Raw genomic sequence first — 45,258 nt, 5'->3', positions numbered from 1 at the left:
GAAACCTCGGCCAGGCTCTGCACCGCGGAGACACCAGCGGCATGCACCACACCCGTCAGACCATCGATCCCCGCCACCAGCTCCGACACCGCATCCCGATCGGCGACGTCACACGCCACCACCTCAACCTCGGCACCCAACCCGGTCAGCTCCGCAACCAGCTCCGCCACACCAGCAGCCTGCCCGCCACGCCGCGACACCAGCACCACCCGCGAAGCACCACGCTGCACCACCCACCGCGCTGCCCGAGCACCCAACGCACCCGTACCACCAGTGATCAACACCGTCCCCGACCACGACACCGGAGTGACCGCTCCCAGCGCAGGAGCCGGACGCAGACGACGAGCAAAAACACCCGACGAACGCACCGCCACCTGATCCTCAGCACCCGAAGCGAGAACAGCGACAAACCGGCGACCCTCACGCTCACCCAGCACAGCCGGAAGATCCACCAGACCGCCCCACACCAGAGGCAACTCCAGCCCAGCAACCCGGCCCACACCCCACGCCATCGACGCGGCAACGTCGGTGACCGACTCCGAACGACCCACCGCCACCGCACCACGAGTGACAGCCCACACCCGGCCACCGATACCGGCGTCGGCAACCGCCTGCATCAGCACCGTCAACGACCAGGCCGACGCGGTGCCGGGAGCCCACACGACACCGGCGACCTCGCCGGTCACCGCGGAGAGCCGCTCACGAAGCACATCACGATCAGCCGAACCCTCGACCGGCACCACCTCGGCACCCGCCGACACCAGCGCCGACGCAACATCGTCAGCAGCGGGGCCGTCGGTCACCAGCAACCACGCGCCGGAAAGCTCGGGCTTGCCGGGGTCCGCGACCGGCGCCCAGCCGATCCGGTACCGCCAGCCCTCCACCACGGTCTGCGATCGGCGACGACGACGCCACGCGGACAACGCGGGCAGCATGCTCTCCAGCGCCTGCACATCCACGCCCTGCAGCTCACCCGCGAGTCCTTCGTGGTCACCACGCTCGACCGCCGACCAGAAGCCGCTGTCCCCGGCATCCGACACCGGTGCCGCGTCGGTGGGGGTAAGCCAGTAGCGGTCGCGCTGGAACGCGTACGTCGGCAGGGCCACCCGGCGACGGGAACGCCAACCGCAGACCCCGGGCCAGTCGATCTCAGCGCCGGCGGTGAACAGCTCGGCCATCGCCTGCAGCAGCGCGTGTTCCTCCGGAACGTTGCTGCGGAGCACGGCCACGACACGACCGTCCACGACCGCGTCCCGGACCAGCCCGGTGAGGACCGCCGCCGGGCCGACCTCGACGAACCGGGTCGTGCCGTGCCCGGCCAGCCAGGACACCCCGTCGGCGAACCGGACCGCCTCGCGCACATGCCGCAGCCAGTAGTCGGCGGTGAACTCCTCGACCGGCTCACCGGTCAGGTTCGACACCACCGGGATACGCGGCGCCTCGAAGGAGAGCCCCGCCAGCACGTCTGCGAAGTCGGCAAGCATCGGCTTCATCAGCGACGAATGGAACGCGTGCGACACCGTCAGCTGGGTCGTCTTGGCGAATCGGGATGCCAGTTCCTCGATCGCGGCAGCGTCACCCGAGACGACCACCGAACTCGGCCCGTTGACAGCCGCGATATCGAGACCCCGACCGGCGAGCCCGTCCCGGCCCTCCGAGGTCGGCCCGTCGACGGCCGCGATGTCCAGGTGCAGACCGGTGATCGCCTCACGAACCTCGGCCTCCGTGGCCTGCACCGCGAGCATCGCCCCACCCGCCGGCAGTGCCTGCATCAGACGGCCACGAGCCGCAACCAACGTCACCGCGTCATTCAGATCCAGAACCCCGGCAACGTGAGCTGCGGCGATCTCACCGATCGAATGCCCCAGCAGATAGTCCGGAGTGACACCCCACGACTCCAGCAGCCGGAACATCGCGACCTCGACCGCGAACAACCCGGCCTGCGTATACACGGTCTGGTGAATCGCCTCGGAGCTGATGGCTTCGCGCAGCGGCAGGTCCAGCAGCTGGTCGAAGCGGGCACAGATCGCGTCGAACGCCTCCGCGAACACCGGGAACCCGGCGGCCAGGCCCGTACCCATGCCGATGCGCTGCGCGCCTTGGCCGGTGAACAGGAACGCCGTCCGGCCGGCGTCCCCGGCTTCGGGCGTGAGCATGCTCAGGCCCTCGACGATCTCGGTGAGATTCTCGCCGAGCACGACGGCGCGGTGTTTCTGGGCTTTCCGGCCGGTCGCGAGTGCGTAGCCGGCGTCCACGGGGTCGAGCCCGGGGATCTCGGTGGCGAAAGCGATCAGGCGGGCGGCCTGCGCGCGTACGGCGTCGGCGGTGTGCCCGGTGACCACCCAGGGAACCAGGGACGACGCGGAGCGCGGCTGGTCGGTGGGCTGCGGTTCGGCCGGCGGCTGTTCGAGGACCACGTGGGCGTTCGTGCCGCTGATGCCGAACGACGACACCGCGGAGCGGCGCGGGCGGCTGGTCTCGGGCCAGGTCGTGGTCGCGTCGAGCAGGCGCAGCGCCCCGCTGGTCCAGTCGACGTGGTGCGACGGATTGGCGGCGTGCAGCGTACGGGGAAGCACCCCGTGCCGCATCGCCAGCACCATCTTGATCACACCGGCGACTCCGGCCGCGGCCTGGGTGTGGCCGATGTTCGACTTGACCGATCCGAGCAGCAGCGGGCGGTCCGGAGCCCGGTCCCGGCCGTAGGTGGCGAGCAGTGCCTGGGCCTCGATCGGGTCGCCGAGCGCCGTGCCGGTTCCGTGCGCCTCCACGGCGTCCACGTCGGCGCCCCGCAGTCCCGCCCCGGCCAGCGCGCGGTCGATCACCCGCTGCTGGGAGGGGCCGTTCGGGGCGGTCAGCCCGTTGGAGGCGCCGTCCTGGTTGATCGCCGATCCGCGGACCACCGCCAGGATCTGGTGGCCGTGCCGCTGAGCGTCGGACAGTCGCTCGACCAGCAGGACACCGGCGCCCTCGCCCCAGCCGGTGCCGTCGGCCTCGGCCGAGAAAGCCTTGCAGCGGCCGTCCGCCGCCAGTCCACGCTGGCGGTTGAACTCCACGAAGATGTCCGGGTTCGCCATCACTGTGACACCGCCGGCGAGAGCCATGTCGCATTCGCCCTGCCGCAGCGCCTGGACGGCGAGGTGCAGTGCGACAAGCGACGACGAGCAGGCGGTGTCGACGGTGACAGCCGGTCCCTCGAGGCCGAACGAGTAGGCGACCCGGCCGGAGATCACGCTCGTCGCGATACCGGTGAGGACGTGTCCCTCGGTCTCGGCCGGCAGGTCGGCGCCCTGGCCGTACCGGGAGGCGGCAGCGCCGACGAAGACGCCGGTCTGGCTGCCGTGGAGGGTGGCCGGGTCGATGCCGGCCGATTCGAACGCCTCCCAGGACGTCTCCAGCAGCACACGCTGTTGCGGGTCCATGGCGAGGGCCTCGCGCGGGGAGATGCCGAACAGCCGGGCGTCGAAGTCCGCCGCATGGCCGATGAAGCCGCCGGCTCGGGTGTATCCGTCGTACTCGCCGGTCCAGCCGCGGTCGAGGGGGAACGGGCCGATCGCGTCGGTGCCGTCGGTCAGCAGCCGCCACAGGTCGGCCGGGTTCTCGACGCCACCCGGGAATCGGCAGCCCATGCCCACGATGGCGATCGGCTCGTCGGCGTCGACGGTCGTGACGGTGGCCACCGGCCCGGACTCGGTGGCCGTTCCGGCGAGTTGCCGGCCGAGGTGGTTCGCGAGCAGTGTCGGGTTCGGGTAGTCGAAGACGACCGTGGCGGACAGCCGGATCCCGGCGGCCGCGTTCAGCCGGTTACGCAGTTCCACCGAGGTGAGTGAGTCGAAGCCGAGGTCCTTGAACGCGCGCCCGGCGTCGACGGCATCGGCACCGCCGTGGCCGAGGACGGCCGCGACCTGGTCACGTACCAGGTCGACGAGGGTGCGCTCGCGGTCGGCCTCGGTCATCGCCTGCAGGCGGCGGGCCAGTCCGGAGCCACCTCCGGTGTGCCGGGCCGCGCGTCGGCCCGTACCGCGGATGAGGTTTTTGAGAAGTGCCGGGACGGTGCCGGCGCGGCGGAAGCCCGCCAGGTCGAATTGTGCCAGGATCAGATGCGGGTCGGGCAACTTCCGGGCGGCGTCGAACAGGTCGAGCCCGAGCTCGTCGGAAAGGGCGTCGCCGGCCCGCGTCACCCGGTCGGCATCGGTGCCCGCCAGGCGTCCGCCCATGCCGGCGGCGTTCGCCCACAGACCCCAGCCCAGAGACTGACCGGGCAGACCAAGACCACGGCGGTACGACATGAAACCGTCCAGGAACGCGTTCGCCGCCGCATAAGCCGCCTGCCCCGCCGAACCGAACACCGCCGAGACCGACGAGAACACCACGAACAACCGCAGATCCCGATCCCGCGTCAACTCATGCAGATGCACCACCGCATCGACCTTCGGCGCCAGCACCGCGGCAACGCGCTCCCGAGTCAGACCGGTGAACACCCCGTCGTCAAGAACACCGGCACAGTGCACGACACCAGCCAGATGCTCCACACCGGCGACCACAGCCGCCAGCGCATCACGATCAGCCACATCGGCAGCCACCACCCGCACCGACGCACCCGCCGACTCCAACCGGGCGACCAACTCCTCCACACCCGGCGCGGCCGAACCCGACCGGCTCACCAGAACCAGATCCCGCACACCCGCCGACTCAGCCAGATGCGCCGCCACCAGAGCACCCAGACCACCCGTACCACCGGTGATCAGAACCGGACCGTCAACCGGACACGGCAGCAACACCACATTTTTGCCGACATGCGCGCCACGACTCATCGTGCCCAGCACCGCCGGCAACTCCCGCACATCAGCGACCGCCGGCGGCAACAACCGCAACGCCCCCGACTCGAAGAGCACCACCAGCTCGGCCAGCATCTCACCGGTCCGGGACTCCCCCGCCTCGGACAGGTCGAACGCCTTGTACCAGGCGCCGTGCCGCTCGCGCACCACAGCCGGGTCGCGGACGTCGGCCTTGCCCATCTCCACGAACCGGCCGCCGGGATTCAGCATGCCCAGGGTCGCGTCGACGAACTCGCCGGCCAGCGAGTCCAGCACCAGATCCACACTGCCGAACGCCTCAGCGAAACCGAGATCCCGCGACGACGCGAGGTGCGCATCGTCGACACCGAGGTCTCGGACCGCCGCCCACTTCGGCGGTGAAGCGGTCGCGAAGACCTCCGCACCCCACAGCGTGGCCAACTGCACCGCGGCCATACCCACACCACCGGCGGCCGCGTGCACCAGCACCCGCTCACCCGCACGCAGGCCACCCAGATCCCGCAACCCGTACCAGGCGGTCAAGAACGCCATCGGCACCGACGCCGCCTGCACGAACGACCAGCCCACCGGCATCCGGGCCACCACCCGATGATCAGCCACCACCACCGGCGAAAACCCACCATGGAACAGACCGAACACCCGATCGCCGACAGCAAGCCCCGTCACCTCAGGGCCCACCTCAACGACGACTCCAGCACCCTCCGAGCCCATCACCGCATCCGGCTCCGGATACACCCCTAGCCCGAGCAGCACATCCCGGAAATTCACACCGGTGGCCCGTACCGAGATCCGCACCTCGCCCGCGGCCAGAGCGGCGCTCACCTCGGGCACCTCGGCGAACCCGAGGCTCGACAGGGCACCGTCGGTGCCGGGGACGACCCGCCAGGGCTCGGCACTCCCGGGCAGCGTCAGCGAGGTCGCCGGGTACGCCCGGGTCAGCCGCGGAGCGAACACCTCGGCACCGCGGACGGCGAGTTCCGGCTCGTCCCGGCCGGCCAGGTCGGCCAGCAGCTCCGGCGACGGCTCGGCCAGGTCGATATCGAGGTCGGCGAGCACGATCCGGCCCGGGTTCTCGGTCTGCGCCGAGCGCAGCAGGCCCCGCACCGCTGCGGCGGGCAGGTCGGTGACCGGCCCGCCGACCGGGACGGCGCCCCTGGTCAGCACGACGAGGAGGTGGTCGGCGAAGCGCTCGTCGGCGAGCCATTCCCGTACGGAGGTGAGGGTGGCAGCGGTGACCGCGTGCACCTGCCCGGTGAGGTCGCCGCCGGTTCCGGAGACCGGGAGGACGGTGATCGTGGCCGCGGCCGCGGCCGTGGTGCCGGTGAGGGCCGGGAGTGCGGTCCAGGTGACGGTGTACATCGCGTCGCGCAGTTCGCTGCCGGCACCGGCGTCGAGCTGATCGCGGGACGCCGCACGCAGGACGAGCCGGCCGACGGTGGCGACCGGGCCACCGGTCACGTCGGCGATGTGCAGGGTGACGGCTTCCGGGCCGTCCGGGCTGAGACGGACCCGCAGCATGGGAGCGCCCGAGGCGTGCAGGCGCACTCCGGACCACGCGAACGGCAGGCGGGCGGCGCCGTCGTCCGGGAGCAGACCGCCGAGGGCGGCGGCGTGCAGGGCTCCGTCGAACAGTGCCGGGTGCAGACCGAACCGGCCGGCTTCGGTGTGTGCCTCGGTGGGGAGTGCGATCTCCGCGTAGACGTCGCCGTCGCGGAGCCAGGCCTCGTGCAACCCCTGGAACACCGGGCCGTATCGCAGGCCGGTGCGCTCGGCGGCGTCGCCGTAGAAGTCTCCCAGCTCGATCGGCTCGGCGCCGGCCGGAGGCCAGGCGGTCAGGTCGAACGACCCGGTGGCGACCGTGGCGGCGAGGGTGCCGGATGCGTGCCGCGTCCACTCGGACTCGCTGCCGGACTCCGATTCGGGGCGGGCGAACACCTGGACCGGCCGCTCGCCGGAGTCGTCGACGGCCGCGACGCGTACCTGGAGCTGAATCGCGCCGGAGGCGGGGAGGACGAGCGGCTGCTCGATGGTCAGGTCGGCGATGTCCAGACCGCCGGCTTGCTGGGCAGCGCGCAGCACCAGCTCCACGAAGGCGGTGCCGGGAAGGACGACGCGGTCGTGCACGACGTGGTCCGCGAGCCACGGATGCGTGTGGGTGGAGAGGCGCCCGGTGAGCAGGATGCCGTCGTTGTCGGCAAGTGTGACCACGGCGGTGAGCAGGGGATGATCGGCGGCGGACAGACCGGCGGCCGCGATGTTGCCGCTTCCGGCGCGCATCGGCGGCCAGTAGGACCGGTGCTGGAACGGATACGTCGGCAGATCGACGTGCCCGGCCGCCGGCAGGATCGCCGTCCAGTCGACGGCCACACCGACCGTCCACAGCTGCCCGGTCGCCCGCAGAACACTTTCGGTCTCGTCGCGGTCCTTGCGCAGCGCCGCGGCGTAGGTCAGCTCCGGCGCGGTCAGCGCCGCCATCCCCGACAGCACACCCGACGGACCGACCTCGACACACCGCGTCACACCGTTCGACGCCAGCCAGGACACCCCGTCAGCGAACCGGACCGCCTCCCGCACATGCCGCAGCCAGTACTCGGCGGTGAACACCTCGACCGGCTCACCGGTCAGATTCGACACGACCGGAATCCGCGGGGCCTCGAAGGAGAGACCCGCCAGCACCGCGGCGAAGTCGGCGAGCATCGGCTCCATCAGTGCCGAGTGGAACGCGTGGGAGACCGTCAACCGGGTCGCTTTGACGAACCGCGGTGCGACCGCGTCGATCGCCTCCACCGAACCGGACAGCACGATCGCGTCCGGCCCGTTGACCGCCGCGATGTCGACACCTTCCGGAACATCGGCCTCGGACGCCTGCACGGCCAGCATCGCCCCACCCGCAGGCAGGGCCTGCATCAACCGGCCACGAGCAGCCACCAGCGTGACCGCGTCATCCAGGTTCAGGGCTCCGGCGACATGGGCGGCAGCGATCTCACCGATCGAATGCCCGAGCAGATAGTCCGGGGTGACACCCCACGACTCGAGCAGCCGGAACACCGCAACCTCGACCGCGAACAACCCGGCCTGGGTGTAGACGGTCTGGTTGATCGCGTCGGAGTCGATCGCCTCGCGCAGCGGCAGGTCCAGCAGCTGGTCGAAGCGGGCACAGATCGCGTCGAACGCCTCCGCGAACACCGGGAACCGGCGGTAAAGACCCTCACCCATGCCGATGCGCTGCGCGCCCTGACCGGTGAACAGGAACGCCAGACCACCCGGAGCGGCGGTGCCGGACACCGCCGCGAGATCGGCCAGGCCGGCGGCCAACTCGTCCAGATCGGAGGCGACGATCACGGCTCGGCTGTCGAGTGCCGCCCGGGTGGTCGCCAGCGCGGCGCCGAGGGCAGCCGGTTCGGCCGTGGCGCCCCCGGACAGCAGCGCGCCGAGGCGGTCCGCCTGGTCTCGCAGTCCGGCGCCGGTGCGGGCCGAGAACACGAAGGGCACCGGTCCGGCGTACGCGGCCGGCGGCGCATCGTCCGTCTGTGAGGGCGCCGCCTCCAGAACCACATGCGAGTTGGTGCCGCTGATACCGAACGACGAGACGGCGGCCCGTCGCGGGCGGCCGGTCTCCGGCCACTCCCGGGACTCCCGGAGCAGCTCGACCGCGCCCGCCGCCCAGTCGACGTGCGGCGTCGGCTCGTCCACGTGCAGCGTGGGCGGGAGTACGCCGGCGCGCATGGCCATGACCATCTTGATGATCCCGGCGGCACCGGCGGCGGCCTGCGTGTGGCCGATGTTCGACTTGACCGAGCCCAGCCACAGCGGCCGGTCCCCGGTACGGTCCTGACCGTACGTGGCGAGCAGCGCCTGCGCCTCGATCGGGTCGCCCAGCTTCGTGCCGGTGCCGTGCGCCTCGACCGCGTCCACCTCGGCCGGGGAGAGCCCGGCGTTCGCCAGCGCGTCACGGATCACCCGCTGCTGGGAAGGGCCGTTGGGGGCGGTGAGCCCGTTCGAGGCGCCGTCCTGGTTGACCGCCGTCCCGCGGACCACCGCCAGTACCCGGTGGCCGTTGCGCTGAGCGTCGGAGAGCCGTTCGAGCAGCAGGACACCGGCGCCCTCGCCCCAGCCGGTGCCGTCGGCGGCGGCCGCGAACGGCTTGCACCGCCCGTCCCCGGCGAGCCCGCGCTGACGGCTGAACTCCACGAACGCGGTCGGCGTGGTCATCACGGTGACGCCACCGGCCAGCGCCATGGTGCACTCGCCACGCCGCAGCGACTCGGCGGCGAGATGCAGGGCGACCAGGGCCGACGAGCAGGCCGTGTCGATGGTGACGGCCGGGCCCTCGAGCCCGAACGCGTACGCGAGCCGGCCGGAGAGGACACTGGCGGCCGTGCCGGTGGCCAGATATCCCTCGGTGGTCTCGTCGTCGCCGGCGATCAGGGACGCATAGTCCTGGCCGTTGGTACCGGCGAACACGCCGATCCGCCGGCGCCGCAGCGAGCGCGGGTCCAGCCCGGCCCGCTCGAACAGCTCCCACGAGGTCTCCAGCAGGATCCGCTGCTGCGGGTCCATCGCCACGGCCTCACGGGGAGCGATGCCGAAAAGGTCCGCGTCGAAGCCGTCGACCGCGGACAGGAAGCCACCTTCACGGACGTACGACGTGCCGGGCCGGTCACCGGCCGGGTCGAACAGCGCGTCGACGTCCCAGCCCCGCCCGCCGGGGAACGGAGCCACGGCGTCGTGGCCACCGGCCACCAGTCGCCACAGGTCCTCCGGGCTCTGCACTCCGCCCGGGAAGCGGCAGCTCATGGCGATGATGGCGATCGGCTCGCGGGCGCCCTCCTCGGCCTCACGGAGACGCCGGTTGGCCTGGCGCAACTCACCGGTCATCCACTTCAGATGGTCAAGGAGCTTCTGTTCATCTGCCATGGCTGTCCCCTAGCACGCGGTTCTGGATCAGGTCGGTGATCATGTGGGGCTGCCGAACTCGCGCTGGATCAACTCGAGCATCTCGTCGGCGGTTGCCAGGTCCAGCCCGGCGTCAAGGCTTTCGCCGGGGTCGGACCCGGCGTTGGTACGGCTCCATTTGTCGTTCAGTGCACGCAGGCGTGCGGTGATGCCGTCCCGCTCGTTCTCGTCCGGCGCGACACCGAACAGCAGCGCCTCCAGCCGGTCGATCTCGCTCATCACGGTGGGCCGATCCGGCTCGTGGACGAGCTGCGGCCCGAGGTGCGCGGCGAGCACGGCCGGGGTGGGGTGATCGAACACCAGGGTCGCCGGGAGGTTGAGCCCGGTGGCCGCACCGAGACGGTTGCGGAGTTCGACGGCGAGCAAGGAGTCGAATCCAAGGTCCCGGAAGGACGCCGCGGGATCGACACCGCCCCGGCCGCTGTGCCGCAGCACGGCCGCCGTCTGGGCCGTGACCACCTCGAGGACGATCTTGTCGCGTTCGACGGCCGGGGCCTGGACGAGCCTGCTCTGCAGCTGTTCCGCCGAGGAGTCCCGGCCCGTGGGGGCGTCGCCGCCCGGCAGGTCGGTCAGTTCGGCAAGCAGCCGGTTGGGCCGGGCCGGGCTGGTCCCGGCCACGAACGCCGCCCAGTCGACGTCACCGATCACGAGGGCGGGCCGGTCGCCGGCGACGGCAGCGCCGAAGGCGTCCATCGCCGGTTCGACGGCCAGCGGGGAGAGGCCGAGATGCCGGTGCCGGCCGGCGAGCGCGGCGTCGGCGGCGAGTCCTCCGTCCGCCCACGGCCCCCAGGCCAGCGATGTCGCGGGGAGCCCGCGGGCATGCCGGTCGCCGGCGAGTGCGTCGAGATAGCTGTTGGCGGCGGCATAGTTGGACTGCCCCGGATTGCCGACCGCGCCGGCCATCGAGGAGTACAGGACGAACATTCGCAGTGGCAGGCCGGCCGTGAGGGTGTCCAGGTGCGCCGCCGGCAGTGTCTTGGCGTGCAGTACGGTGGCCAGTTGCTCGAGGGTGAGCGTCTCCAGCGGGCTGTCGTCGGTCACTCCGGCGGTGTGTACGACGCCGGTGAGCGGATGTTCGGCGGGGATGCCGTCGATGGCCGCCGCCAGTTCGGTCCGCGAGGCCACGTCGCAGGCCAGCACGGTGACCGTGGTCCCGGCACCGGTCAGTTCGTGGACCAGTTCGATCGCGCCGGGCGCTTCCAGGCCCCTCCGGGAGAGCAGAAGAAGGTGGGGTACGCCCCGGCCGGCGAGCCAGCGGGCGGCGTGGGCCCCGAGCGCCCCGGTGCCGCCGGTGATCAGCACCGTGCCGGTGAGTTCCGGCTGACCGGAGGTGGGCGGGACCACTGCCGAGCGACGCAGGCGGCGGGCGAGGACGCCGGCCGGGCGGATCGCCAACTGGTCCTCGTCCGAAGCGCCGAGCATCGCGGCCAGACGGCGCCGCCCGGTCTCGCCGAGCCGAGCCGGAACGTCGACGAGCCCGCCCCATCGGTGCGGCAGCTCCATCGCCGCGACCCGGCCGAGTCCCCACAGGTGGGCCTGGACGGCGTCGAGCGGTTCGGTGGAACCGGGCGTCGCGACGGCGTTGCGGGTCAGGCACCAGAGTTTCGCGGGCCTCGGCAGATCGGTGATCGCCTGCACGAGTGCGACCGTCGACGCGAGACCGGCGGGAACGTCCGGCTGTCCCGGATGCGGTGTGGTGTCCAGTCCCAGCAGTGACAGCACGTGCAGCGGGCCGGTGCCGTCGGTGGCGTTCAGGAGTGCGGCGAACTCGGCCCGGCCGGCGGTGTCCCCGACGATCACGGTCCGGGCCGTGGGGAGGGCCTCGACGATGTCGTCGCAGTCGACGCCGTCCGGCAGGATCAGCAGCCACGTGCCGGACCGGAGGTCGGTGGGCTCCGGCACCGGGATCCACGCCTCGGCGTAGCGGCGGCGGCCGGCATCCGACTCGTTGCGCCGTTGGCGCCGCCAGGCCGCGAGCGCCGGGAGGACGGCGGCCACGCCGGTGTCCTCGCCGAGTCCGAGGGCGCCGGTCACCCAGCCGGTGTCGTCCGACTCGACGGCGTTCCAGAACCGGGCCTCCGCCGGGTCGCCCTCGATGCCGGGCCGCACGGCTCGCGGCTCGGGCCAGTAGCGCGCACGGTCGAAGGCATAGGTGGGAAGGTCCACGAGCCGGTCGGCGCGGCCGAGAACGGCGGTCCAGTCGACGGCCACACCTTCCACGAACAACCGGGCAGCCGCGTGGAGCACCGTCTCGGTCTCGTCGCGGTCCTTGCGCAGCGCCGCCGCGTAGGTCAGATCCGGCGCGGTCAGCGCCGCCATCCCGGACAGCACACCCGAGGGGCCGACCTCGACACACCGCGTCACACCGTTCGACGCCAGCCAGGACACCCCGTCAGCGAACCGGACCGCCTCCCGCACATGCCGCAGCCAGTACTCGGCGGTCAACTCCTCGACCGGCTCACCGGTCAGATTCGACACGATCGGAATCCGCGGCGCCCCGAACGACAAACCGTTCAGCACGGCCGCGAAGTCGGCCAGCATCGGCTCCATCAACACCGAATGGAACCCGTGGGAGACCGTCAGACGGGTCGCCTTGACGAACCCCGGCGCCACCGCGTCGATCGCCTCGACCGAACCGGACAGCACGATCGCGTCCGGCCCGTTGACCGCCGCAATATCCACACCTTCCGGGACGTCGGCCTCGGACGCCTGCACGGCGAGCATCGCCCCACCCGCGGGCAGGGCCTGCATCAACCGGCCACGGGCAGCGACCAACGTGACCGCGTCATCCAAGCTGAGGACTCCAGCGACGTGCGCAGCCGCGATCTCACCGATCGAATGCCCCAGCAGATAGTCGGGGGTCACGCCCCACGAGTCGAGCAGCCGGTAGACGGCGACCTCGACCGCGAACAAGCCGGCCTGCGTGTAAACGGTCTGGTGAATCGCGTCGGAGCCGATCGCCTCGCGCAGCGGCACATCCAGCAGCTGGTCGAAGCGGGCACAGATCGCGTCGAACGCCTCCGCGAACACCGGGAACCGGGCAGCCAGGCCCGTACCCATGCCGATGCGCTGCGCACCCTGACCGGTGAACAGGAACGCCAGACCACCCGGGGCGGCCGTGCCGGACACCACCGCGAACTCGGTCAGGTCGGCGGCGAACCGCTCACCCGTGTCCGCGATCGCGACAGCACGATGTTCCAGGGTCGCCCGGCCCCCGGCGAGCGCCCGGGCGGTCTCCGCGGGATCGGCCCGAACGGCGTGGCGCGCGAGGCGCTGCGCCTGAGCATGCAGACTGGCCGCCGTCTTCGCGGTGAACACCCAGGCCACCGGATGGTCGCCGGTTCGCGCGGGCGGAGCCTCGGAATCGGGCGCCTGTTCGAGGATCACGTGGGCGTTGGTGCCGCTCAGCCCGAACGACGACACCCCGGCACGGCGCGGCCGGCCGGCCTCGTCCCAGTCGCGGTTCTCGGTCAGCACCCGTACCGCACCGGACTCCCAATCGATGTGACCGGACGGCGCGTCGACGTGCAGGGTGGCCGGCAGCACACCGTGCCGCATCGCCATCACCATCTTGATCACACCCGCCACACCGGCCGCAGCCTGCGTGTGCCCGATGTTCGACTTCACCGACCCCAGCCACAACGGCTCGTCCCGGTCCTGGCCATAGGTCGCCAGCAACGCCTGCGCCTCGATCGGGTCACCCAGCCGCGTACCCGTACCGTGCGCCTCCACCACATCCACATCGGACGGACGGAGACCCGCGTTCGCCAGCGCCTGCCGGATCACCCGCTGCTGCGACGGACCGTTCGGCGCGGTCAGACCGTTGGACGCACCGTCCTGATTCACCGCGCTGCCCTTCAGCACGGCCAGGACACGATGGCCGTTGCGCTGCGCGTCGGAGAGCCGCTCCAGCACCAGCAGCCCGGCGCCCTCACCCCAGCCGGTGCCGTCGGCCGCGTCCGCGAACGCCTTGCAGCGTCCGTCCGGCGCCAGACCGCCCTGCCGGGAGAACTCGGTGAAGATGCCCGGCGTCGACATCACGGTCACCCCGCCGGCCAGGGCGAGATCACATTCGCCGGTACGCAGCGCCTGCGTGGCCAGGTGCAACGCGACAAGTGACGACGAGCAGGCCGTGTCCACCGTCATCGCCGGGCCTTCCAGACCCAGCGTGTAGGCGATCCGGCCGGACGCCACACTGATCGTGGTGCCGGTCAGCACCTGGCCCTCCACCGCACCGGACGCCTCGTGCAGGCGCGGGCCGTACTCCTGGGCCATCGCGCCGACGAACACGCCGGTCGGAGTGCCGCGCAGGGACCGCGGATCCAGTCCGCCGTCCTCGAGCGCCTCCCATGCGGTCTCCAGAAGCACCCGCTGCTGCGGGTCCATGGCGAGCGCCTCACGCGGGGAGATGCCGAAGAAGGCAGCGTCGAAGTCGGCGGCCTCCGCCAGGAACGCACCCGCCGCACCGGACGGCAGGTCGACCGCCCAGCCACGGTCGCCGGGCAGGCCGGTCACGGCGTCGACGCCGCCCGACACCAGCTCCCAGAAGTCGGCCGGGTTGTGGACGTCCCCGGCGTAGCGGCAGCCGATGCCGACGATGGCGATCGGGTCGTGGCCGGCGACGACGGTGGCGGTCACCGGGGCGGTGCCGTCCGCCACCCCGTCGGCGCGGTCGCGCAGGTGCTCGGCCAGGCGGCGGGGCGTCGGATAGTCGAACAGGGCGGTGGTGGCGAGGGTGATCCCGGTGGCGGTGACGAGCTGGTTACGCAGCTCGACCGAGGTCAGCGAGTCGAACCCGAGACTCTTGAAGGTCCGGTCACCGTCGACGGCGTCCGCGTCGGCGTGCCCGAGGATCGCCGCGGCGTGGGCGCGGACCAGCGCGTACGGATCCGCGGACAGTACCGTCGCACCGGCCGGGCGAGCCGTCGGCACGGGGACGGCGGCGGGTTCCTCGGTGATCCAGAACCGGCGGCGCTGGAACGCGTACGTCGGCAGCGCCACCCGTGGTCCGGCCGGCGTGCCCAGGACCGTGGCCCAGTCCGGTTCGGCGCCCGCCGCCGCGAGAGTGGCGAGGGAGGTGAGAAAGCGGTCGATGTCGCCGTCGTCACGGCGCAGCGTCCCGACGGCGACCAGATCGAGGCCGGCGTCGGCCGCGGTGTCCCGGACGCTGTGCACCAGCACCGGGTGCGGGCTGACCTCGACGAAGAACCGGAACCCGGCGGCGGCGAGGCCGCGTACCCCGGACTCGAGTTCGACCGTACGACGGACGTTGTCGAGCCAGTACCGGGCGTCGAGTTCGGCGGTGTCGAGCCAGCGGTCGAAGACCGTCGACCAGAACGGCACCCGGCTGGTCCGTGGCTGCAACCCGGCCAGTGCCTCGAGCAGTTCACCGGCGTACTCGTCGACCTGTGCGGTGTGCGAGGCCCATGCGGCACGGACCCGGGTGGCCTGGACGTCGTGCCCGGCACAGTGCCCGATCAGTTCCTCGAGAGCCTCGGTGTCACCGGCCACGACGACGGCGCGGGATCCGTTCACGGCGGCGATCTCGATGCGGCCGTCCCAGGCGGCGATCAGTTCACGGACCTCGTCGCGGGTCAGCGCGAGCGCCACCATTCCGCCACGGCCGACGAGCCTGGCGTAGATCCGGCTGCGCAGGGCGATGACCCGGCAGGCGTCGTCCAGGGTGAGCCCGCCCGCGACGTACGCGGCGGCGACCTCGCCCTGCGAGCTGCCCGCGGTGGCCTCCGGTTCCACACCGTGCTCGCGCCACATCGCGGCCAGTGCGGCGCGGACCGCGAACAGGTACGGCTGCAGGACGTCGAGCCGGTCCGCGGGTGGCGCCCCTTCGGCGCCGCGGGCCACATCGAGCAGCGACCAGTCGACGTACCGGCGTAGTGCCCGGTCGCAGGCCTCGAACTCGGCCGCGAACACCGGCGAGCGGTCGAGCAGTGCGGTCGCCATCCCGGCCCACTGGGAGCCCTCGCCGGAGAACAGGAACGCGACGCGGCCGGCCCGGGCCGTCGCGGTGACGACACCGGTGGCGGGCAGTCCGGCGGCGAGAGCGGTGAGTCCGCTGAGCAGTTCGGTGCGGTCGCGGCCGAGCACGGCGGCACGGTGTTCGAACCCGTTGCGGGTGGTCACCAGCGCGCGGGCGATCGCGGTGTCGGTAACGCCGGGGTCGGCGGCCTCGGCGAGCCGGGCGGCTTGCGCGCGCAGCGCGTCGGGGGTGCGGGCCGACAGCATCCAGGGGATCAGCGCCGGTTCGGTACCGTCCGCCTCGGGCACCGGGCTCGGGTCCGGCCCTTCCTCGACGACGACATGGCAGTTGACGCCGCCCATGCCGAACGCGCTGACCCCCGCGACCAGCGGTCCGGCGCCGGGCCACTCGCCCAGTTCGGTCTGGACCCGCAGTCCGAGACGATCCAGCGGGATGGCCGCCGGAGGCGCGGTGAAGTGCAGGCTCGGTGGCAGCCGGCGGTGGCTGATCGCCAGGACGGTCTTCAACAGGCCGGCGATGCCGGCGGCGGCCTCCAGGTGGCCGATGTTGGTCTTCACCGATCCGACCGCGACGGGCTCGGCGGTACGGCCGGCGCCCAGCACCGTGCCGAGCGCGGCGGCCTCGATCGGGTCGCCCAGGGCGGTACCGGTGCCGTGCAGTTCGACGTATCGGACCTGCTCCGGGGCCACACCACTACGCCGGTACGCCGCCCGCAGCACCCGTGCCTGCGCCTCCTCGACCGGCGTGACGAGGCTGTCGCCACCGCCGTCGTGGTTCACGGCACTGCCACGGATGACGCAGTGCACGGTGTCGCCGTCGGTCAGCGCCGTCCGCAGAGGTTTCAGGACGAGCACCACGGCACCTTCACCGCGGACGATGCCGTTGGCGGACGCGTCGAACGTCGCGCATCTCTGATCGGGTGAGAGCGCACCGAACGCGGCGAGGCTCAGGGTGCTCTCCGGCGCGAGATTGAGCTGCACGCCGGCGGCCAGGGCCACCGTGGCCTCACCCGCGCGCAGGCTCTGCACGGCCAGGTGGACTGCCACCAGTGAGGAGGCCTGCCCGGCGTCGACGGTCACGCTGGGGCCGGTGAACCGGAACGCGTACGACACCCGGTTGGCGATGACACCCCGGTTGAGGCCGGTGGTGGTGTACTGCCCGATCGGCGTGCCGGCGCCGCGCTGCGCGATGGTCGCGTAGTCGCCGCTGGTCGCGCCGGCGAACACGGCTGTCGCGCTGCCCCGCAGATCCTTCGCGGCGATGCCCGCGCGCTCCAGCGCCTCCCAGCTGAGCTCCAGCACCAGGCGCTGCTGCGGGTCCATGGCCGCGGCCTCGCGTGGCGCGATGCCGAAGAAGCCGGCGTCGAACCGGTCGATCTCGTCGAGGAAGCCGCCGCGGGGCCGCGGCTCCCCGGCCGGCCAGCGGTCCGGCGGCGCCGGTGCGACGGCATCGACGCCGTCGCACAGCAGCTGCCAGAACTCGTCGGGTGAGGTGGCGCCGGGCAACCGGCACGCCAGCCCGACAACGGCGATGGGCTCGTTGCCGGTGCTGTTTGTCTCGGACATCGGCGCCTCGAATTCGGTCCGCCGGACGGCAACCGTCACGGCGACGGGCGGGATACCCCGAACACTATGAATGTCCTGATCACGGGCCAACCCCTACGCTCGGTGGCAGCCCCTCACCCCGTCCGGCGGGCCCTGCCGGGCACGCGAAAAGGGCGGTGCGGGCATCGTGGTGATGCCCGCACCGCCCTTGCGCCGGGGGTCAGACGGATTCGAGCTCGTGATCGTTGACCGGTTCGGCCGGTGCTTCCTCGCTCGGCTGGGCGGCGGCCCGATTGTCAATCTTGATCTTGACAATCCGGGCGAACAGATAGATGCCGGCGAGGATGCTGACGACGGCGACCGGCACGCCCCACCTCGGCGGGACGTACATGGCCAGGAACCAGGACTTGACCTCCACGCCGGTCAGGATGAACACCAGCGGGATCACGCCCTGCGGGATCAGCAGGATCGCGCCGAAGGCCCAGTACAGGCCCTCCACCGTGCTGCCCTTCTTCGCGGCCGCGGTCTGCTTGACGGCGGCCCGGCCCGAACGCAGGGTGTGCAGCATGTCGGAGCCGTCGGAGACGAGCCGGGTGATCGCCGCGCGACCGAGCCCCCAGCCGGCGATGACGCCGATCAGCAGACTCACCGGCAGCCCCGCCCACGTCAGCCACGGCATGTCGAGACGCTCACCGAGGAAGACCACGCCGAGGCCGGGTACGGCGAGGAGCGTACCGACCCAGAACAGCACCTGGGACTGGCCGGTGGTGTCGGCCCGCTCCAGCGGGTTGCTCGGGCGCTTGTGCGCGTCCGGGCCCGGGACCATGGCGAACACCGACGAGTAGATGATCAGGCCGGCGCCGCCGCCGAGCAGGGCGGGCACGGTGGCGGCGACCCAGGGCCACGCCCAGGTGTAACCGCTCCACCAGGTGAAGCCGATGCTCAGGGCGATCGAAAGAGGGGCGAAGACGATGAGGTACGCCCACTGGCGGCCACGGACGTCGGCGCGTTCGGTGCCCATCGCCAGGGTCTGCCAGATCGCGGTGCCGTCCTGGCTGTACAGGTTGCAGGCCGAGGTGATCGCGAAGAGCGCGAGCGCCGGGCCGGCCCAGGGCAGCAGGATCCGGGCGTCGAAGGTCAGTGGCAGCAGGACGGTACCCAGCGCCCAGAAGATCGGCACGATGGCGGTCGTGGTGCGCAGCGGGTCGCGCCACCAGGTGCGCAGCTCCTTGCGGACGACCGCGCCGGTCGAGCCGCCGAGCACGCCGCCCGCGGTGGGCGCCTTCCCGGCGCTGCCGCGGATGGTGACCCGGGCCCGGCGTGGATTGCCCAGCTCGACCGACCAGACGAGCAGCAACAGCCCGCACAGCAGCGCGAGGCCCACCGCCGGCGCGAGCACCAGCAGCCAGTCGCCGCGGCCCGCGGCGTCGACCGCCACGATGCCCCAGCTCGACGGGATCGCCCGCAGCGTGGTCGTCATGGTGACGGAGAAGCCGGTGGTGAGGATGTCGGAATACATGATCGCCACGACGATCATCCAGCCGGACTGGGTGAGCACGAGCATCGCCGCGAACAGCAGACCGGTGATCACCGCGCCGGCGCGGGACGCCGCGACCATTCCGAACAGCCCGTAGGCCACCCGGGACAGCAGCACCACGAAGACCAGTTGCAGCACCGCCATCGGCACCGCGACCAGGGCCGGGGTGACACCCTGCCGGGCGCCGTAGGTGATGAGGGCGACGAACGCGAGTGCCGTCACCGCGGTGGTGATCCCGACGAAGGCCGCGGCCAGCAGCCCGACCGCGAGCTTGCGCCGGGGCACCGGCAGCAGACTGAAGTGATCGGCCTGCAGAACCGCCGAGCCACCCCACAGGGGGCCGATCAGCCAGCCGAGCATCCACATCACGAACACGCACGCCAGCAGGTCGCCGAGGACCTCCTGGTTGGGGATGTCGACGAGGGTGAGCCAGATGGTGGCGGCCGCCGACAGCAACCCGAGAATGGCACCGACCACCATCCAGGCGGCCCGGCCACCGGTCATCGAGTTCTTGATGACCGAGAGTTTGATCCGGATCAGGACGCCACCCACGACAGCCCCTTCCGGGTGTGCTCGACGCCGTCGACCAGGCGTACGAACGTCTGCTCCAGCGTGGTGTCGCCGCGCACCTCGTCGAGCGGTCCCGCCGCGACGACCCGGCCGCGGGCCATGATGGCCACCGTGTCGCACAGCTGCTCGACCAGCGGCATCACGTGACTGGACAGCACGACCGAACCGCCGCCGGCCACGAACCCGTTGAGGATCGACTTGAGGGCGGCCGCGGAGACCGGGTCGACCGCCTCGAACGGCTCGTCCAGCACCAGCAGCCGCGGACCGTGCAGCAACGCCGTGGCGAGCCCGATCTTCTTGCGCATGCCGGTGGAGTAGTCCACCACGAGCGTCCGCTCGGCCCCGTCGAGTTCCATCACGTCGAGCAGTTCCTGCACGCGCCCGGCCAGGACGGCGGCGTCAATGCCACGCAGCTGTCCGATGTACGTCAGTAGCTCGCGGCCGGTGAGGCGCTCCGGCATGGACAGACCGTCGGGCAGGACACCCATCAGCGTCTTGGCCTCGACCGGGTCGGACCATACGTCCACACCGAACACCTGCGACTCACCGGCGTCGGGGCGCAGCAGGCCGACCGCCATCGACAGCGAGGTCGTCTTGCCTGCTCCGTTGGGCCCGACCAGCCCGAAGAAGGAACCCTGTGGCACCACCAGATCGACCTGGTGAACCGCTACGCTGTTGCCGAACTCCTTGCGCAGGCCGGACAAACGTAGTGCCGCCGGCCGATTCTCCACATCAGGACTTTCCGATCCGGCGTACTGAGTGGTCGCTGGCTTCATGATTCCCCTCGGTGTCACTAGATGGGCGACGAGCCCATTTTGCCCGACTTGCCCCGCGCACGGTAGCGCGTAAATTTCTGGAAGATCGGCCGCTTTCCCCCGGCGGAGGGTCACCCTGTGGAGAGGGGAAGGTGCAGCAGCCCACGAATGATGAAGGAGTCACGGCGCCGCGGTTCGCCCGCCGGTCGCAGTCGCGGAAGTCGTGTCGCGAGCGCCCGGATCGCCGCCTCCGCCTCGACCCGCGCCAGCGGCGCGCCCAGGCAGTAGTGGATGCCCGCGGAGAACGACAGCGTGCCGGACGCGCTCTTGCGCGTGATGTCGTACCGATGTGGATCGTCGAAGACCGCCGGATCCCGGTTCGCCGCGGCGGCCAGGATCGCCAGTTCACTGTCCACCGGCAGCACCTCGCCCGCGAGTTCGATCTCGTGGTGGGCCACCCGGCGGTACTGCTGCACCGGCGGGTCGAAACGAAGCGTCTCCTCGACCACCCCGGCGGCGTGACTCCCCGGGTCGTCACGGAGCATCTCCCACTGTTCCGGGTGGGCCAGCAGCGCGCGGACACCGTTGCCGATCAGGTTGACCGTCGTCTCCGACCCGGCCAGCGGCAGGAACATGCACAGTGGTTCGAGTTCGTCCATGGAGAGCTTGCCCTCGGCCACCGCGGGCAGCATCTGGCTGATCAGATCGTCCCCCGGCTCGCGCTGGCGCAGCGCGATGATGTGGCGGAACATCTCCGTCAGCTCACCGATCGCCAGGTCGACACCGCGGACCTTGTGGAACGAGACGACACCGTCCAGCAGCGGCGCGATCCGCCGGCTCAGCCGGGAGAACCGCGGCCGCAACTCGTCCGGGATACCGACCAGATCGGCGATCACCGTGGTCGGAAGCTTCTGCGCGAACTCGGTCATCAGGTCGAACTGGCCGCCGCCGGCGAGCACCTCGTCGATCATGTCGTCGCACAGCTGCTCGGCCCGGCCCCGCCACTGCTCGGCCATCCGCGGATTCAGCGCGGGGATGGTGAGTTTCCGCAGGCGCGCGTGGTGCGGCGGGTCCAGCCCCAGCATCGAGTTGTCGAAGTTCATGAACTCCGGAACCTTCTGCCCGTCGGCCAGGCGTACCCCGAACCGGCGGTCCCGGAGCACCTTGTTGGCGATCGTGTGATCGGTCGTGACCCACGCACCGAACGCGCTGCGCGACATCGGTCCGAGCGCCCGGATCTTCTCGTAGATCGGGTAGGGGTCCTCGGGCCCCTGGAGCAGCTTGGCGTACAGATCACCGCCGTCTGCGGTCTTGTTGAGAATGTCGTAGTAGCCCGCCATCCGGGCGCGAAGCCCGGCGTCCGGAGGTGTCGTCATCGCTACTCTCCCAGGGACCTCGGTTCGCCAAGCCACCGTAAGGGGGAACCCACCCCTACCCGGAACCCCACAATCCGCCCTGAAGCCGGACCAGTCCGTTCACATACCACCGAGCGGGGCGCCTACGAGCGCCGTCATCGTCCGGCCGGCTTTCGCAACCTGGCGCCCATGAGCAGCGCCGAGCGGGCGACCCGGACCGCCCACGCGGTACCACTCGTCGGACACGACCCGGCGCTCGGACGGTGCGATCAGCCGCGCGCAGGGCGGCCTGCCGGCCGGGCGTGGTCCGGATCACGATGCACTGCATGCCGGCGGCGCGGACCTCTCCGGCCCACATCGACGTCCGAGCGTAGGAGCGTGATCCGCCTTCGGCGGGGCCGACCGGATCAGCGTGGCGACGACGTCCGGCGGGCCAGGTGGACGATGATGTCGGCGATGATCCCGACCGTGGGCGGGAGGGCTTCCTCGATACGGTCGAAGACCAGCTCCCGATCAGCCGGCGGCAGTTCCAGGTACGCGGAGATGGTGGCGAGGTGGCCGACGAAGCCGGCGGCGCTCATCGTCAGGCGGCGCTCGATCACGACCTGCCGGACGTCGGTGAACCACTCGGACTGCCGCAACTCCGTCCCCGGCCACCACATCTCGGCGGTCTCCGGTGTCCCGTCCGGCGCCGGCACCTCGTCGGTCTCCAGGAACGGCGCCCGGGCCACGTGGACGGCCTCCGCCACCGCCGGGTCGGACAGCCGGACCGGTGCACCGAACGAGGCGAGGACGCCGCCCGGCGCCATCAGGCCCGCCATTCGCGACCAGCGGCCCTCCGGCTTCGTCCAGTGCAGCGCCGCCGCGGCGTACACCAGGTCGTAGCTCGTGCCAGGGGTGAGGTCCTCGAAGGCAGCCCGGACCGCCCGCACCTGAGCGGGCACATGTTTGCGCAGCTCAACGAGCATGTTCTCGTCGGGGTCGGTCGCGGTTACGGCGATGGGGGGCCGTGCGAACAGGCGGGTCGCCTTGCCCGTTCCGGCGCCGATCTCCAGCGCCGTTCGGATCGGCCGGTCCGCGTAGGCCATCACCAGGTCGATCAGTTCGTCGGGATATCCGAGCCGGAACCTCTCGTACGTCTCCGCCACCGCTCCGAAACTCACCGCACGACCCGACATGTCCGGCATCTTGACACAGGCCCGACCGTGTCCGCACGCAACTGTGGGGTCTGTTCCGCCGCGGTACCGGCTGCCCCGATCACCCCTGCCGACGCCGCCGCGACCGGGCGTGACCTGGGCGGACCCGCCGGCCGCCGGGTCCGGTGGGCCGGTTCAGGGAACCAGCAACCGGTTGATCTGCTCCACCGACATCGGCCCGGCGGGGACCGGCGTCGCGGCCGCGGTCCGCAGACCGTCGAGCATGAACGCCACCCCGCGCCGCCAGGCATCCGATCCGGCCGACGCGGCGGCGCGGGCCAGGGGCGCGTGCGAGGCGAAGAAGAACAGCAGATCGGAGGCGGTGAAGTCGGCACGCAGGGAGCCGTCGAGCCGGGCCCGCTCGATGATGGACTCGGCGGCGGTGAACGAGTTGTCACAGACCGCCATGAGCCGGCTCGCGTCCGGGAACCGGCGGGTCAGCACATCCCCCATCGCCGGGTCGACGGCCTGCAGCTCGCAGACCTCGCTCACGTAACCGGCGAAGCCCTCCCACGCGTCCGGGCAGGACAGCGCACGGCGAGCGGCGGCACCGAGCCGGGCGGCGGCGAGATCGGCGACCACCTCGTCGAGCAGCGCCTCCCGCGACCCGAACAGGTTGTAGAGGGTGCCGTGACTGACCCCGGCCCGGCGGGCGATCTCCTTGAGCGAGACCTGTAGCCCCTGCTCCTGGAAGAGCCCGGCCGCCGCGGCACGCAGCTTGGCGGCATTGCGTTGAGCGTCCGCGCGCATGCCCCTCCATAACTTGACCCCGTGGTCAACATGTCTGCTACCGTGGCCGGCATAAGTTGACCGCCAGGTCAGGATACCCGGAGGTACGGCCATGACGGAGACGCCGGCCGAGCAGACCGTCGACGAGGAGCTCCCCCTGGACGAGCTGCCGCAGTTGATCATGCTCGAGGGCTCCGAGGACGCCCCGGTCTGCGAGAACGGAGTGTGCCTGTGAGCATCCGCATCGACGTCTGGTCCGACGTGGTCTGCCCGTGGTGCTACATCGGCAAGCGCCGCCTCGAGACCGCCCTCGACCGCTTCGAGCACGCCGGCGACGTCACCGTCACCTGGCACAGCTTCCAGCTCGACCCGACCATCCCCGCGGGCCACCGCGAGCCGGTCCACGAGATGCTGGCCAAGAAGATCGGCGCACCCGCCTCCCAGGTCCGGGCCATGACCCACCAGGTAACCCAGCTCGCCGAGGCCGAGGGCCTCACCTACGACCTGGGCAACGCCATCTCGGTCAACACCCGCGACGCTCATCGGGTGGCCCACCTCGCCGGCCAGCACGGCCTCGGCACCGAGATGCACGAGGCACTGCTCAAGGCGCACCTGTCCGACGCCGCGGTGGTCGACGACCCGGACACCCTGATCAGGCTCGCCACCGAGATCGGCGTCCCCGCCGACGAGGCCGGCGACGTGGTGCGCGGCACCAAGTACGGCGCCGAGGTCGACGCCGACATCAGCACGGCGCGCAAACTCGGCATCTCAGGCGTCCCGTTCTTCCTCCTCAACGAGAAGTACGGCATCTCCGGGGCCCGGTCAGCCGACGACTTCCTCGGCGCCCTGCGCAAGGTCCACGCCGAAGCCTGACCCCCGCGCCCACGGCTGCCGATGGACCCGCCGGTCAGGAGCGCCGCCGGGCGGTCCGTCATGCAGGGACGGCACGGGGCGGCCGGGGCGGAACAGGAGAGGTGGATCGACGATGCACAAGTTCGGGGTGAACGGCGAGCACGTCGAGGCTTTCCTGCAGGAGGTCCGCGCCACGGACCTCGACAGCTGGAGACGATTCGCGCAGTCGGCCCGGCCCAGCCCGGAGCGCCGGGGGGCGAACAGGGCGATCAGCGACGTGCCGATGCCGGCTGCCGTACGCACCGCCGTGTACAACCCCGCGCTCGGCACCGTGCGCAGCCTCGGCCTGCAGGGCGAGGATTCCGGGAGAGTATTGACCATCTCCGGCCGCGTCCAGAGTGCCGCGGTGGGGATCGCCGCCGCCGCGGGACTGACGCCGGCCCAGCGGCGAGCACTGCTGCAGGCTTTCGCGGACGCGGGCTTCCGGTCGGTGCAATCCGTTCTCGAGGCGGACCCGCCGCCCCGTACTTCTCCGGAAGAGCCTCAGGCCCCGGCGGAGTCGGGACGCTGTCCGGCATGGACGGTTTCGCCGCCCCGTCCGCCGCACGTGCACCGCGGCAGTCCGTTGCCGCCATGCAGCCGGGTGACGGCAAGCCCTTTCCGGCTTGTTCGCCTGCCTGCTGTCGGCGTCGGCCCTGCTGGTGGGGGTCCAGCTGATGGGTGCGGCCGACGCCGTGGACATCTATCTCATCGACATCCGCGGCCCTGCCGCGGCCGGGGCCGCCGCACTGATCGGGGCGGTGCTGGCCACTTTCCGGATCCGGGAGAAGCATCTGTTCGCGTACTTCAAGGACCGCTGACCCGGGTCGGCCTCTCGCTCCCGGAGGATCTTCGCTCCGTCGGGTACCACAACGGTACAGGTTTGGCTGTACTATTCGGCCGTGGAGCTTCTGACGCACGGATCAGTGCTGGCGCGATTCGGTCATGCCCTGTCCGACCCGACACGGGCCCGGCTGCTGCTCGCGCTGCGCGACGGCCCCGGCTACCCCGCCGAACTCGCCGGGCTGCTCGGCTGCACCCGGCAGAAACTCTCCAACCATCTCGCCTGCCTGCGCGGCTGCGGGCTGGTGGTGGCCGTGCCCGAGGGGCGCCGGGTGCGTTACGAACTTGCCGACGCACAGCTCGCGCACGCGCTTGGTGACCTGCTCGGCGTGGTGCTCGCCGTCGACCCGGCGGTCTGCGCCGAGTCGGCCGCCGAAGGGTGCTGCTGATGATCGGCCCGCTCATCCCGATCACCGCAACCGGGCCCACCCCGCAGCGACGGGCGCTGCTCAACCGTCGGATCCGGCTGCTGGTGGCCGCGACGATCACCTACAACGTGATCGAGGCGATCGTCGCGATCACCGCGGGCACGATCGCGTCGTCGACCGCGCTGATCGGATTCGGGCTGGACTCGGTCATCGAGGTGTCCTCGGCTGCGGCCGTCGCCTGGCAGTTCTCCGGGGCCGACCCGGAACGCCGGGAAAAGGCGGCACTGCGGGTCATCGCGGTCTCGTTCTTCGCACTGGCCGCCTACGTCGGCATCGCATCGGTGCGGGCACTGTCCGGCGGTGCCGAGGCCGAACACTCCACGATCGGGCTCGTGCTGGCCGCCGCCTCGCTCGCGGTGATGCCCGTCCTGTCCCGGGCACAGCGGCGCGCCGGACGCGAACTCGGGTCACGATCGGCCGTCGCCGACTCGAAGCAGACGCTGCTCTGTACGTACCTCAGCGGGGTGCTGCTCCTCGGTCTTGCGGTCAACAGCCTGTTCGGATGGGCCTGGGCCGACCCGGTCGCCGCCCTGATCATCGCCGCGGTGGCGGTCAAGGAGGGCCGGGAGGCCTGGCGGGGCGACGCCTGCTGCACCCCGGCGACGGCCGCCGCGGGACCGCGAGAAGACAGCTGCGCCGGTCCGTCAGGATGCGGCTGCGACGGCTGATGCGCACCGCGGCCCGAGCGTGGCCGCGGGCAACCGGTGGCCCAGGTGCCCGCGGCCACCGGTCAGCGCAGCGAGTCGACGTCGATGACGAAGCGGTAGCGGACGTCGGACTTCAGCACCCGCTCGTACGCCTTGTTGACCGCGTCCGCACCGATCACCTCGACCTCCGGTGCGATGCCGTTCTCGGCGCAGAAGTCGAGCATCTCCTGGGTCTCGGCGATGCCGCCGATCGACGACCCGGCGAACGAACGCCGGTTGTTGAACAGCGTGAACACCTCCACCGGCAGCGGCTCCGGCGGCGCACCCACGCTGACGAGCGTGCCGTCCAGCCGCAGCAGCGACAGGTAGGCCTTCATGTCGACCGGCACACTCACCGTGTTGATGATCAGGTCGAACGTGTTGCGAAGCGTCTCGAACGTCGCCGGGTCGCTGGTCGCGTAGTAGTGCGCGGCTCCGAAGGCCAGACCGTCGTCCTTCTTGCCGAGCGTCTGCGACAGCACGGTCACCTCGGCGCCCATCGCCACCGCGATCTTCACACCCATGTGCCCGAGACCGCCCATGCCGACCACGGCGACCCTCTTGCCGGGGCCCGCCTTCCAGTGCGCCAGAGGCGAGTACGTGGTGATACCGGCACACAGCAGCGGCGCGGCCGCGTGGTGCGGAATGCTCTCCGGCACGCGCAGCACGAAGTCCTCGTCGACGACGATGTGTGTCGAGTAACCGCCCTGCGTGACGGTGCCGTCCCGGTCGGCACTCGCGTACGTGCCGACGTTGCCCTGGAGGCAGTACTGCTCGTAGCCGGCCTTGCAGTTGTCGCAGTCACGGCACGAGTTGACCATGCAGCCGACCCCGACCCGGTCACCGAGCGCATGCCGGGTGACCGCGTTCCCGACCTCCCGGACGTGTCCCACGATCTCGTGCCCGACGGTCAGCGGATAGGGCACCTCACCCCATTCACCGCGAACCGTGTGAATGTCGGAATGGCAGATGCCGGCGTAGCTGATCTCGATCAGGATGTCGCGCGGGCCCAGGTCACGCCGCTCGACCGTGGTGCGGACGAGCGGATCGGTGGCTGAGGTCGCGGCGATGGCGTTGACGGTGAGGATGGCACTTCTCCGTTCAGGCTGGCGTTTTCCATAACTTGATCACGTACCAGCAAACCTGATCCGCGTTTCGCCCGCCACCGTTGAAGGGGATACCAGTGGTACCTGTCTCAGCAGGGCGCCCTTCGGGCCCGACCGGCCGGGCCCGAGACATCGACGGCCTCGACACGATGGAGGAGAATGTCGGGTGCCGCACGTCCCACCGGTGAGAGGAAGTTCCATGCAGGTGAGAACCATCCTGTCGCTGGCCGCGGCGGCACTCGCGATGGCCGGCTCGGTGGCGGTCCTGAACACACCCCTGAACAGCGCGGCCGCCGAGGGCGGTCATACCACCGGCAACGTGGTCCTCGTCGTCGAGGACGGCACGATCGTCCCGGTGTCCGACCTGATGCGGGCCGGCTGGGACTGCCCGGACAACTCCGCCGCCAGCTGACGCCGGACCCGGCGGGGCTTCGCTGATCGCCGTACGTCGATATGGTGGCGGGCGTGAGACTTCGCATCGTGGCAGTTCTCTGTTCCCTGCTGGTTACCCTCTCGCCAGCCGCGGCCGCTCGCGCCGCCGCCGACCCGCTGCTCGATCAGCTGGCCGCCATTCCCGGACTGACCGTCGTCTCTGAGACCCAGGGCACCGGCTACCGGTTCTTCGTCCTGAACTACCGGCAGCCGGCCGACCACCGGCACCCCCGGGCGGGCACCTTCGAGCAGCGGCTCACGCTGCTGCACCGGTCGGAGGCGGGTCCGGTGGTGCTCTACACCAACGGGTACGGCCTGGCCGCCACCCCGCGCCCGACCCAGACCGAGCCGACCGCGCTGCTGAACGCCAACCAGCTCTCGGTCGAGCACCGATTCTTCACCCCGTCACGGCCGGCCGACGCCGACTGGTCGGATCTGACGATCTGGCAGGAGGCGACCGACGAGCACCGGATCGTCTCGGCTTTCAAGACCGTCTACGACGGACGCTGGATCCAGACGGGCGCCAGCAAGGGTGGCATGACCTCGGTCTACCACCGGCGGTTCTACCCCGGCGACGTGGACGGCGTGGTCGCCTACGTGGCGCCGAACGACGTGGTGAACCCCGCCGACCGGGCATACGACCGGTTCTTCGACACCGTGGGTACGGCCGAGTGCCGTACCGCCCTCGACAACGTGCAGGCGGAGGCGCTGCGCCGCCGGGACCGGCTGGTGCCGCGGGTGGCCGCCGACGCCGCGGCGCAGGGCCGGACGTTCGAGCGGACCATCGGCACCGCCGACCGGTCGTTCGAGATGACGGTCCTGGACGCGGTGTGGGCGTTCTGGCAGTACAGCTCGGAGGCCGACTGCGCGTCGGTCCCGGTCGCGGCGACGGCCACCGACGACGAGATCTACGGCTGGGTCGACAACGTGGCCGGCTGGATGTTCTACACCGACCAGTCGCTGGAGTACTACTTCCCGTACTACTTCCAGGCAGCGACGCAGCTGGGCTGGCCGAGCCTGAAGTTCGAGCACCTGCGCGGGCTGCGCGAGTACCCGGGCCTCTACACGGCGAACTCCTCGCTGCCGGCCGAGCTGCGCCGCCACCACAACCCGCTGCCGATGGTCGACATCGACTTCTGGGTACGGACGGCGTCCCAGCGGATGCTGTTCGTCTACGGCGAGAACGACCCGTGGGGTGCCGAGCAGTTCACTCCGAGCCGGCGCGACTCGGCCGTCTACGTGGCACCGGGCGCCAACCACGGCGCGAACATCTCCCGGCTGAGCCCGGCGGACTCGGCCGCGGCGACGGCCATGCTGCGCCGCTGGGCGGACGCGCCCGCGGTCGCCACGCTGTCGGCGTCGGACGTACCGCTTGACGACATGCTCGCCGACCGCCGCCGGATCGACCGCAAGTAGGCGTGACCGGGCCGGTCCGCGGACACGCGGGCTGGCCCGGAAACCCGGCGACCGGCCGCGCCCCGGATACGCCGGCCGGCCCGGAAACCCTGATGACCGGACGGCCCCCGGGATGGCATGCTCGCCGACCGTGGGCACCGATATCAACGGGTACATCGAGATCAGGCGGCGGCCGAGCGGGCCGGACGGCGGCGGATGGACCACGGCCGTGGACCTGTTCGACCTGTACCGGGGCCGGGACTACGACTCGTTCGCCTGCCTGTTCGGCGTCCGGAACTACGCCGGCTTCCGGCCCGTGGCCGCCGGCCGGGGACTGCCCCCGGACGCCGCCGAGCAGACCCGGAAGTCCTTCGACGAGTTCGAGGACGACGCCCTGTGGCCGACTTGGATCGGCGGGGACGAGATCCGGCGCATCGACTGGAGCGAACCCGCCGAGCACGCCGACACCCGGCTGCACCGCTACGAGCGACGCGCCGGCGGGCAGTGGACCTTCGAAAGCAAGGCCGCCTGGTCGCGGGAGGCCTTCGAGGTGCAGGGAATCCCGGAGACGCGACCGGGTACACCGTCCGAGCCGTACCCGGACGGCACCGTCTGGACGAAGGGCGACGTCCAGTTCCGGGCCGTACGAATGACCCGCCGCGATGCCGTGCCGGCCGCCGGCGAGTGGACTCCTGTGTGGGAGGTGATGGCGATTCTGGGCCGTCTGCACGGCGACGAGAACTGCCGCCTCGTCGTCTGGTTCGACCAATGACCGCCCGTGACCTGCCATCATGATCGGCATGACGCCTGAGGAGCATGCCGCCCGCGCCGGGGAACTCGTCGCCGAAGCCGAGCGGCTCTACCAGATCTGCCTGGTCGACTACCAGACCAACATCAACGAGGACGACCACTCCGAGGAGCCGTACGTTCCCGGCGCGGACCTGGCGATGCTGACCGCCACCACCCAGCTCGCGCAGGTCCACGCGACCCTCGCGCTCGGGCACCCGGTCCGGGCGCCGTTCGTGCCGGCCCACCGGAACGTCGGCCACGATGCCGACTACGACGACCCGCCCGCCGGGATCGTCCATTACGGCGACGACGCACCCACCTGGGACCGGAAGTAGGACGGCGCACCGGGCCCGGACCGGACGTAGGACGGCGCACCCGGCTGGGACCGGACGCAAGGTGTCAGCCGGCCGGGACCCCCAGCCGGTCGAGCAGGTGGCGGCGCAGGCCCCCGAAGCCGGGATCGTCCTGGTGGCGTGGCCTCGGCAGCACCACCGGGATCTCCTCGGCGATGCGGCCACCCTCCAGGATCAGGGCCCGGTCGGCGAGCAGCAGAGCCTCGTCGACGTCGTGGGTGACCAGCAGGGCGGCGAACCCGTGCCGCTGCCGCAGTCGTTCCAGCAGCTGCTGCATCCGCAGCCGGGTGAGCGCGTCGAGGGCACCGAACGGCTCGTCGAGCAGCAGCAGTTCCGGCTCGCGGACCAGCGCGCGGGCGACCGCGACACGCTGGGCCTGCCCGCCGGACAGTTCGGCCGGCCAGGCGTCGCCGCGGTCGCCGAGGCCGACCTCGGTGAGCGCCTCGACGGCCCGGGCGCGGACGTCGCCGCCGGTCAGGCCGAGGGCCACGTTTCCGGCGACGCGCTTCCACGGCAGCAGGCGGTGCTCCTGGAAGACCACGCCGTAGTGGTCGGGCACCTCGATGCTGCCGGTGGCGTCCGGGTCGAGACCGGCGAGCGCGCGCAGCAGCGTACTTTTGCCGGAACCGCTGCCGCCGAGCAGGGCGACCACCTCGCCCCGCCCGACCGTCAGGTCGGCTCCGTCGAGGACGACGGTGTCGCCGAAGGTCCGGCGCAGGCCGGTCACCCTGACGGTCAGGTCGCTTGCAGGCCGCGTCGCCACGCCAGTGTCCTCCGTTCCGCGATGCGGATGAGTGTGTCCGAGAGCAGCCCCAGCAGGGCGTAGACGAGCAGTCCGAACACGACGACGTCGGTCTGGGCGAACTCGCGGGCCTCCATCATCAGGAAGCCGATGCCGGTCTGGGCGTTGACCTGTTCACCGACGACCAGGCTGAGCCAGCCGGCGCCGATGGCCAGGCGCAGGCCGAGGAAGAGCGACGGCAGCGCTCCGGGCAGCACCACGTGACGCAGCCGCTGCCACTGGTTGAGCCCGCACGTCTTGGCGGCTTCGACGAGCCGCTGGTCGATGTCGCGGATGCCGGCGTACGTGTTGAAGTAGAGCGGGAAGAAGGCACCGAGCGCCACCAGACTGATCTTGAGCTCTTCACCGATGCCGACCCAGATGATCAGCAGCGGGACGAGACCGAGGTGCGGCAGCATGCGGGCCATCTGCACCGGCGGGTCGATGGCGTTGTCGCCGAGGCGCAGCAGCGCGGCCGTGGCGGCGAGAACCACGGCCAGGCTGCCGCCGATGCCCAGGCCGATCAGCGCGCGGGTCAGCGAGTCGAGCAGGTGGGTGGTCAGTTCGCCGTCGGTGGCCAGCCGCCAGCCGGTCTGTGCGACGAGGCTGGGGGCCGGCACCTTCTCCTCGGGCAGCAGGCCGGTACGGGAGGTCACCTCCCATGCCGCGAACAGGGCCAGCGGGCTCACGAGCCGATACCAGCGGCGGGGGCCACGGCGGCGGGCCGGGGCGCGGGCCGGCGACGCCGCGACCTGCTTCAGGGCGGTCGTCGTCACAGGAACGCCTCGTTGAACGTCTCGTCGACGCGCTCCTTGATGTTCACCGAGCCGGGGATGAGCCCGAGCTTGGTGAACCCGTCGGCGATGGTCTGCAGTTCGTCGCCGATGGCCGGGGTGATCGGGGCGAGCGGTTTGGCGCTGCGCGCCAGCGCCCGGGTGGTGGTGGGTTCGTCGATCTTCAGCTCGGGCGAGAGGATCTTCGCGCGTTCGGCCGCGTTGGCGATGCCCCAGTCGGTGGTGGCGCGGTACTTCTTGAGGAAGTCGCGGATCAGTTCGGCCTTGCCGGTGACCGCGTCCGGGGCGGCGAGGAGGTATTCGCGGTTGTTGGCCAGGCCGGTGGCGTCGGCGAGCACCCGCACGCCGGGCTGCTCGGCGAGCGCGAAATACGGGTCCCAGATGATCCAGGCGTCGACCTGGTCGGAGTCGAAGGCGGGCCGGCCCTCGGCGGGCTTCAGGTATTTCACATTGATGTCGGTGATGGACAGCCCGGCCTGCTCGAGCAGTTTCACGAGCAGCCAGTTGACGTTGGAGCCCTTGTTGAGGGCCACGGTCTTACCCTTGAGGTCGGCGAACGTCTTGTAGCCCTTGGCGGCCTTGACCAGGACCGCCTCACCCTGCGGGACGGGCTCACTCGTACCGATGATCCGGAAATCGATCTTGCCGGCGGCCGCGAAGATCGGCGGCGCCTCGCCGGTCTGGCCGATGTCGATCGCCCCGGCCTTGAGTGCCTCGGTCAGCGCCGGGCCGCTCTCGAAGAGCGACCAGGCCGCGTCCGGCGCGTCGTTGCGCACCTTCGCCAGGCTCAGGCCGCCGAAGCGCTGATATCCGATGCGCAACTTGCCGGCCGCACCGCCGGTGCCCGCGCCGGAATCGGCATCCCCGCAACCGGCGAGAAACGCGGCACCGAGCGAGCCGATCAGAAGACTTCGACGAGAAGCAGGCATTGTCAGAGATCCTTTCAGCGGTACGGGGAGAGTCGCCCGAACCCGGAGCGGTGGAAGACCAGCGGCCCGGCGGCGGCGTCGGCGCCATGCTGTACGGCATGCAGTCGCAGCAGGACGATGGTGTGATCGCCGGCTTCGACCTCGCGGTGGATCGTGCAGTCGAACCGGGCCAGCCCGTCGCCGATCGTGACCGCGCCGTTCTCGGTGACGTCGACCGTCACCCCGTCGAACCGCTGCCCGACCGCCCCGGCGAGCTGCCGGCACAGCTCACCGTGATGCGCGGCCAGGACGGTCACCCCGAGGTGGTCGGCCCGGCGCAGATCCGGCCAGGTCTTGGAGGTGTTCGCGATCGACACCGACACCAGTGGCGGGTCGAGACTGACCGAGGTGAACGAGCTGGCCGCCAGTCCGACCGAGATGCCGTCGACGAGGGCGGCCACGGCCACCACGCCACTGGGGAAGTCACCGAACGCCTGACGCAGGCGTACCGGATCAAGGTCTTGATTGGTCTTCATCGCCCGGCGGCGGCGAACGGGACCCGGGCGTTGCGATGACGTCTGGGCCGTTCGTCCTTCCACAGGCCACGCTCGGCGAGGATCGGCAGGACGCCCTCACCGAACCAGTAGGCGCCCTCGAGATGCGGGTACGCCGAGAGGATGAACTCCTCGATGCCGAGCGCCGCGTACTCGGCGATCCGGTCGGCGACCTGCTCGTGGCTGCCGACCAGCGCGGTGCCGGCGCCGCCACGGACCAGGCCGACCCCGGCCCACAGGTTCGGGTAGATCTCCAGCCTGTCGCGGGACCCGTTGTGCAGGGCGAGCATGCGCTTCTGCCCCTCCGACTCGCTGCGCCGCAGGCCGTTCTGGACGGTCTCGACGGCCTCCGGCGGGATCCCGGCGAGCAGCCGGTCCGCCTCCGCCCAGGCCTCCTCGGCGGTGTCGCGGGTGATCGTGTGCATCCGGATGCCGAAGCGGATGGTCCGGCCTTGTTCGGCGGCGAGTCCCCGGATCCACGCGATCTTCTTCGCCACCGCGTCCGGCGGCTCGCCCCAGGTCAGGTAGACGTCGGCGTGCTTGGCGGCGACGAGCCCGGCCGCCGGGGACGATCCGCCGAAGTAGATGTCCGGTACGGGGTCCGGGATCTGGCCGAGGGAGGCGGCGTCCACCGAGAGGTGCTCGCCGTGGAAGTCGACGGTCTCCCCCGCCCACAACCGGCGGACGATCTCCAGGAACTCGTCGCAGCGGCGGTAGCGGGCGTCCTTGTCCAGGTAGTCGCCGTACATCCGCTGCTCGTGGCTCTCGCCGCCGGTGACGACGTTGAGCAGCAGGCGGCCCCCGGACATGTTCTGGAAGGTGCCGGCCATCTGCGCGGCCAGGTACGGCGAGACGACGCCGGGCCGGAACGCGACCAGGAACTTGAGGCGGTCCGTGGTCTGGCTGAGCATCGCGGTGCTGAGCCAGGCGTCCTCGCACCAGGCGCCGGTCGGGGTGAGTGCGGCCGCGAAGCCGTTGTCCTCGGCGGCACGGGCGACCTGGGTGAGGTAGGCGACATCGGCGGGGCGGCCGGAACTGCCGGGCGCGAGGCCGTGACCGCCACCGACGACGTGCCGGCCGTCACCGCCGTTGGTCGGCAGGAACCAGTGGAACTGGAGGGACATGCGGCCCCTTTCGGTGTAACCATCTAATGCCTATAGGTTCGCTAGATTTAGAACCAAGCGCAAGGCATCAGCTGTACGGGCGTGCCGAACGCCCCATCGGTTACGCCGAACGTGCCAGCCGCTGGATGATCTCCTCGAAGTCCCCGATCCCGGCCGGGACCCGGTCGTAGCGCCGCCGCAGCATCAGCATCATCACCGCCGGGACATCGCCGGCCAGCGGCCGTGCGGTGATCACCCCGGCGGTCTCCAGCGGGTCGCCCAGGATGCTGTAGTCCGGCAGGATGGTCGGTCCGGCACCGCTGGCCACCAGCGTCTTGCCCATCTCCGCGCCGTCGGTGGAGAACGTGTCGGGCGGCGGCGCGTCGCCGAACAACCGCTGGGCGAGCCGGTGCATCAGATAGCCCGGGCGCATCGCCACGAATGGCTTCCTTCGAAGATCATCCACGTTGATCGCGTCCTGCGCGGCGAGCGGATCATCGGTGCGGCAGCAGACCGCCGGCACGCCGTGCAGCAGCACCGAGTGGTGCAGCGCGGCCGGGATGTCGTCACCGGGGAACACGTTGATCAGCCCCACGTCGAGCCGGCCCTCCAGCAGGCTGTCCTGGATCTCCGCCTGCAGCAGGGTCGCCACATCGACGGTGGTGGCCGGATGCCCGGCGCCGAACTCGCGCACCGCCGGAACCAGCAGTTTCGATGTGCCGGCGTTCACCGTGCCGACGCGGATCGTCCGGCCGGCCAGCTCCTGATCCCCGGCGGCGGCCTTGAGCTGCGCCACCCCGGCGAGAATCTCGGCGACCAGGGGCAGCAGGTCACGGCCCTGACGGCTGACCCGCGCCCCGGACCGGTGCCGCTCGAGCAGCGGCACACCCAGCTCCCGCTCCAGCGAGCTGATCCCCTCGCTGAGCGCCGACTGCGACACGTGCAGTTGCTCGCCCGCCCGGCGGAGCGACCCGTGCCGGATCACCGCCGTCAGGTATTCCAGCTGCTCGAACCGCATCGCCCCGGCACTCCCCTCGCCCGCCGCGAGACTACGCGCCCAACCCCGCCCACCTGTCACACACCGCTGCCGCAGGCCCGCCAAGACAACGGTGACAGCCAGCCCGGCATCTCCGGCTGGCACGCACCGCTGCCTCAAAGCGGCCGAAACAACGGTGACAGCCAGCGCGGCATTTGCGGCTGGCTCGTACCGCTGCCTCGAGCCGGGCGTGACAACGGTGCGAGCCAGCCGGGGATTTGCGGCTCACCGGCTGTCTCGAGGGGCGTTGGCGGACGGTGCGTGGCGGCCGGCAACCACGGCTGTATCCGGGGCAGGGATACAGCGCTGGGCGCCGGCGAGAGTTGCTCGTGGGAGGAGCGCCGGACGCGGAGCGGGGTGGTGGCCACCCAGGTGGCCACCACCCCGGTCGGGTGCTACGCGGTCAGAGGGTCAGGGTCCAGGTGTTGATGTAACCGGTGTCCGCCGATGCGGCGTCCTGCACCCGCAGCCGCCACTGGCCGTTGGCGGCCTCGGTCGACAGGTTGGCCGTGTACGTGGCGACGATGTTGTCGGCGCTGCCACCGGTCCGGTTCCGCAGCGTGTAGACGCTGCCGTCCGGGGCGACCAGGGCGACCACGAGGTCACCGACGTAGGTGTGCACGATGTTCACGGCGACCGTGCTGGTGGCCGAGGCGTTACGGGCACAGCCGCTGACGGTGATCGCGGACGTGACCGTGGTGTTGTCCGGGATCGCCACGTCCGTGGCGTTGGTGCCGCCGCAGGTGCCGCCGGCGCCGTTGACGGTCAGCGTGAACGTCGCCGTCCGGGTGGCGGCCGAGCCGGCGCCGTTGACGGTCACCGCGTACGTGCCGGGCGGGGTGGCCGTAGTGGTGGCGATGGTCAGCGCCGAGGTGCCTCCGGCGGTGACCGACGACGGGCTGAACGAGGCGGTCGCCCCGCTCGGCAGGCCGGAGGCGGACAGGGCCACGGTCTGGGCGCTGCCGCTGGTGACGGCGGTGGTGACGGTGGCGGTGGCCGACGAGCCCGGGTTCACCGAGGCGGACGCCGGCGCGACCGTCACCGAGAAGTCGTTGCCGGTCGAGCAGGTGGCGTCGTTGCCGGCCACGTTGACCGACGTCCAGGCGGCCTGCACGGCGCGGTACTCGGTGGAGCAGCTGCCGTACAGGTCGGTGGCGGCCCGCAGAGTGTAGGCGCGGGAGGTGTTGGCCGGGGTGGTGTTGTTGACGTACCGGGTGTTGGAGGTGAAGTAGACGTCGAGCGCCCGGTACCAGATCGCGGCGGCCTTGTCCCGGCCGATGCCGGTCACGGCGGGCGCGGAGCCACACAGCGGCGAGGTGCCGTACGCCGTGGCGCCGGAACCTTCGGCCAGGTTGAAGAAGAAGTGGTTGGCGGGGCCGGACGAGTAGTGCACGTCGATGCTGTTGGTGTTGGTGGCCCAGCAGCCGTGCGACGAGCCGTCGAGCGTCGGGTTGTACATGTACCGCAGCGGCGTACCGTTGCCCCGGATGTTGATCTTCTCGCCGACCTGGTAGTCGCCGGGGTCGGCGCCGGTGTTGGCGTAGAACTCGACCATCGAGCCGAAGATGTCGCTGGTGGCCTCGTTGAGACCGCCGGACTCGCCGGAGTAGGTCAGGCCGCCGGAGACGATGTTCTCGGTCACGCCGTGGGCCATCTCGTGGCCGGCCACGTCGAGCGAGACCAGCGGGCGGGTGTTGCCGGAGCCGTCACCGTAGGTCATCTGGGAGCCGTCCCAGAACGCGTTGACGTACGCGTTGCCGTAGTGGACGCGCGACGGGACACCCGTACCGTTGCCGAAGATGCCGTTGCGGCCGTGCACGTTCTTGAAGTAGTCGAACGTCTTGGCCGCGCCGAAGTGGGCGTCGACGGCAGCGGACTGCCGGTCGCCGGTGGCGCCGTTGCCCCACGTGTTGTCGGCGTCGGTGAAGGTGGTGCAGGTTCCGCTGGTGCGGTTGTTCATGTCGCAGGTGCGGCCGTTGCCGTGCGACGGGTCGATCATGCTGTACGTCGAGCCGGAGAGCGTGGTGTCGACGGCGACGGTTCCCGAGTAGACACTCGCGCCGGTGCCGGCGACGGTCTCGATGTCGTCGAACTCGCCGATGAACGCGCCGGTCTGCGCGTCGGTGATGACGTGCAGCTCCGAGGGGGTCTGCTTGTCCGCGGCCCAGCCGCTGACGACGGTCTCCCAGGCGAGCCGGCCGGTGCCGGTGCTCGCGTCGACGAACAGTTCGGGGGCGTCGGAGCCGGTGATCTCGCCTTCGAAGCGTGCCTTGGCCGCCTTCTCCGCCTTCGCCGAGCTGACCTTGGCGGTGGGGCTGAGGGTGAGTGGGGCGTCGAGGCCGACCGAGGTGCCGTCGTAGACGCCGCCCGGCTTGGTGTGCACGACGAAGTCACCGCCGTAGACGCGCAGGCCCCGGTATTCCCGGGTGTAGCGGACGTGCGCGGCGCCGTTGGCGTCCACCTTGGCGCGGTACGCGGAGTAGGTCTCGCCGGCCCCGGCCTCGATGTCGGCGGGGCGCGCCTCGACGATGCTGTCCGCCCGGTCGACCGCCTGCGCCTCGGAGGGCGGTGCGGGGATGGGGGTGGGCGGTGCCGCGGCACCGCTCGCGGCGGTGGCCGCGAGGGCGCTGCCGACCAGCAGGGTGACGCTGGTCAGAGCAATGGCTTTTTTCACTCGGTTCCTCCCCGAACCAGACATTTACGCATGGCGATGCGTGAATTCATTATGGGGAACAGATAATGAACGGCGTATATATCTTCACGGTCATACCGCCATGGCACAGCGGGGCCGGGACCGCTATCTTCAGGCCGCATGAAGCGCGTTCTCGCCGCCCTCGGCGTTTCCTGCATCGCCGCCGCCGGCCTGCTCCTGGCACCGCAGGCGGCCCTCGCGGCCGACACGGCCTACCGGACCCTGTCCACCGCCCGCAACCCCGACTGGATGGCCGCGCTGCCGGCCGGCCGGAGCCTGGCCGCCCTCTCCATCCCGGGCACCCACGAGACGCTCTCGATCCACGGCGGCGACTACACCCAGACCCAGGAGAACTTCGGCGACAGCGCCGCCACGCTGACCGCCCAGCTGGACGCCGGCATCCGCATGATCGACATCCGGGCGCGGGTCAACGACGGCAACACCTTCACCATCCATCACGGCGCCGTCTACCAGGCGGCCAACTTCGACGACGTGCTGAACCGGCTGTCCGCCTTCCTGGCCGCGCACCCCGGCGAGACGGTGCTGCTGCGGTTCAAGCAGGAGTGCACCGGCGCGACCGGCTCGTGCACCGACGCGTCCGGGCAGAAGAGCTTCACGGACATCTTCGACTCGTACGTGGCCGCGCGCCCCGGCCTCTTCTGGGGCCCGTCGGTGACCCGGTCGTCCGCGGCGCCCGTACCTGTCCTCGGCACGGTCCGTGGCAAGGTCGTCCTGGCCGTGCTGAACGGTCCGCGCGGCGGGCGGTTCGCCTCCTACGGGCTCGACCAGTTCTCCGGCTGGAACGACGGCTCGTCCGCCTATGTCCAGGACGAATACAACGTGCCGACCGCGTTCGCCATCGCGGCCAAGCGCACCACCGTGAACAACTTCCTGACCAGCACGAACAGCGGTGACCCGGCCCGGATCCACGTCAACTTCGCCAGCGGGTCGGGGGCACTCGCACCGCCCTACTGGGTGGCCGGCGGTGCGCTGTGGCAGCAGGGCGTCAACCCGTACCTGCTGGGCCGGTTGAACGCCGGAACGCTGAGCCGTACCGGCGTCCTGATGCTCGACTTCCCCGGCGGCGGACTGATCAACAGGATCGTGGCCTACAACCACTGACCCGCCGGCCGATGGCCCGCGCCGACGGCGGCGAGGTCCACTACGAGCCCGCGCCCGGCGGTGGCTCGGTGTTCGTCCTCACCCTGCCCGCGCCGCCCCGCGACGGCTGAGCCCGGTCAGCGCACCCCGAGCACGCCGATCAGGCCGGAGATCCGCAGGACCTGCCGGACCGCGTCGGACGGGTCGATGACCGCGAACGTGCAGCCGGCCCGCTCCACGTCGTGCAGGCAGTCGATCAGGCACCGCACGCCCGCCGCGTCGAGGAACGTCACCGCGGCCAGGTCGAGTTCCACCGCCGCCGGCTGGTCCGTGGTCAGGCCCGCACTGAGCTGTTTCCGCAGGTCGGCGGCACTGATCACGTCCAGTTCGCCGGTCAGCACTAGCCGGAGCAGCCGTTGTGCGGTGACCGGCTGCGCGATGATGCACAGGGCGGGCGTGTCGCCGAACCAGATCATGGGCTCTTCCCGGTTTCATGGGCGATGGCGACGAGGCTGAGCACGTGCTGGGCCACGGTCCCGGACGGTGCGTGCAGCCGCAGGTGGCTGCCGTGCTCCCGGCACACCGCGACGGCCTGCTGGAGCGCCGCGACCCCTGCGCTGGCCAGCACGGTCACCCCGGTCAGGTCCACGGTCAGGTCACGGGTGCCGCCGCCGGTCAGCCGCTGCAGCTCCCTCGCCATCATGCCGCTGGTCAGCGCGGTGATCGGCCCATCCAGGCGAATCGCGGGCGGCGGGCCGGCCGGCTGCTCGAGGATCAGCAGCAGCTCGGGATCCGCCCGGTCGGTACCGGGCGGCGGCACCGGCGTGATCCCGTCCGGGTCGAGGAGCCGGGCCGGGCCGGCGAGCCGGTGCGTCACGATCGCCGTGGTGCCGCCGGGACCGCGTTCGATCCGCAGGTGGCCGGCCATCGCCTCGGCCATCACCAGGCCCAGTCCGCGGTACTGCCCGCTGATCGCCGGGGCCCGCTCCCGCCACCGGCCGCGGTCGGACACCTCGATCCGCACGGTGCCGTCGGGACGCAGCGTGCCGGCCACGGCGAGCGGGCCCGGCGCGCCGGCGTAGGCGTGGTACACCACGTTCGTGACCAGTTCACCGACGGCGTGCTGCACCGCGACGACGTCGCCGCCGGCGGCGCCCAGACCGGCCAGCCAGCCGGCGACCGTGCGGTGCAGGACGCGAACCGCGTCCGGCGTCGCGACCGTCTCCAGGTGCACCGGTGCGGGCGGCCCGGTCCGCTGCGCCGCCAGCACGGTGACGTCGTCGATGTGACCGGTGGCGCGTACCAGCAGCTCGACCGTCTGGTCGCAGACCCGCCGGGCCGCCGTCGCCTCCGGGTCCGGCAGAGCCCGGTCGGCGGCCGCGTCCCCCGCGACCTGCAGCAGCTCAGCGGACGCCTGCTCGTGGTGGCGGCCGGGGCGTTCCATGATGCCGTCGCTGTAGAGCACCAGCACCGACCCCTCGTCGAGGTGCGCGGCCGCGACGGCAGGCGGCCGCCCGGAGGCCAGCGGCCCGGAACCGGACGGCGGCAGATAGCGGGCGGCACCGCCCGGCGAAGCGATCAGCGGTGGCGGATGCCCGGCCGTGCAGTAGCGGATCGACCCGTCCGCGGGGTCCAGCACGGCCACACAGACGGTGGCGGCGCGGGCGCCGGGCACCCGGTCGGCCACCCGGTCGGCGGCGGCAAGCGCCGCCACGATGTCGCCGTCCGGCTCGAGCCGGTCGTGCAGGACCGCCCGCAGCTGGCTCATGGTGGCCGAGGCGGCCACCCCGTGCCCGACGACGTCGCCGACGACCAGGGCGACCCGGCCGTCCGGCAGCACGATCGCGTCGAACCAGTCGCCGCCGGCCGCGGTGTCCACCTCGGCCGGCAGGTACGACGCGGCGATCCGGGCTCGCGGCAGCACCGGCAGGCCGGTCGGCAGCAGGGCCCGCTGCAGCGACGCGATCACGTCGGCGGCCCGCGCATACCGCTGCTCGGCCAGTTCGGCCCGCTGCTGGGCGGCATGCCGTTCCCGTACCCGGTCGGAGACGTCGGTGACTATGACGATCATGCTGCGGTCGGTGGTCGTCATGGACCGGTGCGGCAGGAAATGGCAGTTCAGCGACACCTCGATCGCCGCGCCGGTCTCCTGGTCGACCAGGTGCATCCGCCACTCCCGGATCGCCTCCGGCAGCTCCGACGCGTACACCCGGTCCAGAAGTTCGTAGACTTGCTGCCCGGCCAGTTCGGGGAAGAGCTCGCGGATCGGGGTGCCGGCCGGGGCGGGCCGCCCGGTCAGGGCCCGGTAGGCCGTGTTGGCAGCCACCAACCGGTGCTCCGGGCCCTGGGTGACGGCCACCGCGATCGGCAGCTCGTCGAAGACGCCACGGACGAACGCGGCGTCACCGACCACGCGGTCACACTCGTCGGGCTTCTCCACCGCCACGCTCAGGTACAACGCCTGCCGGCTCCAACGGACGCGGGCCGGCGGCGGAATTCACCGTGCCGGCCGTGGACGGCGCCGGCGGACGACGGGTGACCTTGACGATCCAGCGGCGGGCCGGCTCCTCGATGTACTGATGGGCACCCTCGGCGATGAGCAGCAGGAAGAAGACCACGATCACCAGGGAGACGTACGGGACGAGCCCGCTGCCCTTCTCGACGAACTCGGCCGCGGGCATCTTGCCGACCAGCCAGCGATGCGTGATGTACAACGCGTAGCTGGCCACACCGAGCCGCATCATCGGCGCCGTGGCCAGGAAACGGGCCATCCAGCCTCGGTCGGTGGCCAGGCTGACCAGCACGAACGCGAACGGTGCGACGAAGAACAGGCCGTACGACGCGGTGCCCCAGCCCGGCCCGGTACTGCGGAACATCGCGAGCCCGAAGACGTACCCGACCACGACAGCCTGCACGAGGTGGTGCCGGCGGGTGCTCCACCCGCGTACGTGCGGAATGAGGAACGCGACCGCCATGCCGCACACGAAGATCGGCAGGTAGCAGAGCGGATTGCGGTAGAGCCAGCGGTGCGCCGAACCCGGGTCGGCAGCCGGCAGCGCGGACCGGCCGCTGAGGTAGAAGTACGCCCACAGCGTGAACACGACCAGGGTCATCGCCGCGATCAGGGTGACCAGGCCACGGGCGCCGAACCGCCGATAGAGGCGGGCCACGTACGGGATGAGGAACGGGAAGAGCAGGTAGAAGAACATCTCGACGCCGATGGACCACCCCGGGCCGTTGTAGTAGCTCTGCGCCACCTTGATGTCGCCGCTCCACGTCTGCACCGCGAAGATGTTCTGCAGCAGCGGCACCGGATACTGGTGGCGGCCGACCACGTAGTAGTAGGCCATGCAGTAGGCGATCATCGCCCAGTACAGCGGCATCACCCGCGCGATCCGCGCGACATAGAACCGGATCGTCCGCCGCCCCTCCCAGAACCGCAGGTCAGGGTAGTTGTACGCGAGGACGACACCGGACAGCATGAAGAACATCGGTACGCCGATGTATCCCCACTGGGCGATCTTGGCGAGCTCCTCGGGCAGGCTCTTCGGCACCCCGGTGTGCGAGACGACGACGCCGATCGCGGCCACCGCCCGCAGCCCGGTCAGAGCCTTCATCTCCGGCCGCCGTACGTGCGGTCCCGGCGAGGTCGTCGCTGTCACGTTCCTGGTTCCCCCGTTGCTCACCGTCGAAGACACGGCATTGCACCAGGACACAGCGAACGCCGGCCCACGAACGGGATGAACGGAGCCTTAAGGGTTGGACACGACCGGCCCGGCGGCGATAGCCTCCGGGCGGCCGTGGCACTGCTTGAGGAGGTGAGCCCCCGTGAACCATGCATCGATGTGGGTGCTCCCCTCGCCGTCACGGTCGCGCGACTGATCCGATCGTCGCCGGGAGCGTCTCGACAAGACATTCCGAAAGGCGACATCAATGAACAACACTGTCGTGGTCACGCAGGTGTCCGAACGGCACTGGCATGCTCTCGGCGACGACCTGGTGGTCGGCCGTGGCGAGGTCTGGCGCCGCCCCGACGGGCGCAGTTTCCTCAGCATCGACGCGTGGCAGGGTGCCGTCTTCGACCAGATCGCCGGCGCGATGCTTGCCACGCTGCCGAAACCGCTGTACACCGTCGTCGACGAGGCTGACCTGGATCTGCTGACCAGGTGGGAGCGGACCGGGTTCGGGCCCCGGCGCCGCGAGTGGGAGTACGTGCTGTCCACCGACCCGCTGGTGACCGGCCTCGGCGCGGTGACACCGCCGCCGGGGGTGACGATCCTGCCGGCCGGCGCGGCCGAGGAGGGCCCTCTCCGCGAACTCGACCGGGTCGTACGGGCCGAGGCGGAGGCCACGGTGGGCTGGGAGAACATGCCGGCCGAGGTGGTGTCCCGCCCGGACGGCGACACCCTGCTGGACCCGTCCCGGTACGTGGTCGCCGCACACGACGGCGCGTACATCGGCCTGGCCAGGGTGGTCCCGCTGCCCCGGCAGCCCCGAATCGGCCTGCTCGCGGTGCGCGCCGGCATGCGGCGGCAAGGCGTCGGCCGGGCACTGCTCGCCGAGGTCCTCGGCGCGGCACACCGGCGGGGCGCCGGCTCCGCCTCCGCGGACGTCAACCAGTCCAACACCGCGGCGCTGGCCCTGTTCGAGAAGGCCGGCGCCCGCCGCGGCGGCAGCAACCTGGAACTGGTGCTGCGCCCGCACAACAATCGGACGGAGCGCAAATGACCAAGGCCGCCGAAGGCATCCAACTCGAGGGCACCGTTGTCGAATGCATGCGTAACGCCACCTTCCGGGTGGAGCTGCAGAACGGGCACACGGTGCTGGCACACATCAGCGGCAAGGTCCGCAAGAACTACATCCGGGTCCTGCTGGCCGACCGGGTGCTTGTCGAACTCAGCCCGTACGACCTGACCCGAGGCCGGATCGTCTACCGCTACCGCAACTGACGGGCGAGGCGCCCGCCGTGATCCCTGCCCGGCGCCTGACGATGCCGGGCAGGGTGGCGGGCAGGGGTCATCCTGGGGATGTGCGACTCATCCTCAATGTCCTGTGGTTCATCTTCGGCAGCGGATTCGTTCTGGCGATCGGGTACGGCGTGGCCGCGCTGATCTGCTTCGCCCTGATCGTCACCATCCCGTTCGGCGTGGCGTCGCTGCGCCTGGCCGTCTACTCGTTGTGGCCGTTCGGCCGGACCGTGGTGAGCCGCCCCACCGCAGGCGTCGCCTCCGGTGTCGCCAACGTCCTGTGGGTCGTCCTGGCCGGATGGTGGCTGGCTCTGACCCACCTCATCGCCGGGATCGCCCAGTGCGTAACGATCATCGGCATCCCCTTCGGCATCGCCAACTTCAAGCTCGTCCCGGTCGCCTTCTGGCCGCTGGGCCGCGAGATCGTCGAGCTCGGCGACTGAGCGACCGACGAGGTCTCCGGTGTCGGGTTCTTCTTGCGTCGAACCTTCCCTCGGAGACCTCGTCGTCTTTCGATCAACGATGTGCCGCGATTTCCTCGGACATCACGGTCTAGTTGGTTGCTGCGGTGGTGAGGAGGCGGTTGAAGTTGGACCAGGTGGTACCGAAGGCCGCGTACCCAGCGAAGTTGAAACTGGTCGCGGTGCCGGTGGAACGCCAGATCATCAACTGGTCTCCGCCGTTGTAGCCGACCACGTCGGCCTTGCCGTCCACGTCGGCGTCCGCCGCGGCGAACCTCGACACCGTGCCCCAGCCACCCGACACCGCAGCACCCGACGCCGCGAACGAGATCGTCCCCGGCGTACTGACGTTGCGATGCATCCACAGATCCCCGCCCGCGACCCCGGCGAAATCGGGCTTGCCGTCACCGTTGAAGTCAGCGAACGGCAGAATCTCGCGGAACACCCCGAACCCGGCGCCGATCGACACGAACCCCGCAAACGC

The 45,258-nt window shown here is 71.1% G+C and carries 32 protein-coding genes; 13 read left to right on the top strand and 19 right to left on the bottom strand.

The features are described 5' to 3' along the window. The 7 genes from AB0G04_RS34580 to AB0G04_RS34550 form a co-directional block, all read right to left on the bottom strand. The coding region (locus AB0G04_RS34580; protein ID WP_360991651.1) for an SDR family NAD(P)-dependent oxidoreductase at nt 1-9,731 on the bottom strand (9,731 nt) is incomplete at its 3' end. A gap of 39 nt (nt 9,732-9,770) precedes the next feature. Beyond that, on the bottom strand, nt 9,771-17,333 hold the full coding sequence (locus AB0G04_RS34575; RefSeq protein WP_360991649.1) for a type I polyketide synthase: 7,563 nt from the start codon (nt 17,331-17,333) through the stop codon (nt 9,771-9,773). A gap of 199 nt (nt 17,334-17,532) precedes the next feature. Then, nucleotides 17,533-19,401, bottom strand: coding sequence for a hypothetical protein (locus AB0G04_RS34570; protein ID WP_360991647.1), 1,869 nt, complete (start codon nt 19,399-19,401; stop codon nt 17,533-17,535). Then, nucleotides 19,386-20,150, bottom strand: a complete 765-nt coding sequence (locus AB0G04_RS34565; protein WP_360991644.1) for an ABC transporter ATP-binding protein — start codon at nt 20,148-20,150, stop codon at nt 19,386-19,388. The genes AB0G04_RS34570 and AB0G04_RS34565 overlap by 16 nt, the downstream gene beginning before the upstream one ends. A gap of 155 nt (nt 20,151-20,305) precedes the next feature. Continuing rightward, complete coding sequence (locus AB0G04_RS34560) at nt 20,306-21,550, bottom strand: cytochrome P450 (protein WP_360991642.1); 1,245 nt, start codon at nt 21,548-21,550, stop codon at nt 20,306-20,308. A gap of 386 nt (nt 21,551-21,936) precedes the next feature. After that, nucleotides 21,937-22,707 carry a class I SAM-dependent methyltransferase gene (locus tag AB0G04_RS34555; protein ID WP_360991639.1) on the bottom strand — a complete coding sequence of 257 codons (771 nt, stop codon included), beginning with the start codon at nt 22,705-22,707 and terminating at the stop codon, nt 21,937-21,939. Between the two features lie 153 nt (nt 22,708-22,860). Continuing rightward, nucleotides 22,861-23,475 carry a helix-turn-helix domain-containing protein gene (locus tag AB0G04_RS34550; RefSeq protein ID WP_360991637.1) on the bottom strand — a complete coding sequence of 205 codons (615 nt, stop codon included), beginning with the start codon at nt 23,473-23,475 and terminating at the stop codon, nt 22,861-22,863. A gap of 91 nt (nt 23,476-23,566) precedes the next feature. On the opposite strand from AB0G04_RS34550, the gene AB0G04_RS34545 reads away from it, so the two are divergent. The 5 genes from AB0G04_RS34545 to AB0G04_RS34525 all read left to right on the top strand — a co-directional run bounded on the left by AB0G04_RS34545 (nt 23,567) and on the right by AB0G04_RS34525 (nt 26,284). Beyond that, nucleotides 23,567-23,689 (top strand): hypothetical protein, encoded by a 123-nt coding sequence (locus AB0G04_RS34545; RefSeq protein ID WP_360991634.1) that lies wholly within the window; start codon nt 23,567-23,569, stop codon nt 23,687-23,689. After that, a complete protein-coding gene (locus tag AB0G04_RS34540; protein ID WP_360991631.1) occupies nt 23,686-24,327 on the top strand; it encodes a DsbA family oxidoreductase in 642 nt (213 codons plus the stop codon). The genes AB0G04_RS34545 and AB0G04_RS34540 overlap by 4 nt, the downstream gene beginning before the upstream one ends. A gap of 644 nt (nt 24,328-24,971) precedes the next feature. Continuing rightward, nucleotides 24,972-25,166 (top strand): hypothetical protein, encoded by a 195-nt coding sequence (locus AB0G04_RS34535; protein WP_360991629.1) that lies wholly within the window; start codon nt 24,972-24,974, stop codon nt 25,164-25,166. Nucleotides 25,167-25,247: 81 nt separating this feature from the next. Further along, nucleotides 25,248-25,577 carry a metalloregulator ArsR/SmtB family transcription factor gene (locus tag AB0G04_RS34530; protein WP_360991627.1) on the top strand — a complete coding sequence of 110 codons (330 nt, stop codon included), beginning with the start codon at nt 25,248-25,250 and terminating at the stop codon, nt 25,575-25,577. Further along, nucleotides 25,577-26,284 carry a cation transporter gene (locus AB0G04_RS34525; protein WP_360991624.1) on the top strand — a complete coding sequence of 236 codons (708 nt, stop codon included), beginning with the start codon at nt 25,577-25,579 and terminating at the stop codon, nt 26,282-26,284. Before AB0G04_RS34530 ends, AB0G04_RS34525 begins: the two co-directional genes overlap by 1 nt. Nucleotides 26,285-26,346: 62 nt before the next feature. Here the strand turns inward: AB0G04_RS34525 and AB0G04_RS34520 are convergent, their stop codons facing one another. Next, nucleotides 26,347-27,390, bottom strand: coding sequence for an NAD(P)-dependent alcohol dehydrogenase (locus AB0G04_RS34520; RefSeq protein ID WP_360991660.1), 1,044 nt, complete (start codon nt 27,388-27,390; stop codon nt 26,347-26,349). A 217-nt stretch (nt 27,391-27,607) separates the two neighbouring features. On the opposite strand from AB0G04_RS34520, the gene AB0G04_RS34515 reads away from it, so the two are divergent. The 4 genes from AB0G04_RS34515 (at nt 27,608) to AB0G04_RS34500 (ending at nt 30,359) form a co-directional block, all read left to right on the top strand. Continuing rightward, nucleotides 27,608-27,820 (top strand): hypothetical protein, encoded by a 213-nt coding sequence (locus AB0G04_RS34515; RefSeq protein ID WP_360991621.1) that lies wholly within the window; start codon nt 27,608-27,610, stop codon nt 27,818-27,820. 53 nt (nt 27,821-27,873) lie between these two features. Next, nucleotides 27,874-29,256, top strand: a complete 1,383-nt coding sequence (locus AB0G04_RS34510; protein ID WP_360991619.1) for a S28 family serine protease — start codon at nt 27,874-27,876, stop codon at nt 29,254-29,256. A 130-nt stretch (nt 29,257-29,386) separates the two neighbouring features. Beyond that, a complete protein-coding gene (locus AB0G04_RS34505; RefSeq protein WP_360991617.1) occupies nt 29,387-30,007 on the top strand; it encodes a hypothetical protein in 621 nt (206 codons plus the stop codon). A 28-nt stretch (nt 30,008-30,035) separates the two neighbouring features. Next, nucleotides 30,036-30,359: a hypothetical protein gene (locus AB0G04_RS34500; protein WP_360991614.1), complete on the top strand. Its 324-nt coding sequence runs from the start codon at nt 30,036-30,038 to the stop codon at nt 30,357-30,359. A 64-nt stretch (nt 30,360-30,423) separates the two neighbouring features. Here the strand turns inward: AB0G04_RS34500 and AB0G04_RS34495 are convergent, their stop codons facing one another. The 7 genes from AB0G04_RS34495 to AB0G04_RS34465 all read right to left on the bottom strand — a co-directional run bounded on the left by AB0G04_RS34495 (nt 30,424) and on the right by AB0G04_RS34465 (nt 38,227). Continuing rightward, nucleotides 30,424-31,140: an ABC transporter ATP-binding protein gene (locus tag AB0G04_RS34495; RefSeq protein WP_360991611.1), complete on the bottom strand. Its 717-nt coding sequence runs from the start codon at nt 31,138-31,140 to the stop codon at nt 30,424-30,426. Beyond that, nucleotides 31,113-31,934, bottom strand: a complete 822-nt coding sequence (locus tag AB0G04_RS34490; protein WP_360991608.1) for an ABC transporter permease — start codon at nt 31,932-31,934, stop codon at nt 31,113-31,115. Before AB0G04_RS34490 ends, AB0G04_RS34495 begins: the two co-directional genes overlap by 28 nt. Then, nucleotides 31,931-32,881 carry an aliphatic sulfonate ABC transporter substrate-binding protein gene (locus AB0G04_RS34485; RefSeq protein WP_360991606.1) on the bottom strand — a complete coding sequence of 317 codons (951 nt, stop codon included), beginning with the start codon at nt 32,879-32,881 and terminating at the stop codon, nt 31,931-31,933. The genes AB0G04_RS34490 and AB0G04_RS34485 overlap by 4 nt, the downstream gene beginning before the upstream one ends. A gap of 14 nt (nt 32,882-32,895) precedes the next feature. Next, complete coding sequence (locus AB0G04_RS34480; RefSeq protein ID WP_360991603.1) at nt 32,896-33,396, bottom strand: flavin reductase family protein; 501 nt, start codon at nt 33,394-33,396, stop codon at nt 32,896-32,898. Continuing rightward, nucleotides 33,393-34,538, bottom strand: coding sequence for an LLM class flavin-dependent oxidoreductase (locus tag AB0G04_RS34475; RefSeq protein ID WP_360991600.1), 1,146 nt, complete (start codon nt 34,536-34,538; stop codon nt 33,393-33,395). The genes AB0G04_RS34480 and AB0G04_RS34475 overlap by 4 nt, the downstream gene beginning before the upstream one ends. Before the next feature lie 100 nt (nt 34,539-34,638). Further along, nucleotides 34,639-35,535, bottom strand: coding sequence for a LysR family transcriptional regulator (locus tag AB0G04_RS34470; protein WP_360991598.1), 897 nt, complete (start codon nt 35,533-35,535; stop codon nt 34,639-34,641). A 421-nt stretch (nt 35,536-35,956) separates the two neighbouring features. Further along, nucleotides 35,957-38,227, bottom strand: a complete 2,271-nt coding sequence (locus AB0G04_RS34465; protein ID WP_360991595.1) for a M4 family metallopeptidase — start codon at nt 38,225-38,227, stop codon at nt 35,957-35,959. A gap of 138 nt (nt 38,228-38,365) precedes the next feature. Between AB0G04_RS34465 and AB0G04_RS34460 the strand changes: the two genes are divergently transcribed. Beyond that, a complete protein-coding gene (locus tag AB0G04_RS34460; protein WP_360991592.1) occupies nt 38,366-39,367 on the top strand; it encodes a phosphatidylinositol-specific phospholipase C in 1,002 nt (333 codons plus the stop codon). A 116-nt stretch (nt 39,368-39,483) separates the two neighbouring features. Here AB0G04_RS34460 and AB0G04_RS34455 read toward each other — a convergent pair whose 3' ends face one another. From AB0G04_RS34455 to AB0G04_RS34445, 3 genes are read right to left on the bottom strand one after another with little or no spacing between them, the layout of a single operon-like run. Continuing rightward, on the bottom strand, nt 39,484-39,822 hold the full coding sequence (locus AB0G04_RS34455) for an STAS domain-containing protein (protein WP_360991589.1): 339 nt from the start codon (nt 39,820-39,822) through the stop codon (nt 39,484-39,486). After that, on the bottom strand, nt 39,819-41,786 hold the full coding sequence (locus AB0G04_RS34450; protein ID WP_360991587.1) for a SpoIIE family protein phosphatase: 1,968 nt from the start codon (nt 41,784-41,786) through the stop codon (nt 39,819-39,821). Before AB0G04_RS34450 ends, AB0G04_RS34455 begins: the two co-directional genes overlap by 4 nt. Next, complete coding sequence (locus tag AB0G04_RS34445) at nt 41,764-43,008, bottom strand: acyltransferase (RefSeq protein WP_360991584.1); 1,245 nt, start codon at nt 43,006-43,008, stop codon at nt 41,764-41,766. Before AB0G04_RS34445 ends, AB0G04_RS34450 begins: the two co-directional genes overlap by 23 nt. 271 nt (nt 43,009-43,279) lie before the next feature. Here AB0G04_RS34445 and AB0G04_RS34440 point away from each other — a divergent pair, with 271 nt between their 5' ends. From AB0G04_RS34440 to AB0G04_RS34430, 3 genes are read left to right on the top strand one after another with little or no spacing between them, the layout of a single operon-like run. Next, on the top strand, nt 43,280-44,074 hold the full coding sequence (locus AB0G04_RS34440) for a GNAT family N-acetyltransferase (protein WP_360991581.1): 795 nt from the start codon (nt 43,280-43,282) through the stop codon (nt 44,072-44,074). Continuing rightward, nucleotides 44,071-44,295 (top strand): translation initiation factor IF-1, encoded by a 225-nt coding sequence (gene infA, locus AB0G04_RS34435; RefSeq protein ID WP_360991578.1) that lies wholly within the window; start codon nt 44,071-44,073, stop codon nt 44,293-44,295. Before AB0G04_RS34440 ends, infA begins: the two co-directional genes overlap by 4 nt. Nucleotides 44,296-44,336: 41 nt before the next feature. Then, nucleotides 44,337-44,756 (top strand): YccF domain-containing protein, encoded by a 420-nt coding sequence (locus AB0G04_RS34430; RefSeq protein WP_360991657.1) that lies wholly within the window; start codon nt 44,337-44,339, stop codon nt 44,754-44,756. 109 nt (nt 44,757-44,865) lie between these two features. On the opposite strand, the gene AB0G04_RS34425 is transcribed toward AB0G04_RS34430, so the two are convergent. Continuing rightward, a partial coding sequence (locus AB0G04_RS34425; RefSeq protein ID WP_360991576.1) for a VCBS repeat-containing protein occupies nt 44,866-45,258 on the bottom strand: 393 nt, incomplete at its 5' end.

Source organism: Actinoplanes sp. NPDC023801, from assembly GCF_040639655.1.
Taxonomy (GTDB): Bacteria; Actinomycetota; Actinomycetes; order Mycobacteriales; family Micromonosporaceae; genus Actinoplanes.
Note: the sequence above shows the minus strand (reverse complement) of the source record. Positions and strands in the feature narration are given on the sequence as shown.

Coding starts and splice junctions, on each gene's coding strand:
- AB0G04_RS34575 (WP_360991649.1), bottom strand. CDS start 17,333: ATGTCCGAGACAAACAGCACCGGCAACGAGCCCATCGCCGTTGTCGGG.
- AB0G04_RS34440 (WP_360991581.1), top strand. CDS start 43,280: ATGAACAACACTGTCGTGGTCACGCAGGTGTCCGAACGGCACTGGCAT.
- AB0G04_RS34555 (WP_360991639.1), bottom strand. CDS start 22,707: ATGTCGGGTCGTGCGGTGAGTTTCGGAGCGGTGGCGGAGACGTACGAG.
- AB0G04_RS34560 (WP_360991642.1), bottom strand. CDS start 21,550: ATGACGACACCTCCGGACGCCGGGCTTCGCGCCCGGATGGCGGGCTAC.
- AB0G04_RS34485 (WP_360991606.1), bottom strand. CDS start 32,881: ATGCCTGCTTCTCGTCGAAGTCTTCTGATCGGCTCGCTCGGTGCCGCG.
- AB0G04_RS34455 (WP_360991589.1), bottom strand. CDS start 39,822: ATGATCTGGTTCGGCGACACGCCCGCCCTGTGCATCATCGCGCAGCCG.
- infA (WP_360991578.1), top strand. CDS start 44,071: ATGACCAAGGCCGCCGAAGGCATCCAACTCGAGGGCACCGTTGTCGAA.
- AB0G04_RS34470 (WP_360991598.1), bottom strand. CDS start 35,535: ATGCGGTTCGAGCAGCTGGAATACCTGACGGCGGTGATCCGGCACGGG.
- AB0G04_RS34430 (WP_360991657.1), top strand. CDS start 44,337: ATGCCGGGCAGGGTGGCGGGCAGGGGTCATCCTGGGGATGTGCGACTC.
- AB0G04_RS34460 (WP_360991592.1), top strand. CDS start 38,366: ATGAAGCGCGTTCTCGCCGCCCTCGGCGTTTCCTGCATCGCCGCCGCC.
- AB0G04_RS34545 (WP_360991634.1), top strand. CDS start 23,567: ATGACGGAGACGCCGGCCGAGCAGACCGTCGACGAGGAGCTCCCCCTG.
- AB0G04_RS34515 (WP_360991621.1), top strand. CDS start 27,608: ATGCAGGTGAGAACCATCCTGTCGCTGGCCGCGGCGGCACTCGCGATG.
- AB0G04_RS34550 (WP_360991637.1), bottom strand. CDS start 23,475: ATGCGCGCGGACGCTCAACGCAATGCCGCCAAGCTGCGTGCCGCGGCG.
- AB0G04_RS34480 (WP_360991603.1), bottom strand. CDS start 33,396: ATGAAGACCAATCAAGACCTTGATCCGGTACGCCTGCGTCAGGCGTTC.
- AB0G04_RS34475 (WP_360991600.1), bottom strand. CDS start 34,538: ATGTCCCTCCAGTTCCACTGGTTCCTGCCGACCAACGGCGGTGACGGC.
- AB0G04_RS34500 (WP_360991614.1), top strand. CDS start 30,036: ATGACGCCTGAGGAGCATGCCGCCCGCGCCGGGGAACTCGTCGCCGAA.
- AB0G04_RS34525 (WP_360991624.1), top strand. CDS start 25,577: ATGATCGGCCCGCTCATCCCGATCACCGCAACCGGGCCCACCCCGCAG.